The following is a 57,671-nucleotide window of genomic DNA, read 5'->3' as shown; positions in this document are numbered from 1 at the left end:
CCCCGCCCGGCCATAGCTGCGCCAGCACCCGTGCCAGGTGCACGCGCTGGCGCTCGCCACCGGACAGGGCCAAGTAGCTGCGCCCACGCAGGTGCTCGGCATCCGCCGCGCGCAACGCCGCGTCGACAATCTCGGCGTCGCGCACGCGACCGGTATCGTGCGGCAGACGCCCCATGGCAACCACCTCGGCCACCGGGAAGGCGAAGCTCAGGGTCGAGCTCTGCGGCAGCACCGCCAGACGCCGCGCCCGTTCCTGGCCGGACCACTGGCCGAGCGCCCGCTCATCCAGCGTCACACTGCCGGCATCAGTTTCCAGCTCGCCGCACAGGGCGCCGAGCAGTGTGCTCTTGCCGGCGCCGTTGGGGCCGAGCACGCCGAGTACCTCGCCGGGTTGCAGGGCCAGGTCGACGCCTTCCAGCACGGTGGCGCCACCCCGGCGCACACTCAAGTCTTGCGCGCGCAACATCAGGCCCGCCCCCGCACCAGCAGATAAAGGAAGAACGGCGCGCCGATCAGCGCCGTGACGATGCCGATCGGCAACTCCGCCGGCGCCAGCACCAGGCGCGCGACCAGATCGGCCAGCAGCAGCAGGCTGGCACCGGCCAGCAGCGAGGCCGGCAGCAGCACGCGATGATCGGGGCCGACCAGCAGCCGCATCAGGTGCGGCACCACCAGGCCGATGAAGCCGATCAGGCCGGCAGCCGCCACGGCGGCGCCGACACCGAGGGCGGTGCACAGCACCAGCTCCAGCTTGATCCGCTCGACGTTGAAGCCCAAGTGGCGCGCCTCCGACTCGCCGAGCAGCAGCGCATTGAGCGCCGAGGCCCGGCGCGGCAGCCAGATGGCCACGCCGAGGGTCACCAGCAGCAGCGGCCACAGCCGCGGATAACTGGCGCCGTTGAGGCTGCCGAGGTTCCAGAAGGTCAGGCTGCGCAGAGTGGCGTCGTCGGCCAGGTAGGTGAACAGGCCGACGCCGGCACCGGACATGGCGGTCAGCGCCACACCGGCGAGCAGCATGGTAGCCACGTTGGTCTGCCCGTCACGGCGGCCGAAGCGATAGACCACGGCGGTCACGATCAGGCCACCGGAGAAGGCGCAGATCGATAGCAGGTAGGGCGCCAGTGCCGGCGGCAGGCCGCCGATCATGCTGCCGCCGACGATGGCGATGGCCGCGCCCAGCGCCGCGCCGCCGGCGACACCGACCAGGCCGGGGTCCGCCAGCGGGTTGCGGAACAGGCCCTGCATGGCCACGCCGGACAGCGCCAGCACGATGCCCACACACAGCCCCAGCAGGCTGCGCGGCAGGCGGATCTGGCCGAGGATCAGCTCGGCCTGCTGCAGTCCCTCACCATCGATGGGCAGGCCCATCAGGCGCAGGGCGGCCAGCAGGGTGTCGCCCAGCGGCAGGCTCACCGGGCCGAGGGCCAGCGACAGCCAGAATGCGAGCAGCAGCAGAACGCCCATTGCCAACAGCAATGGGCGGGGTCGAAAAACAGGATTCATCGGTCGAGTTTGGCCGTCAGTGCTTGCTCGGAAGGATAAAAGGCCGCCGACAGCTCGGCCAGTCCCTCGGGCAGACGCGGGCCGAGGCCGCCGACCAGCAGGGTCGGATCAAGAGTCAGCAGGCGGCCGTCACGCGCGGCGCTGGTCTGCTGCAGGACCGGGTTCTGCTGCAGCAGTGCCTTACGCGCCTCCTCGCCGTGCAGGCTGCGGTCGGCGAAGATCACCACCTGCGGGTCCATGGCCAGCAGCGCCTCGTTGGAGATCGGTTTGTAGCCGCTGTGCTCGGTGCGGCTCTCGCCACCGGCATGCTCGATCAGCCACACCGCCAGGCTGTCCTTGCCCGCCGCCATGACGTTGCTGCCGGCGTGACCGAGCAGCATCAGCACGCGCGGCGCCTGCTGCTTCTCGCGCACCCGGGCGACCCAGTCGGCCTGACGCTGCAGGCGCTGGCGATAGGCGGCCATCTCCTCGCGAGCCCGCTCGGGCGCGCCGAGCAGCTCGCCCAGGCGCAGCACGTTGCGCTCCAGGGTTTCCAGGTCGGGCTTGGCCGACAGGGTCTCGATGCGGATGCCGGCGGCCTTGATCTGCGCGATCACCGGCGGCGGGCCCATTTCCTCGCTGCCGATCAGGATGTCCGGGCGCAGCGACAGCACACCTTCGGCGGACAAAGCGCGCTGGTAACCGATGCTCGGCAGCTGGCGCAGGGTCTGCGGGTGCAGGCTGGTGGTGTCGACGCCGACCAGCTTGCCTTCACCACCCAGACGCACCACCCACTCGCTCAGGGAGCCGCCGGAGCTGACCCAGCGTTGCGGCAGATCGGCGGCCGCGGCGGCATGGCTGAACAGCAGGCTGCCACATAGCAACAGATACTTGGACAGGCGCATCTCAAGCCTCCAGGGCGGCGATGGATTCGGCCAGCTCGCGCCACTCGACCAGCTCCGGCACGCCCGGCTTGCGCGCACCGAACAACTGCACGACCAGCTCGCCATCGGCGTCGAAGGCCTCGTAGCTGGTGATGATGCCGTCGCTGCTCGGCTTGCGCACACGCCACAGTTCGACCACGCCCGGGGTCTTCAGGTGCAGGTTGAACTCGGGGTCGAGCACGTTGAACCAGTCGCCCATCCAGCGCAGGTTGCTCACGGTGCCGGAGTGGATCTGGATGCAGTGCTGGTTGCCGACGAAGACCATGATCGGCACCTGACGGCTACCGGCTTCTTCCAGCAGTTTCGGCAGCTCCGCGGTGGCCAGCGGCTCGGCCCACTCGCGACCGGCCAGGCGCAGGGCCTGGGTACGGGCTACGTCGTGGCGCTTGAGCATAGCGAAGAAGTGGTGGGTGTCCTTCAGCTCGGCCCAGTCGGCGCGCAGGGCGGCGGCGTCCACCTCGGCATTGGCGCGCGGAGCCTTGCGTTCGGCCAGCGGCTGCAGGTCCAGCTCGGCGCTCTGCTCTGCGGCGCGGAAGCGCTCGACCAGCGGCAACCAGGCCGCTTCCTCGCTCTTGGCAGTCAGGTAGACCTTGTGCACGGCAGTGCCCTGGCGATCGAAGATCTGGATGCTGCGCTGCACGCCACGATCGATGCTCTCGGCGACGGCGAACACGCTGGCCCACTGGGTCATGAACAGGCGCAGGTCGATATCCGGAGAGACCACCAGGCCCATGGCGCCGTTGGCGCTGACCGAGACCTCGCGGTAGTAGCCCTTGCGCTCGTGCACGCAATGCTCGTTGCGGGTGAGCGCCATGATATAGCCCAGCTCGCCTAGCGCCGGCAGCAGCTCGCTCCAGTCGGTGCGCAGGCGCACGGCGTCCACGCCCAGGCGGCTGGCGGTCAGCTCGGCCTCGCTGACGCCAAGTCTGGCGGCGGCATCGCGGGCGCGCAGGCCGGTCTGTTCGGCGCGCAGGCGCTGCCAGTCCTGATAGAGCGCGGAGGCGTTGGGGGCGGTGGTTGGCATGGTCATGGGCTACCTCATTTCGTTGTTTGGCGAGCGAGCCTCCCCTACCCCGTTTAACGGGGAGGAGAGACAGCGGCTCGTTCGAGTCGGCGCAGGCTACTCCATCAAGAATTAAATTCCAATGCTTGTGATAACGATTTGCATTTGAGAAGAAATATCCATTACCGTGCTGCCCGCCAAATTCACTGGCCATCAAGAGCCACTAGCGGGAGTAAAGCCATGTCCACCCCACCCTTCGCCTTGCGCCCATGGATGGCGCTGTTGCTGCTCAGCCCCTCGCTGGCGCTGGCACAGACCACGGACAGCTCCACCGAACTCGCCCCCACCCAGGTCACCGGCACCGCCGCCAGCGAGGCGCTGCCGACGACAACACGGACCAATGCCGAGACGATCGAAAAGCGCTTCATCCGCAGCTTCGACGACCTCGGTCAGCGCTCCGAGCCCGGTGTCAACTACAGCCGCACCAGCGAGAGCATCAACATCCGCGGCCTGGATCGCGACCGGGTGCTGACCACCATCGACGGCATCCGCGTGCCGTGGCTGACCGATGGCGCGCGTAGCCAGGGCCCGACCGGCGGCGCCCAGGGCGGCCTCGACGCCATCGACTTCGACGGCCTGTCCTCGGTGGACATCGTGCGCGGCGCCAACTCCAGCCTGGCCGGCTCCGGCGCCCTCGGCGGCGCGGTGCAGCTGTTCACCCTCAACCCGGACGACCTGCTGGGCGAAGGCAAGGACTTCGGCAGCCTGATCAAGACCGACTACGACAGCGCCGACAACAGCTGGGGCCTGAACGGCGCCCTCGCCGGCCGCTATCAGGACACGTCCTGGCTGCTGCAGGGCGGCCAGCGCCAGGGTCCTGAGCTGGAAAGCGGTGGCAACGACGACGGCTATGGCACCCGTCGCACCGAGGCCAACCCGGCCGACACCGACCAGCAGAGTCTGCTGGTCAAGCTGCAGCAGCGCTTCGACGGCGGCCACAAGGTCGGCTTCACCGGCGAGCTGTTCGAGCGCGAGAACGACATCGACAGCCGCACCAACCAGGGCAGCACCTACTTGATCGGCGAGAACGGCACCGAAGAACACAGCAAGCGCCAGCGCCTGTCCGTCGACTACGCGTTCCGGGCCGAAGACGGCAACAGCCCGATCGACAGCGCCAACGCCATCGCCTACTGGCAGAAGCTGCGCCGCCACGACGACCAGAACGGCATCCGCTCGGTCGACAGCCGTGCCGCCATTCCCGACTTCCTGTTCTTCGGCCTGCCGGGCAACCCCTACCGCTATCCGAGTGGTCCGTTCGGCCGCGACAACCAGATCGAGAAGGAGCTGTTCGGCGTCTCCGGCGATATCGGCAAGCAGTTCGAGATCGCCGGCCTGCCGAACAAGCTGACCCTCGGCGGCGAGCTGTACCGGATCGACACCGAGCAGGTCTCCGAGGGCTACGACAACTGCCCCGGCTTCAGCATCTCGCCGAGCCACCCGATGTACATGGGCCCGGCGTCCTGCGACTTCCTGCACACCAACCAGGCCGACATGCCGAAGGCCGAGGCGACCCAGTGGGCCGTGTTCGCCGCCAACGAGATCAGCTTCGCCGACGGTCGCGTCAAGCTGACCCCCGGGCTGCGCTACGACCATTACAAGCAGGAGCCGAAGGCCACCGGCGACTTCGACAACAACACCAACCCGACCAACAACGAAACCCTGAAGTCGAGCAAGGACCACAAGCTGTCCGGCAGCCTGCTCGCCACCTGGCAGGTGGCCGAGGCAGCGCTGCTCTATGCCCAGTGGGCCCAGGGCTTCAAGGCGCCGGACGCCACCCAGCTGTACATGAACTACGGTTCCGAGGGTAACTACCTGCGCCTCGGCAACGCCGGCCTCAAACCCGAGGAAAGCAACGGCTACGAGATCGGCGCACAGCTCGGCAACGAGAAACTCGGCGGCTCGATCAGCCTGTTCGACAACCACTACAAGAACTTCATCGACGAAGACGTGGCGCTGTCGTCCGCGCAGGTCGCCGAACTCGGCCTCGACCCCAGCGCCTACCCGTTCGGCGTGACCCGCACCGAGAACCGCGCCAAGGTGCAGATCTACGGCGCCGAAGTGGCCGCCCACTGGGAGTTCGTGCCGCACTGGAAGCTGTGGGGCTCGGTGGCCTGGGCCAACGGCGAGGACCGCGAAACCAATCAGCGCCTGAGCTCCGTGGCGCCGATCACCAGCCTGCTCGGCCTGAACTACGAGCACGACCAATACGGCGCCGACCTGATGCTGCGCGCCGCAGCACGCCGCGACAAGGTGGAGAACGAGGGCGACTTCGAAGCCCCGGGCTACGGCGTGGTCGATCTCACCGGCTGGTGGCAACCCGCCGAGCTCGACGGCGTGAAACTCCAGGCCGGCCTGTTCAACGCCTTCGACAAGAAGTACTGGAATGCGCTGAACGTGCCCACCGGCACTCTGGTGCAGCCGGACGACTACTACAGCGAGGTCGGCCGCAACTTCCGCGTCTCCGCGTCCTGGCAATACTGAGTTCCACTTCGCGCAGGGAAGCGCGCCCTACCCCATCGCCACGCCCGTGCGGGATAATCCCCGCCCCGGCGTGGAGATGCTCATGATTCATCTGTGCGCCCCGGGTGAGCTGGTCGAAGGCCAGAGCCGGGGCTTTGTCGTTGCGGGGCGCAAGTTGCTGGCGGTGCGCCGCGACGGCCGCGCCCATGTCTACCTGAACAGCTGCCCGCATCGCGGGCTGACGCTGGAATGGCGTGCGGACGACTTCCTCGACGCCAGCGGCAGCCTGATCCAGTGCGCCCACCACGGCGCGTTGTTCCTCATCGAGAACGGCGAATGCGTGACCGGCCCCTGCGCCGGGCAGTCGCTGCAGGCCATCGCCTGTCACGAGAACGCCGAAGGTATCTGGATCGAATAGCTGCGCCTGCGCGCCGCGAGATGAAGATGCGCGGCGCGCCTACGACAGCACTTCGAGCCGCCGCAGCAGGCGCACCTCGGCCGGATCGACCGAGGCGCCGTAGGCCAGCACCTCGACGCCCGCCGCCCGCGCCTCGCGCAGGCCCGCCGCGTAGACCGGGTCGATCTCCTCGGCGGCGCGCACCGCCTCGATGCCGGACAGGTTCACGCAGTACAGCAGCACCGCGCGCCCGCCCTGCCGCGCCAATGCGGCCAGCTCGCGCAGGTGCTTGGCGCCGCGCTCGGTCACCGCGTCGGGGAAGGCAGCCACGGTGGAACCGGCGAAGCCCAGGGTGACGCTCTTCACCTCGAGAAACAGCGAGCCGCTCAGATAATCCAGACGAAAGTCCGCGCGACTGCCCTCGCTGCCGTAGGCCACCTCGCGCCTGAAGCCGGTGAAGCCGGCCAGCTCGGTGATGATGCCGGCGCGCAGCGCCTCCTCGACCAGCGCGTTGGCGCGCCCGGTGTTTAGGCAGGCCAGACGGCCGTGCGGCGTCTCGCCCAGCTCCCAGGTGCCCGGCAGCTTGCGCTTGGGGTCGTTGGAACGGCTGAACCAGACCCGCGCGCCTTCGCTCAGGCAGTTGAGCATCGAGCCGGTATTGGGACAGTGGATGGTCAGCGCCTCGCCGCTGCTCGTCTCGATATCGGCGAGGAAGCGCTTGTAGCGGCGCAGCAGACGCCCCTCCTCCAGCGGCGGATCAAAGCGCATCGGGGCTCCAGCTCTTCAGGCCGCGGGCGATGCGCTCGACTGCCTGTTCCAGGCGCTCGACGCTCTGCGTGTAGGCGAAGCGCACGTGGTGGCCGGCCAGGTGGCGACCGAAGTCCAGGCCCGGGGTGAAGGCCACGTGCTCGGTCTCGATGAAGTGCCGGCAGAAGGCGAAGGCATCGCCACCGAAGGCGGAAATATCCGCATATAAATAGAAGGCTCCCTCCGGCTCCACGGCGATGCGAAAGCCCAGTTCGCGCAGGGCCGGCAGCAGGTAGTCGCGGCGGATCTGGAATTCGTGGCGACGCGCCTCGAAGATCGCCAGGCTCTCCGGCTCGAAGCAGGCCAGCGCGGCGTGCTGGGCCATGCTCGGCGCGCTGATGTAGAGGTTCTGCGCCAGCTTTTCCAGCTCGGGCACGGCAGCCTCGGGCGCCACCAGCCAGCCCAGGCGCCAGCCGGTCATACCGAAGTACTTGGAGAAGCTGTTGAGCACGAATGCCTCGTCGTCCACCTCCAGCACGCTGGCCGCCTCGCAGCCGTAGGTCAGGCCGTGGTAGATCTCGTCGACCACCAAATGGCCGCCGCGCCGTTTCAGCGTGGTCGACAGCGCCGCCAGTTCATCCTTGTGCAGCAGGGTGCCGGTGGGGTTGGCCGGCGAGGCGACCAGGGCGCCGACGCTGTCGCCATCCCAGTGCCGCTCGATCAGCTGCGGCGTGAGCTGGTAGCGGCTCTCCGGGCCGACCGGCACCAGCTGCGCGGCGCCTTCGACCAGGCGCAGGAAGTGGCGGTTGCAGGGGTAGCCGGGGTCGGCCAGCAGCCAGTGCCTGCCCGGATCGACCAGCAGACTGGACGCCAGCAACAGGGCACCGGAACCACCGGGAGTAATCAGCACGCGTTCGGGGTCGATATCCACACCATAGCGATCGGCATAGAAACCGGCGATGGCCTGGCGCAGCTGCGGAATGCCGCGCGCCGCCGTATAGCGGGTGTGGCCGGCGGCCAGCGCGGCCTGCCCTGCACGCACGATGGGCGCGGCGGTGATGAAGTCCGGCTCGCCGATTTCCAGGTGGATCACGTCATGGCCGGCGGCCTGCAACTCGTTGGCCCGGGCCAACAGGGCCATGACGTGAAAGGGTTCGATGGCGCGGCTGCGCGCACTGAAGGACTGGGCCATTGGCCTTCCTTTATTGAGGAAAAGGGGAGATTCTAACCAACTGACCTGTAACCCCATAACACGTGAGACAACCGGGAGTAGCATCGCCGGAATCGATCTGGTAAGTTCGCCGGCTTGCAGCCGCAGGCCCCGGTGCACTTGCCGGCAAAGGAACAGATCCTGCGCAATGGATCAGAGAGAGTGAGAGGCGGTCATCCATGCCCACCAAAGCAAAACAGAACGGCAACCAGCTGATTCGTGGCTTCGAACCCTATAAAGAGAAGAAGGGCGAGGAGTACATGAGCGATCCGATGCGTGCTCACTTCACCAGCATCCTCAACAAGTGGAAGCTCGAGCTGATGCAGGAAGTGGATCGCACCGTGCACCACATGCAGGACGAAGCCGCCAACTTCCCCGACCCGGCCGACCGCGCCAGCCAGGAAGAAGAGTTCAGCCTGGAACTGCGTGCCCGCGACCGCGAGCGCAAGCTGATCAAGAAGATCGACGAGACCCTGCAGTTGATTGAGGACAATGAGTACGGCTGGTGCGACTCATGCGGCGTGGAAATCGGCATTCGCCGCCTGGAAGCCCGCCCCACCGCGACCCTGTGCATCGACTGCAAGACCCTCGCGGAAATCAAGGAAAAGCAGCTCGGTTCCTGAGTTGCATGACGGGGCGCCAAGGCGCCCCGTTTCATTTATGGCCGCTGATCAGCGGGCTGGCATCCAGCCGCCCCAGTCGATAGCCTCGCTGCAATGAACGACTCCCCCTACGTCGGGCGCTTCGCCCCCACCCCCAGTGGCTATCTGCACTTCGGCTCGCTGGTGGCCTGCCTCGCCTCCTACCTAGACGCCCGCAATGCCGGCGGCCGCTGGCTGCTGCGCATGGAAGACCTCGACCCGCCCCGCGAGATGCCCGGCGCCCAGGACGCCATCCTGCGCAGCCTGGAGACCTACGGCTTCGAATGGGACGGCGAGCTGGTGCGACAGAGTGAGCGGCATGCGGAATACGCGGCGCTGATCGAGCGGCTGCTGAACCAGGGCCTGGCCTATGCCTGCACCTGCTCGCGCAAACAGCTGGAAGGCAGCGGCGGCATCTACCCGGGCAACTGCCGCAACGCCGGCCACGCCGACACCGACGCGGCCATACGCCTGCGCGTTCCGGCGCTGGAATACCGCTTCGTCGACCGGGTGCAGGGCGAATTCCGCCAGCACCTGGGCCACGAGGTCGGCGACTTCGTCATCCGCCGCCGCGACGGGCTGTTCGCCTATCAACTGGCCGTGGTGCTGGACGACGCCTGGCAGGGGGTGACCGATGTGGTGCGTGGCGCCGACCTGCTCGACTCCACCCCTCGCCAGCTCTATCTGCAGGAACTGCTCGGCCTGCCGCAGCCGCGCTATCTGCACGTGCCGCTGATCATCCAGCCGGACGGCCACAAGCTTGGCAAGAGCTACCGCTCGCCACCGCTGCCGGCCGATCAGGCACCGCCTCTGCTGACCCGCGCCCTGCGCGCCCTCGGCCAGCAGCCGCCCGCCGAACTGGCCGAGACCACGGCGCGCCAGGTGCTCGACTGGGGCATCGCCCACTGGGACGCCACGCGCATCCCGCGCAGCCGCACCCTGGCCGAAGCCCAGCTGCGCTAACGCCACCGCGCCAGTCGCGCCCTACGCGGCTTCCGCAGGGTGGACTCAGGAGCGCAGCGAACAGTCCACCATTCACCCGCAGCCGAAGCCCCGCCATCCCGGTGGCGTACAGTTGTGCGAGGACGCCCTGCGCCGCCCCTTATTCGCGATCGACATGGAGCTTGGTCGTCGCGACTTTCCGTAGCTGGACTCAGAAACACAGCGAACAGGCCGCCGTCCCGCCCGCATATCCATCGCCTCCCTGCCGCCCACCGCGCCGCGGGTACGCCCACCTGATCGGGCCAGCGGCGCATCGCTGTGGCCGGAGCCTGGCGGCTTCCTTTACCATCGCCGCATTCCTCGACGAGAAACCCCATGTACATCTACCGACTGGTACTGATCCTGGTGGTGGGCATCTACCTGTTCTCCCCCGCCATCATGGACTGGTGGATCGACCCCGACGGCGCCTGGTACAGGCCCTACCTGCTGTGGCTGATCCTCATCGTCGTCACCTTGATCCTGCAGAGCCAGCGCGATGCCGACGAGCTTTGAACTCAGCCAGCTGATCCTGATCAGCGCCGCCTATCTGCTGTTACTGTTCGGCGTCGCCTGGATCAGCGAAAAGGGCCTGATCCCGCGCTGGCTGATACGCCACCCGCTGGTCTACACCCTGTCGCTCGGCGTATACGCCAGCGCCTGGGCCTTCTACGGCACGGTCGGCCTGGCCTATCAGTACGGCTTCGGCTTCCTCGCCAGCTACCTGGGTGTGACCGGCGCCTTCCTGCTGGCGCCGGTGCTGCTCTATCCGATCCTGCGCATCACCCGCACCTACCAGCTGTCGTCTCTGGCCGACCTGTTCGCCTTCCGCTTCCGCAGCACCTGGGCCGGCGTGCTCACGACGCTGTTCATGCTGGTCGGCCTGCTACCGCTGCTGGCCCTGCAGATCCAGGCCGTGGCGGATTCCATCGGCATCCTCACCCGCGAGCCGCTGCAGGACCGCTTCGCCTTGGGCTTCTGCGCGCTGATCACCCTGTTCACCATCCTCTTCGGCGCGCGCCATATCGCCACCCGCGAGAAGCACGAGGGCCTGGTGTTCGCCATCGCCTTCGAGTCGATCGTCAAGCTGCTGGCCCTCGGCGGCATCGGCCTGTACGCGCTGTACCAGGTGTTCGGCGGCCCCAAGGAGCTGGAGCTGTGGCTGCTGCAGAACCAGCACGCGCTGGCCGCGCTGCACACTCCGCTGCAGGAAGGCCCGTGGCGCACCCTGCTGCTGGTGTTCTTCGCCTCGGCCATCGTCATGCCGCACATGTACCACATGACCTTCACCGAGAACCTCAACCCGCGCGCCATCGTCACCGCCAGCTGGGGCCTGCCGCTGCTCCTGCTGCTGATGAGCCTGTCGGTGCCGCTGATCCTCTGGGCCAGCCTGAAGATCGGCACCACCACCAACCCGGAATACTTCACCTTGGGCCTCGGCTTGGCCCTGGGTGATCGCACGCTGGCGCTGCTGGCCTATGTCGGCGGCCTGTCCGCCTCCAGCGGACTGATCATCGTCAGCACCCTGGCGCTGTCGGGCATGGCGCTGAACCACCTGGTGCTGCCGCTCTACCAGCCGCCGGCAGAGGGCAACATCTACCGCTGGCTGAAGTGGACCCGCCGCGGCCTGATCCTGGCCATCATCGCCGCCGCCTACGGCTTCTATCTGCTGCTCGGCGCCGAGCAGGACCTGGCCAACCTCGGCATCGTCGCGTTCGTCGCCACCCTGCAGTTCCTGCCCGGCGCGCTGTCGGTGCTGTACTGGCCCACGGCCAACCATCGCGGCTTCATCGCCGGCCTGCTCGCCGGCATCCTGGTCTGGGCGCTGAGCATGCTGGTGCCGCTGGTGACCAACCTGCAGGGCATCTACCTGCCGATGCTGGACATCCTCTACGTGCTGGACGAAAACAGCTGGCACTTCGCCGCGGTCGGCTCGCTGGCCGCCAACGTACTGGTGTTCACCCTGGTTTCGCTGTTCACCGAGGCCAGCGACGAGGAAAAGAGCGCCGCCGAGGCCTGCACCGTGGACAACGTGCGTCGCCCGCAGCGCCGCGAGCTGGTCGCCGGCTCGCCGCAGGAATTCGCCGCCGAGCTGGCCAAGCCGCTCGGCGCCGTCACCGCGCAGAAGGAAGTGGAGCGCGCCCTGCGCGACCTGCACCTGCCCTTCGACGAACGCCGGCCTTATGCCCTGCGCCGCCTGCGCGACCGTATCGAGGCCAACCTGTCCGGACTCATGGGCCCCAGTGTGGCCCAGGACATGGTGGAGACCTTCCTGCCCTACAAGTCCGGCAGCGAGGCCTATGTCAGCGAAGACATCCACTTCATCGAGAGCCGCCTGGAGGATTATCAGTCGCGCCTCACCGGCCTGGCCGCCGAGCTGGACGCCCTGCGCCGCTTCCATCGCCAGACCCTGCAGGAACTGCCGATGGGCGTGTGCTCCCTGGCCAAGGACCAGGAAGTGCTGATGTGGAACCGGGCCATGGAGGAGCTCACCGGCATCAGCGCGCAGCAGGTGGTCGGCTCGCGTCTGCTGAGCCTGGTGGAACCCTGGCACGATCTGCTGCGGGACTTCATCGAGCAGGACGAGGAGCATCTGCACAAACAGCACCTGGCGCTGGACGGCGAGGTGCGCTGGCTCAACCTGCACAAGGCGGCGATCGACGAGCCGCTGGCCCCCGGCAACAGCGGCCTGGTGCTGCTGGTCGAGGACGTCACCGAGACCCGCGTGCTGGAGGACCAGCTGGTGCACTCCGAGCGCCTGGCCTCGATCGGCCGGCTGGCCGCCGGCGTGGCCCACGAGATCGGCAATCCGGTCACCGGCATCGCCTGCCTGGCGCAGAACCTGCGCGAGGAGCGCGAGGACGACGAGGAGCTGGGCGAGCTGAGCACCCAGATCCTCGATCAGACCAAGCGCATCTCGCGCATCGTCCAGTCGCTGATGAACTTCGCCCATGCCGGCCAGCAGGAGCGCGCCGAGTACCCGGTGAGCCTGGCCGAGGTGGCGCAGGATGCCATCGGCCTGCTGTCGCTCAACCGCAACAGCACCGAGGTGCAGTTCTTCAACCTGTGCGACCCGGAACACCTGGCCAAGGGCGACCCGCAGCGCCTGGCCCAGGTGCTGATCAACCTGCTGTCCAATGCTCGCGACGCCTCGCCGGCCGGCGGCGCCATCCGCGTGCGCAGCGAAACCGCGGAGCACAGCGTCGAGCTGATCGTCGAAGACGAGGGCACGGGCATCCCGCAGGCGATCATGGACCGCCTGTTCGAGCCCTTCTTCACCACCAAGGACCCGGGCAAGGGCACCGGTTTGGGCCTCGCGCTGGTCTATTCCATCGTGGAAGAGCATTATGGACAGATCATCATCGACAGCCCGGCCGATCCGGAACGCCAGCGCGGAACCCGATTCCGCGTTACCCTGCCGCGTTATGTCGAAGCGACGTCCGTAGCGACCTGAGTAGTGACCTGGAATCCGTCCGCGCGAGCGCCCAGCCCCGGACGGCATTCGGAGACCGTCGAGAGAGAATCAATGCCGCATATCCTCATCGTCGAAGACGAAACCATCATCCGCTCCGCCCTGCGCCGCCTGCTGGAACGCAACCAGTACCAGGTCAGCGAGGCCGGCTCGGTGCAGGAGGCCCAGGAGCGCTACAGCATCTCCTCCTTCGATCTTGTCGTCAGCGACCTGCGCCTGCCCGGCGCGCCCGGCACCGAGCTGATCAAACTGGCCGAAGGCAGCCCAGTGCTGATCATGACCAGCTACGCCAGCCTGCGCTCGGCGGTGGATTCGATGAAGATGGGCGCGGTGGACTACATCGCCAAGCCCTTTGACCACGACGAAATGCTCCAGGCCGTGGCGCGCATCCTGCGCGATCATCAAGAGGCCCGCCGCAACCCACCGAGCGAGGCGCCGAGCAAGGCCGCCGGCAAAGCGGGCGCCCCGGCCGAGGGCGAGATCGGCATCATTGGCTCCTGCGCTCCCATGCAGGACCTCTACAGCAAGATCCGCAAGGTCGCCCCCACCGACTCCAACGTGCTGATCCAGGGCGAGTCCGGTACCGGCAAGGAACTGGTGGCCCGCGCCCTGCACAACCTTTCCAAGCGCGCCAAGGCGCCATTGATCTCGGTGAACTGCGCGGCGATTCCCGAGACCCTGATCGAATCCGAGCTGTTCGGCCACGAGAAAGGCGCCTTCACTGGCGCCAGCGCCGGCCGCGCCGGCCTGGTGGAAGCGGCCGACGGCGGCACCCTTTTCCTCGACGAGATCGGCGAACTGCCCCTGGAGGCACAGGCCCGTCTGCTGCGCGTGCTGCAGGAAGGCGAGATCCGCCGGGTTGGCTCGGTGCAGTCGCAGAAGGTCGATGTGCGCCTGATCGCCGCGACCCATCGCGACCTCAAGACGCTGGCCAAGACCGGCCAGTTCCGCGAAGACCTCTACTATCGCCTGCACGTCATCGCGCTCAAGCTGCCGCCGCTGCGCGAACGCGGCGCCGACGTGGTGGAGATCGCCCAGGCCTTCCTCGCCCGCCAGTGCCAACGCATGGGCCGCGACCATCTGCGCTTCGCCCACGATGCCGAACAGGCCATCCGCCACTACCCCTGGCCGGGTAACGTGCGCGAACTGGAGAACGCCATCGAGCGCGCGGTGATTCTGTGCGAGGGCAACGAGATTTCCGCCGAGCTGCTGGGCATCGACATCGAGCTGGACGACCTGAGCGACGACGAATTCGCCGAGCAGCCCGCCCAGGGCGCCGTCAACAATCACGAGCCGACCGAGGACCTGTCGCTGGAGGATTATTTCCAGCATTTCGTGCTCGAGCATCAGGACCACATGACCGAGACCGAGCTGGCGCGCAAGCTCGGCATCAGCCGCAAGTGCCTGTGGGAACGTCGTCAGCGTCTGGGCATTCCTCGGCGCAAGGGCGCGGCCGCGGGTTCCTGAGGCGAAGCGCGGTGACAAGTCGGCGCCCCCCTGGTTCCAGGCTGTTACCCCAATCAAACATCGCGTAACAAAAGCCGGGTTCATCGGTAACGAGAACCCGGCTTTTTTCTGCCCGCGATTCCGGCGCGTAAATGCTAAGTCATTGAAAAATAAGGGATCACAAAAACTGGCACGGCATCTGCTTTATGTCTGGCACAACAACAATAACAACGCTTGAAAAACTCATAACAAAAACAATACGAATCGGCTCCAGCACAACAAAAACAACAACGCGGAGGCGCAGCTAACTGATTCTTTTGGAGAGGATTTGCCTTTGGGGTTCGCCCCACGACCAGGCCGAGAACAACAAAAACTGCACTAAAGCAGCGCCTGCACTGGTTGGATCAAGGAAGGATCACGGCAGCATCAGCATCCAAAGCAATCCGTTTGCTCCTGGTACCCGAATTGGGATACCTAAAACGGGCCTACAACAAAAACAACAGGCCCGACATAACAATAAAAACAAAGCACGCACCATTTTGGGGGGGAGCTTCGGCTCCCCCAGTAGCTTCAGTCCCCTCGCCATCCCCAGCCTGCCTTTACCCTCATTCCTCTTCCCGATGCTAGAATCCGCGCCAGTCGTGCGGTTACCGGCATTTCCGGCCGCTTATTCCTGCAAACAGTGCCTCCCATGCTGAAAAAGCTGTTCAAGTCCCTTCGTTCGCCGCTCTCGCTCAAGCGCCAGCCCCGCCCTCGCAGCACGCCGGAAATTCTCGGCCCTCGCCAGCACTCACTGCAGCGCGGCCAGTTCAGCCGTAACGCGGTCAATGTGGTCGAGCGTCTGCAGAATGCCGGCTATCAGGCCTATCTGGTGGGCGGCTGTGTACGCGACCTGCTGATCGGCATGCAGCCCAAGGACTTCGACGTGGCCACCAGCGCCACGCCCGAGCAGGTCCGCGCCGAGTTCCGCAATGCCCGCGTGATCGGCCGTCGCTTCAAGCTGGCCCACGTGCATTTCGGTCGCGAGATCATCGAGGTCGCCACCTTCCGCAGCAATCACCCGCAGGGCGACGACGAGGAAGACAGCCACCTGGCCGCCCGCCACGAGAGCGGGCGCATCCTGCGCGACAACGTCTACGGCGACCAGGAAAGCGACGCCCAGCGCCGCGACTTCACCATCAATGCCCTGTACTTCGACGTCACCGGCGAGCGGGTGCTGGACTACGCCCATGGCGTCCACGACATCCGCAATCGCCTGATCCGCTTGATCGGCGACCCCGAGCAGCGCTACCTGGAAGACCCGGTGCGCATGCTGCGCGCCGTGCGCTTCGCCGCCAAGCTCGGCTTCGAGATCGAGAAACACAGCGCCGCACCGATCCGCCGTCTCGCGCCGATGCTGCGCGACATCCCGGCCGCGCGCCTGTTCGACGAGGTGCTCAAGCTGTTCCTCGCAGGCCGCGCCGAACGCACCTTCGAGCTGCTGGTCGAGTACGACCTGTTCGCCCCGCTGTTCCCCGCCAGCGCCAAGGCGCTGGAGCGCAACCCCGAATATGCCGGCGACCTGATCCGCCAGGCCCTGGCCAATACCGACGAGCGCATCGCCCTGGGCAAGCCGGTCACGCCCGCCTTCCTCTTCGCCGCCCTGCTCTGGCCTGCATTGCCGGCGCGCGCGCTGCAGCTGCAGGACCGCGGCATGCCGCCGATCCCGGCCATGCAGGAAGCCGCCCACGAGCTGATCCTCGAGCAGTGCCGCCGCATCGCCGTGCCCAAGCGATTCACCATTCCGATCCGCGAGATCTGGGACATGCAGGAACGCCTGCCGCGCCGCCACGGCAAGCGCGCCGACCTGCTGCTGGAGAACCCGCGCTTCCGCGCCGGCTACGACTTCCTCCTGCTGCGTGAAGAGGCCGGCGAGCAGACCGACGGCCTCGGCGACTGGTGGACCGACTACCAGGACGCCAGCGACAGCGAGCGCCGCGCCATGATCCGCGACCTCAGCAGCCGCCCGGACGACGGCGGTGGCGAAGGCGCACCGGTAGCACGCAAGCGCCGCCGCGGTGGGCGTAATCGCCGTCGCGGTCCGCGCAGCGACGCACCGGCCGGCGAATAAGTGGAGCGGGTCTACATCGGCCTCGGCAGCAACCTGGCCGAGCCGCGCCAGCAGCTCGAGGCCGCCCTCGCCGCCCTCGCCGAGCTGCCCGACAGCCGCCTGGCCGCCACCTCCTCTTTCTATGCCAGCGACCCGCTCGGCCCGCCGGACCAGCCGCGCTACGTCAACGCCGTGGCGGCATTGGACACGGGGCTGGAGCCGCTGCAACTGCTCGATGCCCTGCAGCGCATCGAGCAGGAACAGGGCCGCGTACGCAAGGCCGAGCGCTGGGGCCCACGCACATTGGATCTGGACATCCTGCTGTTCGGCGAACGCCTGCTCGCCGAGGAACGTCTGAGCGTGCCGCACTATCACCTGCACGCCCGCGCATTCGTGCTCTACCCGCTGGCCGAAATCGCCCCTGCCGACCTGGAACTGCCCGATGGCCGGAGTCTGCAAACCCTGCTCGCCGCCTGCCCCTTTGAGGGCCTGGAACGCCTCTAGCCAGGCGCAACGGGTAACGTCGTAACAGAGCGGTAACACCCGTGATTGACTTCACGCCCCCCCATCGGGACTATAGGCGTCCCGTTGCCCCGAGGCGGTGCAGACAGCCCCGCCCAAGAGGCCGAGAGCAGGCGCCACAAGCGCCGCCATCCGGCCCGCTGATGAGGACTCTCCCATGCCTGATGTAACCGTAAGCACCCTGCTGGGCCTGAAGCAGAAGGGCGAGAAGATCGCCATGCTGACCGCCTACGACGCCACCTTCGCCCAGGCAGCCTGCCAGGCCGGTGTGGAAGTGCTGCTGGTGGGAGACTCCCTGGGCATGGTCCTGCAGGGCCACGACAGCACCCTGCCGGTGTCGCTGGCCGACATGGCCTATCACACCGCCGCCGTGAAGCGCGGCAACCAGGGCGCGCTGATCCTCGCCGACCTGCCGTTCATGGCTTACCCCACCCTCGAACAGACCTTCGCCAGCAGCGCCGCGCTGATGCGGGCCGGCGCCCACATGATCAAGCTGGAGGGCGCGACCTGGCTGGCCGAGCCGATCCGCCAACTGGCCGAGCGCGGCGTGCCGGTCTGCGCCCACCTGGGCCTGACGCCGCAGGCGGTCAACGTGTTCGGCGGTTACAAGGTGCAGGGCCGCGGCGACGCCGCCGCGCGCCAGCTGCGCGCCGACGCCATGGCCCTGGAGCAGGCCGGCGCCGCCATGCTGTTGCTCGAATGCGTCCCCAGCGAGCTGGCCGCCGAGATCACCCAGTCGGTGAAGATTCCGGTGATCGGTATCGGCGCAGGCTCGGCCACCGACGGCCAGGTACTGGTGATGCACGACATGCTCGGCCTGTCGCTGACTGGCCGAGCACCGAAGTTCGTGAAGAACTTCATGGAAGGCCAGCCGAGCGTCCAGGCCGCCTTCGCCGCTTATGTACGCGCGGTGAAGGACGTCAGCTTCCCCGCCGAGGAACACGGATTCTCCGCATGAACAGCGTCAAGACCGTCCGGGAACTGCGCGCCGCCGTGGCGCGCGCGCGTGGCGAGGGCAAGCGTATCGCCTTCGTGCCGACCATGGGCAACCTGCACGAGGGCCACGTCGCCCTGGTGGAGAAGGCCGGTCAGCGCGCCGACTTCGTGGTCGCCAGCATCTTCGTCAATCCGCTGCAGTTCGGCCCCAACGAAGACCTGGCCAAGTACCCGCGTACCCTGGCCGCGGACCAGGACAAGCTGGTCGCCGCCGGTTGCCACCTGCTGTTCCACCCGGATGTCGATGAGATGTACCCCCACGGCCAGGCCGGCCAGACCCGCGTCGGCGTGCCCGGCGTCTCCGAGGGCCTGTGCGGCGCCAGCCGTCCCGGCCACTTCGAGGGCGTCGCCACCGTGGTGACCAAGCTGTTCAACATGGTCCAGCCGGATCTCGCCGTGTTCGGCGAGAAGGACTTCCAGCAGCTGGCGGTGATCCGCACCCTGGTGCGCGACCTGAACATGCCGATCCAGATCGTCGGCGAGCCGACCGTGCGCGCCGAGGACGGCCTGGCCCTGTCCTCGCGCAACGGCTACCTCAGCACCGAGCAGCGCGCCCAGGCGCCGGCCCTGTACCGCACCCTGAACGAGCTGGCCGAGGCGATCCGTGGCGGCAACCGCGATTTCGCCGCGCTGATGGCAAACGGCACGGCCAGCCTCGCGGCGGCCGGCTTCCGCCCCGACTACCTGGAGATCCGCGAGGCGAGCAGCCTGCGTCTCGCCCAGGCCGACGACCGTCAACTGGTGATCCTGGGCGCCGCCTTCATGGGCAACACGCGCCTGATCGACAACCTCGCTTTCGAGCTGTAACCCACGCGACAACTGGCCTTGATGCCCTCCGGGGCTTCGGGCACACTCTGCCGCCGCCGTATTCCGAGAGGGAAATAGTCATGCACGCCATCATGCTCAAGGCCAAGCTGCACCGCGCCATCGTCACCCATGCGGTGCTCGACTACGAGGGCTCCTGTGCCATCGACGGCGAATGGCTGGACCTGTCCGGCATCCGCGAATACGAGCAGATCCAGATCTACAACGTGGACAACGGCGAGCGCTTCACCACCTACGCCATCCGCGGCGAGGAAGGCTCGAAGATCATCTCGGTCAACGGCGCCGCCGCGCACAAGGCCGGCGTTGGCCATCGCGTGATCATCTGCGCCTATGCCCATTACAGCGAGGCCGAGCTGGCCAACTTCCAGCCGCGCGTTCTCTATATGGGCGCCGACGGTGAGCTGAGCCACACCAGCAACGCGATCCCGGTACAAGTCGCCTGAACGAGTCGGCTGCCGCTACACTCCAAGCCCGGAAGCTTTCCGGGCTTTTCATTGGTGCGCCATCCGCGATCCGGCATCTGCCGTAGCGTGCCGAGACGGGAACAGCCGCGCACCCGACCCGCTCCCGGTCAGCCGAAACGCCTACAAGCCGTATAAAAGGAAATTGCCGCCCATGGCGTATTACCAGCACCCACACGACGTCACCACCCTGCCCACCTGGCAGGCCCTGCTCCAGCACCGCCAGAACATGCAGGGCTTCAGCATGCGTGAAGCCTTCTGCGCCGACGCCCAGCGCTTCGAGCGCTTCTCCATGAGCACCAGCGGGATATTCCTCGACTATTCGAAGAACCTCATCAGCGACGAGACCCGCGATCTGCTGGTCGACCTGGCCAAGGAAGCCGGCCTGCAGGAGGCGATCGAGGCGCTGTTTGATGGCGAACAGGTCAACGCCTCCGAGGGCCGCCCCGCCCTGCACACCGCCCTGCGCCGGCCGATCGGCGACTGCGTGATGGTCGACGGCGCCAACGTGATGCCGGAAGTCCACCGAGTGCTCAACCAGATGACCGATCTGGTGGGCCGCATCCACAGCAACCTGTGGCGCGGCTACAGCGAGAAGACCATCACCGACGTGGTCAACATCGGCATCGGCGGCTCCTTCCTCGGCCCGCAGCTGGTCTCCGAGGCCCTGCTGCCGTTCACCCAGAACGGCGTGCGCTGCCACTACCTGGCGAATATCGACGGCAGCGAGTTCCACGAGCTGTCGGCCAAGCTGAATGCCGAGACCACCCTGTTCATCGTCTCTTCCAAGTCCTTCGGCACCCTCGAGACCCTGAAGAACGCCCAGGCCGCGCGCTCCTGGTACCTGGCCCGCGGCGGCACCGAGGAAAAGCTGTACCGCCACTTCATCGCGGTGACCAGCAACAAGGAAGCCGCCATCGCCTTCGGCATCCGCGAGAAGAACATCTTCCCGATGTGGGACTGGGTCGGTGGCCGCTACTCGCTGTGGTCGGCCATCGGCCTGCCCATCGCCCTGGCCGTGGGCATGTCGAATTTCAAGGAGCTGCTGTCCGGCGCCTACAGCATGGACACGCACTTCCGCACCGCGCCGTTCGAGCGGAACATGCCGGTGCTGCTGGCCCTGCTCGGCGTCTGGTACGGCAACTTCTGGGATGCACAGAGCCACGCCATCCTGCCGTACGATCACTACCTGCGGAACATTACCAAGCACCTGCAGCAACTGGACATGGAATCCAACGGCAAGAGCGTGCGCCAGGACGGCACCGCGGCCAGCACCGAGACCGGCCCGGTGATCTGGGGCGGCGTCGGCTGCAATGGCCAGCACGCCTACCACCAGTTGCTGCACCAGGGCACCCCGCTGATTCCGGCGGACTTCATCGTGCCGGTGGTCAGCTACAACCCGGTGGCCGACCACCACCAGTGGCTGTACGCCAACTGCCTGTCGCAGAGCCAGGCGCTGATGCTCGGCAAGTGCCGCAGCGAGGCCGAGGCCGAGCTGCGCGCCAAGGGCCTAGCCGAGGACGAGGTGCAGCGCCTGGCGCCGCACAAGGTGATCCCGGGCAACCGCCCGAGCAACACCCTGGTGCTCGAGCGCATCAGCCCGCGCCGCCTCGGCGCGCTGGTGGCGATGTACGAGCACAAGGTGTTCGTGCAGAGCGTGATCTGGGGCATCAACGCCTTCGACCAATGGGGCGTGGAGCTGGGCAAGGAACTCGGCAAGGGCGTCTACCAACGCCTCACCGGCTGGGACCAGCCGCCGGCCGAGGACGCCTCGACCCAGGGCCTGATCGACTTCTTCCGCGGTCGCCACCGCGGCTGAGCCATCGGCGTCAACACGAACCCGGCCGCGCGCCGGGTTCGTGCATTCTGGGCCTGGCGAAGGTCGGATTCGAAAAAGCGGGCTTGAACCGGCTACGGGCCTGGTCCAACCTGACTGCACTTCGGACCCACAATAACAAAGGCCCCGCCATGTTCGAGATCAACCGCCACCCCGTGCCCGACAGCGTGCGCCAGCGCGCCCTCATCGACGATGAGGCCTACCAGCGCCTCTACCGCCAGTCCATCGAGCAGCCGGAAGAGTTCTGGAGCGAGCAGGCCAAGCAGTTCCTACACTGGTTCAAGCCCTGGGAACAGCTGCACCACAGCGACCTGGCCAAGGGCGAGGCGCAGTGGTTCAAGGGCGGTCAGCTCAACGTTGCCTACAACTGCATCGATCGCCACCTGGAAAAGCGCGGCGAACAGATCGCCATCATCTGGGAAGGCGACAACCCGGCCGAATCCGCCCACATCACCTACAACAAGCTGCACCACAACGTCAGCCGCCTGGCCAACGTGCTGAAGAGCCGCGGCGTGAAGAAGGGCGACCGGGTGTGCATCTACATGCCCATGGTGCCGGAGGCGGCCTACGCCATGCTGGCCTGCACGCGCATCGGCGCCATCCACTCGGTGGTGTTCGGCGGCTTCTCCCCGGACGCCCTGCGCGACCGTATCCTCGATGCCGACTGCCGCACCGTGATCACCGCCGACGAGGGCGTGCGCGGCGGCAAGTACATCGCGCTGAAGAACAACGTCGACAAGGCCCTGCAGAGCTGCCCCAACGTCAGCACCGTGCTGGTGGTCGAGCGCACCCAGGGCGAGATCGCCTGGGTCGAAGGTCGTGACCTCTGGTACCACCAGGCTCTCAAGGAAGCCAGCGCCGACTGCCCGGCCGAGCCGATGGACGCCGAGGACCCGCTGTTCATCCTCTACACATCCGGCAGCACCGGTAAACCCAAAGGCGTGCTGCACACCACCGGCGGCTACCTGCTGGGCGCGGCCATGAGCCACAAGTACGTGTTCGACTACCACGAGGGCGACATCTACTGGTGCACCGCCGACGTTGGCTGGGTCACCGGGCACAGCTACATCGTCTACGGCCCGCTGGCCAACGGCGCGGTCACCCTGATGTTCGAGGGCGTGCCCAACTACCCGGACGCCTCGCGCTTCTGGCAGGTGATCGACAAGCACCAGGTCAATATCTTCTACACCGCACCCACGGCATTGCGCGCGCTGATGCGCGAAGGCGAGGCGCCGGTGAAGGCGACCTACCGCTCCAGCCTGCGCCTGCTCGGCACAGTGGGTGAACCGATCAACCCGGAGGCCTGGGAGTGGTACTACCACGTGGTCGGCGAGCAGCGCTGCCCCATCGTCGACACCTGGTGGCAGACCGAGACCGGCGCCATCATGATCACCCCGCTGCCCGGCGCCACCGAGCTCAAGCCCGGCTCGGCGACCCGTCCGTTCTTCGGTGTGCAACCGGTGCTCCTCGACGAGCAGGGCAAGGAAATCGAGGGCCCCGGCGCCGGCGTGATGGCCATCAAGGCCAGTTGGCCGAGCCAGATCCGCAGCGTCTACGGCGACCACCAGCGGATGATCGACACCTACTTCAAGCCCTACCCCGGCTACTACTTCACCGGCGACGGCGCGCGCCGCGACGAGGACGGCTACTGGTGGATCACCGGCCGTGTCGACGACGTGATCAACGTCTCCGGCCACCGCATCGGCACCGCCGAGGTGGAGAGCGCCCTGGTGCTGCACGACGCCGTGGCCGAGGCCGCCGTGGTCGGCTATCCGCATGACCTCAAGGGTCAGGGCATCTACGCCTTTGTCACCACCATGAAGGGCCTGGAGCCCTCCGACGAGCTGAAGCAGGAGCTGCTGGCCCTGGTCGGCAAGGAGATCGGCAGCTTCGCCAAGCCGGAGATGATCCAGTGGGCGCCGGGCCTGCCCAAGACCCGCTCGGGCAAGATCATGCGCCGCATCCTGCGCAAGATCGCCTGCAACGAGCTGGACAACATGGGCGACACCTCGACCCTGGCCGACCCCTCGGTGGTGGACAGCCTGATCGAGCAGCGCCTGAACCAGTAGCCGCAGGGCGGGGCGACCCGCGAAGATGTAGGTGGATGACGCTCTGCTCATCCACCATCGGCTTCGCCCGGTGGGCCGCCACCCGGTGGATCGGTGAAGCGTGATCCACCCTACATTGCAATCCGCGCCTGACCCGGCGCGGGTCCTATCTGAGCAAGCGAACAACCTGTCCCATGGAATTCCTCCGCCGTCGCATCGAAGCCCAGGTCCTCAGCCTCAGCGGCATCGCCCTCGGCCAGATCGACTTCAGCCAGCCCCCGGGCGACCCCGGCCTGTTCGGCTCCGACGCGGTGTGCTGGCGCGTGCACGGCGACTTCACCAGCATGATGGTCGGCGGCATCAGCGCCCTGCTGCTGCAGGCCCTGCATCCGCTGGCGCTATCCGGCGTGTGGGATCACTCGAATTTCCGCGAGGACCTGATCGGCCGCCTTCGCCGCACCGGCCAGTTCATCTCCGGCACCACCTTCGGCTCACGCCGCGATGCCGAATGGCTGATCGACAAGGTGCGCACTATTCACCTGCAGGTAGTCGGCACCGCGCCGGACGGCCGGCCTTACGCCGCCAGCGACTCGGAACTGCTGACCTGGGTGCACGTGGCCGAGGTCTCCAGCTTCCTCGCAGCCCACCTGCGCTACCTCAACCCGCAGCTCAGCGAGGCCGATCAGGATCGCTACTACGCCGAGGTGGCACTGATCGCCGAACGCCTCGGTGCCGAGAACGTGCCGCGCTCGCGCGCCGAAGTCGCCGCCTATCTCGAGGCCGTGCGCCCACAGCTGCTGTGTGACGAACGCTCGCGAGAGATTCTGCGCATTCTGCAGGGCGCACCGGCGCCCAGCGCCCTGGCCGTGCCGGTGGGCAAGCTGATTATGCAGGCCGGCTTCGACCTGCTGCCGGACTGGGCCCAGGCCATGCTCGGCACGCCAATCGGCCCGGCCCGCAGCCAAGCCATCCGCGCCGGCGTCAACGGCATCGCGCCGACCCTGCGCTGGGCCATGCGCAGCGGCGCCTTGCACCGAGCGCGCCAGCGCATGGGCCTGCCGCCGCGCGACTGAGCGGTCGGTCCGCGCACTGGCCGGGTCTCGAACGGCTATGCCACCATAACGCCCCCGCCGCGCCCTACCGCGCGCCCGAGTTCGAGGACACCGTCATGCAAGAAGTCGTCATCGTCGCCGCCACCCGCACCGCCATCGGCAGCTTCCAGGGCGCCCTGGCCGGCGTGCCCGCCGTCGAGCTAGGCGCCGCCGTGATCAAGCGCCTGCTGGAACAGACCGGCGTCGCCGGCAGCGAAGTGGACGAGGTGATCCTCGGCCACGTGCTGACCGCCGGCGCCGGGCAGAACACCGCCCGCCAGGCCTCGATCAAGGCCGGCCTGCCCAATGCCGTGCCGGCGCTGACCCTGAACAAGGTCTGCGGCTCCGGCCTCAAGGCCCTGCACCTGGGCGCACAGGCGATTCGCTGCGGCGACGCCGAGGTGATCATCGCCGGCGGCATGGAAAACATGAGCCTGGCGCCCTACGTCATGCCCGCCGCCCGCACCGGCCAGCGCATGGGCCACGGCAAGCTGATCGACACCATGATCCAGGACGGTCTGTGGGACGCCTTCAACGACTACCACATGGGCATTACCGCCGAGAACCTGGTGGACAAGTACGGCATCAGCCGCGAACAGCAGGACGCCTTCGCCGCCGCCTCGCAGCAGAAGGCCGTGGCCGCCATTGAGGCCGGCCGCTTCGATGACGAGATCACTCCGATCCTGATCCCCTCGCGCAAGGGCGACCCGGTCAGCTTCGCCAAGGACGAACAGCCGCGCGCCGGCACCACCGCAGAATCCCTGGCCGGCCTCAAGCCGGCTTTCAAGAAGGACGGCAGCGTCACCGCCGGCAACGCTTCCAGCCTCAACGATGGCGCCGCCGCCGTACTGCTGATGAGCGCAGACAAGGCCAAGGCCCTGGGCCTGCCGGTGCTGGCCAAGATCGCCGCCTACGCCAACGCCGGCGTCGACCCGGCGATCATGGGCATCGGCCCGGTCTCGGCGACCAAGCGCTGCCTGGAAAAGGCCGGCTGGCAGCTGAGCGAGCTGGACCTGATCGAGGCCAACGAGGCCTTCGCCGCCCAGGCCCTGTCGGTGGGCAAGGAGCTGGGCTGGAATGCGGCCAGGGTCAACGTCAACGGCGGTGCCATCGCCCTCGGCCACCCCATCGGCGCCTCCGGCTGCCGCGTGCTGGTGACCCTGCTGCACGAGATGATCAAGCGCGATGCCAAGAAGGGCCTGGCCACCCTGTGCATCGGTGGTGGTCAGGGCGTAGCGCTGGCCATCGAACGCTAAACGTCGCGCCCATCGCCCGCATTCGCGGCGTCGGCGGCGCTTGCCGTAGGTGGTCTACTGTCTGCGCACCGCCTCCTCGCGACTACGAGCGCTGTACACGACTGACAGCGAAGTAACGCCGGCCTGGAGCCGGCGTTTTTCTTGGTAAACTGCGCGCCCTCCCGTTCCGAGACGCCGCCATGTCCTCTCTCGACCAGGCGCTCTCCGCCGCCCTCGACGCCCGTCAGCCACTGCTGACCGAACTGCACCAGCGGCAGACCGACTGCTACCGGCTGTTCCATGGCAGCCAGGAAGGCGCACCCGGCCTCACGCTCGACCGCTACGGTCCGCAACTGATGGTGCAGAGCTTCCATCAGCCACTGCAGCTCGATGCCCTGCTCGACCTGCACACCGCCATCAACGAGCGCCTCGGCCTCGACCTGCAGCTGGTCTACAACGACCGCTCCGGCGGCAACTCGCGTGTCGATCGCCGCGACCCGGTGTACCAGGCCACCCCCGAGGCGCTGGAAGACCAAGTCGGCCAGGAATGGGGGCTCAACTACCGGGTACGCGGGCGCCATCCGGGCCAGGACCCGCTGCTGTTCCTCGACCTGCGCAACGCCCGCGGCTGGATCAAGGCCAACAGCGCCGGCAAGCGCGTGCTCAACCTGTTCGCCTATACCTGCGGCGTCGGCCTGTGCGCTGCGGCCGGTGGCGCGCGCGAGGTGCTCAACCTGGACTTTGCCGAGGGCAACCTGGCGGTGGGCCGCGAGAATCTGGCGCTCAATCCGGGGTTGGCGATGGACTTCGTGCAGTCCGACTACTTTCCTGCCATCCGCCAACTGGCCGGCCTGCCCATCGCCGCGCGCCGCGGGCAGAAGTTGCCCAGCTATCCGCGCCTGGAACAGCGCCAGTTCGACCTGGTATTGCTCGACCCGCCGGCCTGGGCCAAGAGCGCCTTCGGCACCGTCGACCTGCTGCGCGACTACCAGAGCCTGCTCAAGCCGGCGATCCTCGCCACCGCCGAGGATGGCGTGCTGATCTGCTGCAACAACCTGGCGAAGGTCGAACTGGAGAAATGGCGCGGCCAAGTACTGCGCTGCGCCGAGAAGCTGGGCCGCCCGGTGCGCCAGTGCGAGCAGATCCTGCCGGCCGCCGACTTCCCCTCGCGCGACGGCAGGCCGCCGCTGAAGACCCTGGCCCTGCATTTCTGACCCGTCGCAAACCCGACGACTCATCCGGTCGCGGCCCGCGGACGACGGGCCCGGCAGCCGCAAAGTGGCGCCCGAGACGGGCCGCCAGGTGAGACCGATGGCCCACAAAGCCACAATGCCCATGCCATACTCCAGGCTCCTCAGCCTGGAAAGATGACGCCGTACCCATGCCCAAAGGACTGAAACGCACCCTCTACGCGCTCACCCTCGCCCTCGGCTTCTACAGCCTCCTCGGCTTCCTGATCCTGCCCGGCGTGGTACAGCGCGTGGCCAACCAGCAGCTGGCGCACTGGGCCACGGTGCCGGGGCACCTGGAACGGGTGGAATTCAATCCCTTCAGCCTGGAGCTGCGCCTGTGGGGCCTGCGCCTCGGCGAGGCCGACCAGCAACAGGTCGCCTTCCAGCGGCTGTACGCCAACCTGCAGGCGGACAGCCTGTGGAGCGGCTCCCTGCATCTGGTCGAGGTACAGCTGGAGAAGGCACATACCGAGGTGCTGTTCGCCCAGGATGGCGCCCTCAACCTCGCCAGCCTGTTCCGCCTGCCGCCGAGCGAGGAAGCGCCGGCCGACGAGGCGCCGAGCGAGCCCTTCCCGCTGCGCATCGACAGCATTCGCCTGATCGAGAACAGCCTGCACTTCCAGGATCTGCGCCCGAGCGAGCCGGTGGAGTTCGTCTACGACTCGCTGAACCTCGAGCTGAACCACCTCAGCACCCTGCCGGACAACGATGCCGAGATGCAGCTGGTGGCCACCGGCCCCCAGGGCGGACGTATCGACTGGGAGGGCCAGCTCAGCCTTAGCCCGATCGTCTCGCAGGGCCAACTCAAGCTCACCGACGGCAACATGAAGGGCTTCTGGCCCTACGTGCGCGACGCCGTGCCGCTGGATCTGGAGCGCGGCACCCTCAGCCTCAGCGGCGAGTACGTGTTGAACCTGGCCGAGGGCACCGAACTGCTGCTGAATGGCGTCGCCATCGGCCTGTCGAACGTCGCCATCGATGCCCCGGATGACCGGCCGCTGGCCCGCCTGGGACGCCTCGACGTCAGCGAGGCCAGCCTGAACCTGGCGAAGCAGCAGGTGCTGATCGGCAAGATCCGCAGCCATAAGCTGGAAACCTGGGCCGCCCGCGAGGCCGATGGCCAGCTCGACTGGCAGAAGCTGTTCGCCAGCCATGGCAAGCCGGCCTCGACGAGCGCGCCGCAGACACCGACCCCGAGCGAAGCCTTGGCCGCCGAACCGGAAACGCCACCACCGCCGGCAGGCGAACAGCAGAGCGCCGCCACGGCCCAGCCACCACAGCAGGCCAAGCCCTGGCAGGTGCTGCTGCGCGACGTGCAGCTGCGCGACTATCAGATCCACCTGGCCGACCGCGCCACCGGCAGCGGCGAGGTCAGGCTCGACCTGACGCCGCTGAGCCTCGACCTGCGCGATTTCGACAGCCTCGGCACCGCGCCCTTCCAGCTGAACCTCGATACCGGCGTGAACAAGCGCGGCCAGCTCAAGGCCGAAGGCCAGGTACAGCTGCAACCGGCCACTGCCCAGCTCAAGGTGGCCACGCGTGACATCGACCTGCGCCTGGCCCAGGCCTATATCAGCCCGTTCGTTCGCCTGGAGCTGCGCAGCGGCCAGCTCAGCAGCGACCTGACGGTAGACCTCAAAGGCGTCGAGCCGCTGGACTTCAGCGTCGGCGGACGCGCCGAGGTCAACCAGCTGCATACCGTGGACCAGTTGAAAGACCGCGACTTCCTCAAGTGGCAGCAGCTGCTGGCGGAGGATCTGGACTACCGCCACGACCAGGGCCTGGCCATCGGCCGGGTGCAGATGCTGCGACCCTACGCGCGCTTCATCATCAACGAGAACCTGACCACCAACATCAACGACCTGATGATCCCGCAGCCGGCCGATACCTCGCCGCAGGCCAGGGCGAAGGCGCAAGCGCCGGGCGAGCCGCTGCCGATCCGCATCGGCGGCATCGACATCCAGGAGGGCTCGGCCAACTTCGCCGACTTCAGCCTGACACCCAACTTCGCCACGGCCATTCAGCAGCTCAACGGCCACATCGGCACCCTGGACAACAGCAGCCCGAAGACCGCCAGCGTCGACGTCGAGGGCAAGGTCGACAAATACGCGCCGGTCAGCATCAAGGGCGAGCTGACGCCGTTCGACCCGATGAACAGCCTGGACATCGCCACTCGCTTCCGCAACGTCGAGCTGACCACCCTCACCCCCTACTCCGGCAAGTTCGCCGGCTACCGTATCCGCAAGGGTCGCCTCAATCTCGACCTGCATTACCGCATCGAGAAGGGCCAGCTGAACGCCGACAACAAGGTGCTGCTGGAAGACCTGCAGCTGGGCGAGAAGGTGGACAGCAAGGACGCCGTCGACCTGCCGGTACGCCTGGCCGTGGCCCTGCTCAAGGACACCCAGGGCAACATCGACATCCAGCTGCCGGTGCAGGGCAACCTCAACGATCCGCAATTCAGCCTCATGCCCATCGTCTGGCAGACCCTGCGCAACCTGGTGCTGCGGGCCGCCCAGGCGCCCTTCAAGTTCATCGCCGGCCTGGTCGGCGGCAGCGACACCGACCTCAGCCAGGTGCACTTCGCCGCCGGCAGCAGCGAGCTGGATGGCGCGGCGCAGCAGGCGCTGGACACCCTGGCCGCGGCCCTGAAGGAGCGCCCCGTGCTGCGCCTCGAGGTAGAAGGCACCAGCGCCGCGGCCAGCGACGGGCCCTTGCTGGCGATGCAGCGCCTGGAGCGCGAATACCAGAGCACCCAGTACAAGATGCTGCAGCGCAGCGGCGAGCCGGTGCCCGCCGAGCCCGCGCAACTGGTGGTGGACGAGGATGACAAGGCGACGCTGCTCGAGGGCATCTACCGCGCGCGCCTGAAGCAGCAGCCGCCGGCCGAATGGCAGGAGCTGCCGGAAGAGGAGCGCACGGCCCGGATGCGCGAGGCGGTGCTGCAGTCCTGGGCGACGAGTGCGGCGCTACAACGTAACCTTGGCCAGGCGCGTGCGGCCAGCATCAAGGATTATCTGGTCGAGCGCGGCGGCCTGGCACCCGAGCGCATCTACCTGCTCGACGCCAACCTGCGCGGCCAGGACCAGGCCGGCGGCCGGGTCGCCACGTCGCTGCATCTGGGGAGCCTGTAATGAATCGATATGCATGGGGCATCACCCTGACACTGGCCTGCGGTCTGGCCGAAGCCGGCACACTGCGCTGCGGCAGCAAGCTGATCAACGAGGGCGACCGCGCCTTCGAGGTCGAGCGCAAATGCGGCGCGCCCGATCACCGCGATCTGGTGGGCTACACCGGTGGCTACCACGGCGGTCGTGAGCTGGTCATCGAGGAATGGGTGTACGGGCCCGACAACGGCATGCTCAGCATCCTCACGTTCCAGGGCAACCGCCTGGTGCGCATAGAGACCAAACGTGCCGACTGACTGACAACCCATCCTGCCCGGTGTAGGCTGCCAGGAACGCCCGCGCAGCCGAACCCGCCCGATGTACAAGACCACCCTCCTCGCTCTCTGCCTGCTCATGGCCGGCACCGCTCATGCCAGCTCCACCCTGCGCTGCGGCAGCCAGTTGGTCAGCACCCAGGACCTGGCCAGCGAGATCGAGGCCAAGTGCGGCACGCCGGTCGCCCGGGACTTCCTGGGCTATCGCGAGGTAGTGGATTACTACGGGTTCGTCAGCGAAGTGGCGATCGAGGAATGGACCTACGGGCCGAGAAACGGCATGTATTACTTCCTGCGCCTGGAGGGCAACCGCCTGGTCAGGATCGAAAGCAAACGTGGCAAATGACTGCCTCTCAGAACAAGGACGCTCGATATGAACAAACTACTTCTCGCTTCACTGCTCGTTGTCGTCGCCAGCAACGCCCAGGCCGCCACCCTGCGCTGCGAGAACGGCATCGCCGACCGGGGCGATCGCACCTCCGAAGTGCTGCGCAAATGTGGCACCCCGGTCAGCCAGTCGGTCACCGGCTACGTACTCGACAATAACGGCAACCACAAATTCGTGAAGGAAGAGTGGGTGTATGGCCCACGCAGCGGGATGATCTATTTCCTGCAGTTCGAGGGCGAGCGCCTGGTCCGGGTCAACAGCAAGCGCAGCGACTGACGCATGCTGATCATCCCCGCCGAACACCCGCTGGACTGGAAGCGCCCGCCGGTCGTCACCCTGTTGCTGATCCTGCTCAACGTGCTGATCTACTTCGGCTACCAGGGCGGCGACACGGCGCGCCGCGAGGCCGCGGTGCAGGCTTACCTGGACGGCGGGTTGCTCGGCCGCGAACGGGCCCTGTTCCTCGACAGCCTCTCAAGCCGTGAAGGGCTGGAGCGCGACGAGCGCGAATACGTCGACGGCCTGCGCCGCCAGGAGCTGGCGACCTGGGTACTGCATGATCTGCAGTTCGAACAGGCCGTGCATCAGCGCGCCGACTACCGTGCCGACCCGGACTGGCAGACGGCTCGCGCCAGGGCGGAAGCGGCGCGTGACCGCATCAGCCTGTTCCGCTTCGGCTTCATTCCGGCGAAATTCAGCCTCGAGGGGCTGGTCGGCGCGATGTTCCTGCACGGCAGCTTCGAGCACCTGCTGGGCAACATGCTGTTCCTGTTCATCTTCGGCTTCGCCCTGGAGATCGCCCTGGGGCGCACTGTCTATCTCGGGCTCTACCTGCTCAGCGGCCTGGCCTCGCACCTGCTGTGGTGGGCGCTGGACCCGGCCTGGGTGACCGGCGTCGGCGCCTCCGGGGCGATCTCGGGGTTGATGGGCATGTACATCGGCGTCTACGGCCTGCGGCGCATCAACTTCTTCTACTGGCTGGGCCCGCTGATCGGCTACTTCAAGGCGCCGGCGCTGTGGATCCTGCCGGTATGGATCGGCAAGGAACTTTACGGCCTGCTGGCGGCGGACGACCACACCAACTACTACGCCCACCTGGGCGGCCTCCTCGCCGGGTTCCTGGCCGTGTGGCTGGCGCGCCTGTCGGGGCGCCTGCACATGGATGAGGCCTATCTGCACAAGGAGGACCCGGACGCGCCGTTCAAGCGCGAACTGGCTTCTCTGGATCAACTGATCGGCCGCTTCGCCCTGCCCCAGGCCGCCGAGCGCGGCCCTGACCTGCTGGCCCGCTATCCGGGCCGACCGGCGCTGCTGGAGCGTCTGTACGCCGTCGCCTGTGGACGCCAGGACAAACCGCTGCTGACGCTGGTACTCAAGCAGCTGTTCGCCCTGCCGGAAGGCGCGGAGCTTCGTCCCCTGCTGTTGCGCCTGGCCACGGACAGCCGGGAGCAGCCGATGCTGGCGCACCCCGCCGTGCAACTGCACCTGCTGCAGAAATTGCTCAGATGCGGTGAGGGCGCCCAGGGAATGACGGCCTGGCGCCGCCTCAGCCGGATGCCGCAACCGCCGCAACAGTTACCGTCGCTGACGCTGCAGCTGGCCAAGCAGCAGGGGCAGCGCCAGGATCTGCAGGCCGTGAGCGAATTGGCGCGCTACCTGAGCACGGCCTTTCCCGAGGCGGAACAGACCCGCCAGCTCGCCCTGTACCGGCAGCATCTGGCGCGCTGAAAATGAAAAAGCCCCGCAAGCGGGGCTTTCTCATATCAGCGGCCAGCGTTACAGCTTGCTGCTGAAGTCGCGCACTTCCTCTTGCGCCCGTTCCTTGGTCCAGCCGTAACGCTCCTGCAGCTTGCCTTCCAGGTATTCGCTGTGGCCCTCGACGATATCCAGATCGTCGTTGGTCAAATTGCCCCAACGCTCCTGCATGCGGCCGGAGAGTTGCTTCCACTTGCCTTTGATGACGTCGGAATTCATGGCGGTATCTCCCGATTGAGGAAGTGCCGGCTCAAGGCCGGCACTCCGGTGGGTTTTACTCGGTGGACTTCAGGCCGTCGGCGGAAACGGAGGTCACGCCCTTGATGGCCTTGGCCTTCTCGACGGCCAGGTCACGCTCGGCGTCGCTCGGCACTACGCCGGACAGCGAGACCACGCCCTCGTTGGTTTCCACTTTGATGTCCAGACCACTGATGCTGTCGTCAGCCAGGAAGCTGGCCTTGACCTTGCTGGTGATCCAGGTGTCGGAGACCGCCTCTTCAGCGTTTTCGACGGTCTCGTTGGCGGCCAGCTGCATCGGCTGCAGGGAGGCCGGCGAAGTCACTTCGTCAGCGAAGGCCGCGTTGCTCAGCGGCAGGCCCAGGACGGCGGCAGTAAGGGCGGCGAGGGTCCACTTGTTGAACTGCTGTTTCATGGCGATCTACTCCTGATTGCTTCGGAATATTCGCAGCCAACTCCTGGCTGCGCTTGCAAGGGAGATATCGCAAGCGCTGTGCCAACCCGAACGGCATAAAATATCGTTTATTTTCAATAGCTTATAAAACGCCCATCTTTCGGCGAGTATGCAAAATGCCGATCTGCGCGGTTTGGGCCGTGCAGAATGCAATACCCTCAGGCCAGTTTTGCCAGCGTCGCCTCAAGGCGAGCGACCTCATCCAAGAGCGGCGATTGCGGATAGCGAATGCGGATGAACGTCAGCAGTTTCTGCGCCGGCTCCACCTGCCCCAGTCCTTCGGCGAAGCCGTGGGCGGCCAGCAGATAGGCCCTGGGAATATGCGGATAGTCCGGGAAGCGCTGGTGCAGGTTGCGCAGCATGCTCAGGCCCTCGCGGGTCTTGTGACGCTCCAGTAACGCCTCCGCCACCCGCTCGCAGACCTGCGCATCCTCGGGCAGGTAATTGGCCTGGAGCTGGCGCGCGTTGAGCAGGGCGAAAACCGCCTGAGCCGGATTGAGCCGGGCGGCCAGCGGCAAATAATGGGCAAGGTGACGCAGGCAGCGCTCGCGGGCATTGAGGCCGAAGAGCAACTGGTGGAAGCGCTCATTGAGCTTCAGATCGTTGGGCGCGACGTCCAGGGCCTTGGCCAGGACTTCCAGCGCCTGCGCGCTCTGCCCCTCCTTCAGTCGCACCTCGGCATCGGCCAGCGCACGACGGCGCCGGTACTCTTCGCCCGGATAGCCACGCGGCTCCTCATCATCCACCGCCACATAGCCCAGCGCGCCCTGATACTGGAATACCGCATAGCCCATCATGGCGCACATCACCACGCTGAAATACCCGAACAGCAGCGCCGCGATGGGCATCAGCACCACCTTGGGCAGGCCGCTGGCGAGCATGTAGACCACCACTCCCGGCGACTGCCAGAGGATGAAAAGAAACGCCCAGAGAATCAGATAGCGCCAGCCCATGGCCTTGATCACCGCACCCACCTCGTCCGGGCTGAGCGCGGCGCCCAGGGTCTTGTCCAGGGCGAGACGGATGATGCTGGCGGGAATCAGCAGCTGTACGCCCAGGGTCGCCGCCCAGAACAGCGCCTCGCTGTCGAAGTCCGCCGCCAGCCAGACCACGGCGAAACTGACGAAAAAGATCACCAGCAGACGCCAGAACAGGCTGAAGCCCTCGCCGTCGAAGGCTTCCGTCAGCCGGGGAGCTTCGCGCACGCCCTGGCTGGAGTTCTCGATCACGCTCTGCAGGTACTTGGTGGCGACGCAGAACAGCGCCAGCCACAGCAGCTTCCAGGCCGGCATGAACAGGCTCGCCAGGCACAGCGCCGCGGCGAAGGCCAGCGGTCCCGCCTGCAGGCCGTAGCGAAAGAAGGTGGGGATGCGCTGCCAGAACGGCTGCGCAGTATTGGCCGCACCGAGAAAGCGCAGCTTGCCGGCGCACAGTGGGCAGGTCGGTTCCAGCTCCGGCGCGTCGGCGTTGAGCGGGACGCAGCAGTCGCCGTAGTCGCGCTGGCAGGGCGAGCAGTGCCAGGTGGCGGGTTGCGCGGGGTGGTAACGACAGTGGGTGATTTCCATCGCCAGACGTCCTTGTTTGGGCACTGCGGAAAGGCGCCATTGTCGGGGCAAAACGCGGGCAAAAAAAAGAGGGCCCCGTGGGGCCCTCCTCTCGTGCTGCGTGGCTAGGACTCAGACGCCCGAAGCCTTGGCAGCGGCGACGTCCTTGATCGACAGCTTGATGCGGCCGCGGTTGTCCACGTCCAGCACCAGTACTTCGACTTCCTGGCCTTCCTTCAGTACGTCGGTGACCTTCTCGACGCGCTGATCGCTCAGCATCGAGATGTGCACCAGACCGTCCTTGCCCGGCAGGATGTTGACGAAGGCGCCGAAGTCGACGATGCGCTCGACCTTGCCGACGTAGATCTTGCCGATCTCGGCCTCGGCGGTGATCGCCAGCACGCGCTGCTTGGCAGCCTCGGCGGCTTCCTTGGTCTCGCCGAAGATCTTGATCGAGCCGTCGTCCTCGATGTCGATCGAGGCCTTGGTCTCTTCGCAGATGCCGCGGATGGTGGCGCCACCCTTGCCGATGACGTCGCGAATCTTGTCCTGGTCGATCTTCATCGCCAGCATGGTCGGAGCGTTGGCCGACAGCTCGCTGCGCGATTGGGAGATGACCTGATTCATCTGGCCAAGGATGTTCAGACGGGCTTCCAGAGCCTGACCCAGGGCGATCTCCATGATCTCCTCGGTGATGCCCTGGATCTTGATGTCCATCTGCAGGGCGGTGACGCCCTTGGAGGTACCGGCGACCTTAAAGTCCATGTCGCCCAGGTGGTCTTCGTCACCCAGGATGTCGGTCAGTACGGCGAACTTGTCACCTTCCTTGACCAGACCCATGGCGATACCGGCCACCGGCGCCTTCATGGGCACACCCGCGTCCATCAGGGCCAGGGAAGCGCCGCACACGGAAGCCATGGAGGACGAACCGTTGGACTCGGTGATCTCCGAGACGATACGGATGGTGTACGGGAACTCGTCATTGCTCGGCAGCATGGCGGCGACGCCACGACGGGCCAGGCGACCGTGGCCGATTTCGCGGCGGCCGGTGGCACCCATGCGGCCACATTCGCCGACCGAGTACGGCGGGAAGTTGTAGTGCAGCATGAACGGATCGCGCTTCTCGCCTTCCAGGGTATCCAGCAGCTGGGCATCGCGAGCGGTACCGAGGGTGGCAACGACCAGGGCCTGGGTCTCGCCACGGGTGAACAGGGCCGAACCGTGGGTCTTGTCGAGGACGCCGACTTCGATGTTCAGACCACGCACGGTGCGGGTATCACGACCGTCGATACGCGGCTTGCCATCAACGATGTTCTGACGAACGGTGCGGTATTCGATCAGACCGAAAGCGTCTTTGACTTCACCGGAGGACGGCTGGCCTTCTTCGCCGGAGAACTTGGCGACGACCTGATCGCGCAGCTCGTCCAGACGGTTGTAGCGGTCCTGCTTGATGGTGATGGTGTAGGCCTGGGAGATGGCTTCGCCGAACTCGGCCTTGATGGCGCTGAGCAGGGCGGTGTTCTCGGCCGGGGCGGTCCAGTTCCAGCGCGGCTTGCCGGTTTCGGCAGCCAGCTCGCCAACGGCCTTGATCACGGCCTGGAACTCTTCATGGGCGAACAGTACGGCGCCCAGCATCTGGTCTTCGGTCAGCTCTTTGGCTTCGGATTCGACCATCAGTACGGCGTCTTGGGTACCGGCTACGACCATGTCCAGGCTGGACGCCTTGAGCTGCTCGTAGTTCGGGTTCAGCAGATAGCCGGTTTCCGGGTGGAAGGCCACGCGAGCGGCGCCGATCGGGCCGTCGAACGGGATACCGGAGATGGCCAGGGCGGCCGAGGTGCCGATCATGGCGGCGATGTCCGGGTCGGTCTTCTTGCTGGTCGAAACCACGGTGCAGATGACCTGCACTTCGTTGAGGAAGCCTTCCGGGAACAGCGGACGGATCGGACGGTCGATCAGGCGCGAGGTCAGGGTCTCTTTCTCGGAAGGACGCGCTTCACGCTTGAAGTAGCCACCCGGAATCTTGCCGGCGGCGTAGGTTTTTTCCTGGTAGTGCACGGACAGCGGGAAGAAGCCCTTGCCCGGGTCGGCTTGCTTGGCGCCAACCACGGTGCACAGCACGCTGACGTCGTTGTCAACGGTGACCAGCACGGCGCCGGAGGCCTGGCGGGCGATGCGCCCGGTTTCCAGGGTGACGGTCGACTGACCGAACTTGAATTGCTTGATTACCGGATTCACGGAGTTTTCCTTCTCTATGTTGCCTTGGGGAAATCGGTGGAAGGTACGGGAGTCGGCCCGTGACATTCCTGCAGATAGCTAAAAGCTGAAAGCCCGAAGCCGAAAGCGAGAGGGTATCCCGACTTTCGGCTCCGAGCTTCCAGCTTCAAGCGTGCGGCTCGCGCGCTATTAGCGACGCAGACCCAGGCGACCGATGAGGGCGCTGTAACGACTGGTGTCCTTACCCTTCAGGTAGTCCAGCAGCTTGCGGCGCTGGTTAACCATGCGGATCAGACCACGACGGGAGTGGTGGTCTTTGCCGTTGGCCTTGAAGTGGTCCTGCAGCTTGTTGATGTTGGCGGTCAGCAGGGCAACCTGCACTTCCGGAGAACCGGTATCGCCTTCAGCTTGCTTATAGTCGTTAACGATCTGGGCTTTCTCTTCAACGCTCAGTGCCATGATGGGCTCCTTGAGTGAACAGGCCGGGAACCAGTCCCGTGTTTTAAAAAGAGGAATGACCGTGCCTGCTGACAGCCACCCTCGTTTCGGTCCTGCGACCGAATTCTGGTCCCGGAGTCCGGCTCCGGGTCCTACCCGCGTCAGGCGCCGGTAGAAATCAATCGTTTCGGGGCGATACGCCCGTCGTCGCTCATTTCGCCGATCCCGATGAAGCGGCCGGTATGGTCGGTCACCCGCACCATGCCGAACTTCGGCGCCTCCGGCGCGCGCACCGGCTGGCCATGCAGCCAGTAGTAGGCGCTGTGCTCGGACAACTGCAGCAGCGGCCAGTGTTCCAGGCCGCTGTCGACCGGCAGGAGGAACTGATCCAGCGCCTCGTTACCGCCTTCGGCATGGGCCTTTTCCAGCGCCTCCAGGCTCACCGCCTGGGCCAGTACGAACGGACCGGCCTGGGTCCGGCGCAGTTCGGCGACGTGGCCACCACAACCCAGCTCGCGGCCGAGATCCTCGACCAGGGTGCGGATGTAGGTGCCCTTGCTGCAGGCCACGGACAGGCGCAGTTGCGCGTTATCCAAGGCCAGTAATTCCAGGCGCGCGATAGTAACAGATCGCGCCTCGCGCTCCACTACTTCGCCGGCACGGGCCAGCTTGTACAACGGCTGGCCGTCCTTCTTCAGGGCGGAGTACATCGGCGGTATCTGTTTGATTTCACCCCGAAAACGCGGCAGCAGGGCCTCGACGGCGTCCCGACCGGCGGTCACCTCGCGGCGCTCGACGATTTCGCCCTCGGCATCGCCCGTGGTGGTGGTCACGCCCAGCTGGGCGACCGTCTCGTAACCCTTGTCGGCGTCCAGCAGGTACTGGGAGAACTTGGTTGCCTCGCCGAAGCACAGCGGCAAAACGCCGGTGGCCAGCGGATCGAGGCTGCCGGTGTGCCCGGCCTTCTCGGCGTTGAGCAGCCAGCGGACCTTCTGCAGGGCCTGGTTGGAACTCATGCCGCGCGGCTTGTCGAGGATCAGGATGCCGCTGACATTGCGACGAATACGTTTAACCTGCGCCACTGTCAGTCGTCCCGATGCTTGCTGTCTTCGGCCACGGCGCGCTCGATCAGCGCCGAGAGATGCGCGCCACGAGAGATGCTTTCGTCATAGTGGAAATGCAGCTGCGGCAAGCTGCGCAGCTTCATCGACTTGCCCAGTAGCATGCGCAGATAGCCGGCGGCCTCGTTGAGAATCTCCAGATTCAGCTTGACCTTCTCGACGTCGTTTTCGCCCATCACGGTGATGAAGACCTTGGCGTGGCCCAGATCGCGACTGACGTCCACGGCGGTGATGGTAACGAAGCCCAGGCGCGGGTCGCGGACCTCACGCGGAATCATCTGCGCCAGTTCGCGCTGCATCTGGTCACCGATGCGCTGGGTACGGCTATATTCTTTGGCCATTTTTCCTACCTCTCCCGCCGCGCTTGCGTACGGGTTCAAAAGCGGCAAACGCCCGGCCGCGCTGATGCGGGGCCGGGCGTCGCGTGTTGCAACTCGCGCTTAGAGCGTACGAGCCACCTGGACCTTCTCGAACACCTCGATCTTGTCCCCGACCTTGACGTCGTTGTAGCTCTTCACGGCGATACCGCACTCCATGCCGTTACGCACTTCGCCGACGTCGTCCTTGAAGCGACGCAGGGATTCCAGCTCGCCCTCGAAGATCACCACGTCGTCGCGCAGTACGCGGATCGGACGGTTACGGTGGACGGTACCCTCGATGACCATACAGCCAGCGACGGCGCCGAACTTCGGCGAACGGAACACGTCACGCACTTCGGCGGTGCCGAGGATGTTCTCGCGAACATCGCTGCCGAGCATACCGGTGAGCGCCTTCTTGACGTCTTCGATGATGTCGTAGATGACGTTGTAGTAACGCATGTCGATGCCTTCGGCCTCGACGATCTTGCGCGCACCGGCGTCGGCACGCACGTTGAAGCCGAACAGCACGGCGTTGGAGGCCAGCGCCAGGTTGGCATCGGACTCGGTGATACCACCGACGCCGCCGCCGACCACGCGTACCTGCACTTCGTCGTTGCCCAGGCCGCTGAGCGAGCCTTGCAGAGCTTCCAGAGAACCACGAACGTCGGACTTGAGGACGATGTTGAGCGTCTTCTTCTCCTCCTGGCCCATGTTCTCGAAGATGTTTTCCAGCTTACCGGCGTGAGCCCGGGCCAGCTTGACCTCGCGGAACTTGCCCTGACGGAACAGGGCCACTTCGCGGGCCTTCTTCTCGTCGGCGACCACGGTCATGTCGTCACCGGCATCCGGGGTGCCGTCCAGGCCGAGAATCTCGACCGGAATCGACGGACCGGCTTCCTTGATCGGCTTGCCGTTCTCGTCGAGCATGGCGCGCACGCGGCCATAGTTGACACCGACCAGAACCATGTCGCCCTGACGCAGGGTACCGTCCTGAACCAGCACGGTGGCCACCGGGCCACGGCCCTTGTCCAGACGGGACTCGACCACGACACCGCGGCCAGGAGCCGACGGGGTGGCTTTTAGCTCGAGAACTTCGGCCTGCAACAGCACGGCTTCCAGCAGTTCGTCGACGCCGGTACCGGCCTTGGCCGAAACGCCTACGAACGGAGCATCGCCGCCCCACTCTTCCGGGATCACATCCAGCGCGGCCAGGCCGTTCTTGATGTTGTCCGGGTTGGCGTCCGGCTTGTCCATCTTGTTGATCGCGACCACGATCGGCACGCCAGCCGCTTTCGCGTGCTGCACGGCTTCCTGGGTCTGCGGCATCACACCGTCGTCGGCCGCCACCACCAGGATGACGATGTCGGTGGCCTTGGCACCACGAGCACGCATCTGGGTGAATGCGGCGTGGCCGGGGGTATCGAGGAAGGTGACCATGCCGCGGTCGGTTTCCACGTGGTAGGCACCGATGTGCTGGGTGATGCCACCGGCTTCGCCAGCGGCTACCTTGGCACGACGGATGTAGTCGAGCAGCGAGGTCTTACCGTGGTCGACGTGACCCATCACGGTCACTACCGGCGCGCGATGGAAGGCTTCACCTTCGAACTTCAGCGATTCGGCCAGTTGCTCTTCCAGGGCGTTGTCGCTGACCAACTTGACCTTGTGGCCAAACTCTTCGGCGATCAGCTGAGCAGTTTCCTGGTCCAGCACCTGGTTGATGGTCACCGGAGTGCCCATCTTGAACATGAACTTGACCACTTCGGCGCCCTTGACCGCCATCTGGGCAGCCAGGTCACCAACGGTAATGGTCTCGCCGATTGCTACATCGCGCACAATAGGTCCTGTCGGGCTCTGGAACCCGTGCTGGTTACGCTTCTTCGGCTTCATCCGGCCGCCGCGACCGCGGTAACCATCGACTTCTTCGTCGGTGCTGCGCGGAGCGACGCGCGGAGTCGGCGCCTTGTCCTTGGGAGCAGGACGATGCTGCGCGTGCTTGCGATCGCGACGGTCGTCGTCATCGCTGCGAGCCGGCTTCTCTTTTTCCTTCTCGAGGCGACGCGGCTCTTCCTTCTTGCGCTCGACGACGGCCGGAGCGACTTCGGCAGCCGCGGCAGCTGGAGTCTCGTCGGCGGCCGGAGCCACAACCGCCAGAACGGCGGCGTCCTGTTGCTTGCGAGCCTCGACCTCGGCCTGCTTGCGCGCCTCTTCCTCGGCCTTCAGGCGTGCAGCCTCTTCGACGGCACGTTGCTCTTCCAGCTCGCGTTGCTTCTCGGCTTCGATCTCGTCCGGGCTACGCTTAACGTAGGTTTTCTTCTTGCGCACTTCCACGCTGATGGTCTTGCTACCGGCAACCTTCAGGGTGGTGGTGGTCTTGCGCTGCAGGGTGATCTTGCGCGGCTCTTCCAGCTTTTCGCCGTGGCTGCCTTTCAGGTGCGCGAGCAGGGCCTGCTTTTCGTTATCAGTTACCACTTGCTCGGCACTGGTGTGCGGCAAACCCGCCTCACGCATCTGCTGCAGCAGGCGCTCCACTGGTGTATCGACCACTTGGGCCAGTTCTTTCACCGTGACTTGCGTCATGCATCTCTCTCCTCGGGCCGCAACCGCTTACTCGAACCAGTGGGCTCGGGCGGCCATGATCAGCTTGCCGGCACGCTCTTCGTCGATGCCGTCGATGTCGAGCAGGTCGTCGATCGACTGCTCGGCCAGATCTTCGCGGGTAATTACGCCACGCACTGCCAGCTCCTGAGCCAGGCCCTTGTCCATACCGTCCAGCGACAGCAGGTCTTCGGCAGGCTGGGCGTCGGCCAGCTTTTCTTCAGTGGCGATGGCCTTGGTCAGCAAACGGTCCTTGGCACGGGCGCGCAGCTCGTTGACGATGTCCTCGTCGAAACCGTCGATGCTGAGCATCTCTTCCATCGGTACGTAGGCGATCTCTTCCAGGCTGGTAAAGCCTTCCTCGACCAGCACCTGGGCCAGCTCTTCGTCCACATCCAGTTCGTCGACGAAGTTCTGCAGGATGTCGCCGGTCTCGGCTTGCTGCTTGGCCTGAATGTCGGCCTCGGTCATCACGTTCAGGGTCCAGCCGGTCAGCTGGCTGGCCAGACGCACGTTTTGGCCGCCCCGACCGATGGCCTGGGCCAGGTTGTCCTCGGCCACGGCGATGTCCATGGCATGGGCATCTTCGTCGACGATGATCGCCGCCACTTCGGCCGGGGCCATGGCGTTGATCACGAACTGGGCGACGTTCTCGTCCCACAGCACGATGTCCACGCGCTCGCCGCCGATCTCGCCGGAGACGGCCTGCACGCGCGAACCGCGCATGCCGATGCAGGCGCCCTGCGGATCGATACGCTTGTCTTTGGAACGCACGGCGATCTTGGCGCGCGAACCCGGATCACGGGAGGCGGCCATCACTTCGATCAGGCCCTCGGCAATTTCCGGCACTTCGATGGTGAACAGCTCGATCAGCATCTGCGGCGCGGTGCGCGACAGGATCAGCTGCGGGCCGCGGTTCTCGGTGCGGATTTCCTTGAGCAGGGCACGCATACGCGCGCCGACGCGGAAGGTCTCGCGCGGGATGATGTCTTCGCGGGCCAGCAGGGCCTCGGCATTGTTGCCGAGATCGACGATCACGCTGTCGCGGGTGACCTTCTTCACGGTGCCGGAGATGATCTCACCGACACGCTCGCGATAGGCGTCGACCACCTGGGCACGCTCGGCCTCGCGCACTTTCTGCACGATCACCTGCTTGGCGGTCTGCGCGGCGATGCGGCCGAACTCGATGGAATCGACCGGCTCTTCGACGAAGTCGCCGAGTTTGGCACCGGCTTCGCGCTCCTGAGCCTCTTCCACGGTCAGCTGGGCGGCCGGGTTTTCCAGGTCTTCCTCGGCAACCACTTCCCAGCGGCGGAAGGTTTCATAGCTGCCGGTATGGCGATTGATCGCCACGCGCAGCTCGACTTCGTCGTCGAAACGTTTCTTGGTCGCCGTCGCAAGAGCCAGCTCCAGCGCTTCGAAAATTACACCGGCCGGTACGCCCTTCTCGTTGGATACCGACTCTACAACCAGCAGTACTTCTTTACTCATCGTACGCCTCGCCTTTCGCAATCCATTGGATCCGCGGGATCCGCGTCTCAGTCAAAACGGGGAATTATGTTGGCCTTGTCGATCAGATCGATCGGCAACAGGAATTCGTGGTCATCCACCAGTACCACCACGTCCTGCTCCTCCACACCACGGAGGAGGCCCTGGAAATTGCGCCGTCCGTCGAAGGGCGAACGCAGTTTGATCTTCACCTGCTCGCCGGAATGAGCCGCGAACTGTTCGAGGGTGAACAATGGCCGATCCATGCCAGGCGAAGACACTTCCAGGGTGTATTCGCTGCTGATCGGGTCCTCGACATCCAGCACAGCGCTGACCTGCCGACTCACCGTCTCGCAATCTTCGATCAGGATGCCGTTGGCATGATCGATGTACACGCGCAGCAGGGAATGCCGCCCCTGGGAAATGAACTCGATCCCCCAGCATTGGTAGCCGAGCGACTCGACCACCGGGGCCAACATGGCCTGCAACTGTTCCAGCTTGCTCGACACCCGAAGCCCTCCGCGCATGTCGTAGAAATAAAAAATGGGCGAAACGCCCATCCATCTTGCCGCCCGACTGAAGATGCCGGCGGCGGACTGTCCAGCTAGCAAAAAGCCCCTGAATAAGGGGCTTCTTTACGACTGGTTGCGGGGGCTGGATTTGAACCAACGACCTTCGGGTTATGAGCCCGACGAGCTACCAGACTGCTCCACCCCGCGCCAAAGCTGGGCCAGAAGTATACGGATCTAACCCCCGAGGGTCAACCGAGCTCCTGAAAACGACAAGGCCCGCGATCTGCGGGCCTTGCCTTCATATGGTACCGAGGAGGGGACTCGAACCCCTACAGCCTATGGCCACTACCACCTCAAGGTAGCGTGTCTACCAATTCCACCACCTCGGCAAAGAGGGTATTACTTTTGCTCCGGAGCCGCCGGCACGTCGGATTTCTCCACCGCAGGCTTCTGCTCTTCGAGCACCGGGACGTCTTCGACGGCCGGCTTCTGCTGCACTTCCAGTACCGCTGGATCCGGCAGACCAGCTTGCGTCAGATTATCAGCTTTTTCTTTAGCAAAGAAGGCTAAACCCAAGCTGGTAATGAAAAAAACCGCGGCGAGTATAGCAGTAAAGCGACTCAGAAAAGTAGCAGAACCTTGGCTACCGAATACGGTTGCGGATGCACCGGCACCGAACGAGGCCCCCGCGTCGGCACCCTTGCCCTGCTGCAGCAGAACCAGACCAACGACACCGATGGCGCCCAGCAGATGTACGACGATTACGACTGTTTCCAGCATTTATCAGTTTCCTGCAGCGCGACAGATCGCACCAAACTCATCTGCATTCAAGGAGGCACCACCAATGAGCCCCCCGTCGATATCCTGCATGCCGAATAACTCGACAGCGTTGGCGGCCTTGACACTACCGCCGTACAGAATTCTTACACCGCGCGCCACCTCGGCATTCTCCGCACTCAACTGAGCGCGAATGGCTGCATGAACTTCCTGAGCCTGTTGCGGGGTCGCCGTCAGCCCGGTACCGATGGCCCAAACCGGCTCGTAGGCCACTACCGCTTTCGCGAAAGCCCCCACGCCCAATTCCTCAATCACGCTACCCAGCTGCTCGCCCACCACCGACAGAGTCTTGCCAGCCTGACGCTGCTCCAGGGTCTCGCCGATACAGAGCACCGGAACCAAACCACAGGACTGAGCGGCAGCAAACTTCCTACTGACCTGCTCGTCGCGCTCACCGAGAATCAAACGACGCTCGGAGTGCCCGACCAGAACCATGCTGCAACCGGCATCGGCCAATTGACTCGGCGCAATCTCGCCGGTCAACGCGCCCTGCATGGGCTCGACCGCACAGTTCTGCGCACCGACGGCAATGGACTTACCTTCCAGCCCCACCATGACCTGATTGAGATACAAGCAGGGCGGCATAACCGCAACTTCGACGCCGGTGGGTAGCGCTAGTTGGCGCAAGCCCTTGATCAGCTCTGCGACGCTGGCGCGGGTACCGTGCATTTTCCAGTTACCAGCTACCAGGGGGCGACGCATGCCAGACCTCGTCGTTCAAAGTGGGCGCAGATGTTACCCAAGAGCCTCTCCCCTCGCAAGCCGATTCAGGCGCAAACCTCGGCAACCACGTTTGCCAGCTCCTCGGCATAACCGCGCACCTGCACCTCGTCGTCGCCTTCGACCATTACCCGCACCAGCGGCTCGGTACCGGACTTGCGCAGCAGCACCCGGCCGCGCCCGGCCATAAGGTCGGTGACCCGGGCACAGGCATCCTTGACCGCTACATGCTCGACCGGATCGACATCGCCAGAGAACCGTACATTGATCAGCACCTGCGGGCACTTGCGCACCGCCTGCCGCGCCTCGGCCAGAGTTCGCCCAGCGCGCTTGAGCGCCAGCAGCACCTGCAGCGCGGCGATGATCGCATCGCCGGTGGTGGTGTGCTGACAGCACACCAGGTGACCGGAGTTCTCCCCCCCCAGCTGCCAGTCCCTCTGCAGCAGCTCGGCCATCACGTAGCGGTCGCCGACCTTGGCGCGAGCGAAGGGAACGCCCAGCTCACCAAGCGCGAGCTCGAGCCCCAGATTGCTCATCAGCGTACCCACGACGCCGCCCTGCAACTTGCCGCGTTCCTTCAGGTCGCGCGCAATGATGTACAGCAGCTCGTCGCCATCGACTATCGCACCAGTGTGGTCGACCATCAGCACGCGATCACCATCGCCGTCGAAGGCGATGCCGATATCCGCCTGCTGCGCCAGCACCTCGGCTTGCAGCGCGTCGACATGGGTAGAACCGCAATCGTCGTTGATGTTCAGGCCGTTCGGCTGCGCCGAGAGCACCGAGACCTGGGCACCCAGCTCACGAAAAACGCTGGGCGCCACCTTGTAAGTAGCGCCATGGGCGCAGTCAATGACCAACTTGAGTCCGGCGAAAGTCGTGCTAGTCGGCACGCTACTCTTACAGAATTCGATATAGCGTCCGGCCGCATCATTGATGCGCGAGACCTTGCCCAACTGTTCGGACTCCACCACGGTCATCGGCTGATCGAGAAGCTCCTCGATCATCAGCTCGATCTCGTCCGGCAGCTTGGTGCCCTTGCCCGAGAAGAACTTGAAGCCATTGTCATGGTGCGGATTATGCGAGGCACTGATGACGATGCCAGCCTCGGCCTGAAAGGTGCGCGTCAGATAAGCGATGGCCGGCGTGGGCATCGGCCCCAACAGCATCACGTCGGCACCTGCGGCAACCAATCCGGCCTCGAGCGCCGACTCGAACATGTAGCCGGAAATGCGCGTGTCCTTGCCGATCAGGATGCGGCACTTGCCCTGCTTGCGGAATGCCATGCCAGCGGCCCAGCCAAGCTTGAGGATAAACTCGGGAGTGATCGGAAATTGACCTACGCGACCGCGAATTCCGTCGGTACCAAAATACTTCCTGCTCATAGCCACTCCGATTCTTATTCTGCCGCCTGCACGGCAGCGATCATTCGCACGGCATCGACCGTCTCGGCAACGTCGTGGACCCGCAAAATGCAGGCCCCCTTGGCCACGGCCAGCGCCGCCAGAGCCAAGCTTCCCGGCAGGCGCTCGTCGACTTCACGCCCCAGCGCCTGACCAATCATACTCTTGCGCGATACGCCGACCAGCAATGGTCGCCCGAACTCGTGCAGCGCCTCCAGGCGCCTGAATAAACTCAGGTTGTGCGCGAGGGTCTTGGCGAAGCCGAAACCAGGATCGAGCACCACACGCTCTGGCGGGATTCCAGCCACGGTGCAGACTGACAGGCGCTGAGCTAGGAAATTCCCCACCTCCGCCACCACATCCTCATATCGAGGGCTCTGCTGCATGGTGCCCGGCTCCCCGAGCATATGCATCAGGCATACCGCCAGCCCGGTCTCGGCCGCAGCCTCAAGCGCACCCTCACGCCGCAGCGCACGCACGTCATTGATCATGCCGGCCCCGAGCCGCGCCCCTTCGCGCATCACGGCGGGAGTGGACGTATCCAGGGAGATGATGACATCCAGCTCGGCAGCGATGGTCTCGACCACCGGCGCCACACGCTCCAGCTCCTCGGTGGGCGAGACCGGGCGCGCACCGGGACGGGTGGACTCGCCACCGACATCGATCAGCGTCGCGCCGACTGCAACCATCTCGGCAGCATGGCGCAGCGCAGCGTCGCGCGCAGCAAAGCGGCCGCCATCGGAAAATGAGTCTGGAGTGACGTTGAGAATGCCCATCACGTGCGGATGAGCCAGATCGAGCGTCCGGCTGCCACAGGGCAGCCGGATCGGGTGTTGCGGAACGATCATTCGATGGCCTTAGTGCTCGCCGGCAGGACCACCGATGGGCGTTTCAGGACGCTCGGCCTGCTCCTTGGGCGCGGGAGTGCCCGAGCCGCCCTGCCAGTCACGCGGCTCCCGCGGAGTGCGACCAGCCATGATGTCGTCGATCTGATCGGAGTCGATGGTTTCGTACTTCATCAACGCGTCGGCCATCATGTCGAGCTTGTCGCGATTCTCTTCCAGCAGGCGCTTGGCGGTGGCGTAGCAGCCGTCGATGATGCTGCGCACTTCCTCGTCGATGGCCTTGGCGGTTTCACCCGACACATTGGCATGCTGACTACCGGCGCTACGACCGAGGAACACCTCGCCCTCCTCTTCCGCATACATCAGCGGACCGAGCTTCTCGGACAGGCCCCACTTGGTAACCATGTTCCGCGCCAGGCGGGTGGCACGCATGATGTCGTTGGAGGCGCCAGTGGTGACACCGTCGAACCCCAGCGTCATTTCCTCGGCGATACGACCGCCGAACAGCGAGCAGATCTGACTGGTCAGTGCGCGCTTGGACAGGCTGTAACGGTCCTCTTCCGGCAGGAACATGGTCACGCCGAGCGCACGACCACGCGGAATGATCGACACTTTATAGACCGGGTCATGCTCGGGCACCAAGCGCCCGACGATAGCGTGCCCAGCCTCGTGGTACGCGGTATTGAGCTTCTCCTTCTCAGACATGACCATGGACTTGCGCTCGGCGCCCATCATGATCTTGTCCTTGGCCAGTTCGAATTCCTTCATCTCGACCAGGCGCTTGCTGGCGCGAGCGGCGAACAGCGAAGCCTCGTTGACCAGGTTGGCCAGGTCGGCGCCGGAGAAGCCCGGGGTACCGCGCGCAATGACCGCGGCATCGACGTTGTCACCCACCGGCACCTTGCGCATGTGCACTTTCAGAATCTGCTCGCGACCACGGATGTCGGGCAGACCGACCACCACCTGGCGATCGAAACGCCCCGGACGCAGCAGCGCCGGATCGAGCACGTCGGGACGGTTGGTGGCCGCGATGACGATGATCCCATCATTCATCTCGAAGCCGTCCATCTCCACCAGCAACTGGTTGAGGGTCTGCTCGCGCTCGTCATGACCACCACCCAGGCCGGCGCCACGATGGCGACCGACGGCGTCGATCTCGTCGATGAAGATAATGCACGGGGCGTGCTTTTTAGCCTGCTCGAACATGTCGCGGACACGACTGGCGCCCACACCGACGAACATTTCGACGAAGTCGGAGCCGGAAATGGTGAAGAACGGCACCTTGGCCTCACCCGCGATGGCCTTGGCCAGCAGTGTCTTACCGGTGCCGGGCGGACCTACCATCAGCACGCCACGCGGAATACGGCCACCCAGACGCTGGAATTTGCCCGGGTCACGGAGGAACTCGACCAGTTCGCCGACTTCTTCCTTGGCTTCGTCACAACCGGCGACATCGGCCAGCGTGGTCTTGACCTGATCTTCGGAGAGCAGACGCGCCTTGGATTTGCCGAAGCTCATCGGGCCGCCGCGACCACCACCCCCGCCCTGCATCTGGCGCATGAAGAACATGAACACGGCAATGATCACCAGGATCGGGAAGCTGGCGACCAGCAACTGGGTCCAGATGCTCTGGCGCTCGGGCTGCTTGCCGACGATCTCGACGTTGTTGTCGATCAGATCCTTGATCAGACCGCGGTCTTCGATCGCCGGACGAACGGTCTCGAACACGGTGCCATCGAGGTTCTTGCCGCTGATGATGTAGCCATCGACGGTGACCTGCTTGACCTTACCTTCCTGGACCTGCTGGATGAACTCGGAATAGTTCAGCTTGCCGGTGTCGCTCGGGCTGGAGAAGTTGTTCATCACCGTGACCAAGACGGCTGCAATGATCAGCCACAGGATCAGGTTCTTTGCCATGTCGTTCAATTCGCTACCCTCTGAAGCGAGCCTCGTCCTGAAAACGCGCTTCGCATGACGGCTGGTGGATTACCAACCTAACTTACTACACAACCCCCGCCCCAGGCAGAAGCCGTCTGTAACCCTTTATGAGACCTTTGGCCAATCGACCCCGGTCCTGAGCACCGGTTCAGTCTAGGCACGGAGCCATTTACGGGCCAGTGCCAACGAGCCGGCCTTCCGCTGTCATATGGGGGCCATATCGGGAAACACAAGGCCTGACCGAACAGCTTCGCCGACGCAAGACCATTGCCGAGACCAGTCTTGGGCCTTGCTCGAATAGAAATGGGCGCGCCCGGCCGGCTCGGGTACACTACGCGGTTTTTGCGGCCGGCATGCGGCAGAAGGAGCAACGGCTACGGCCGCCTTCCGAACGGGCCGACCACCACAGCAGCAGGGTCAGATCATGGCGCTTACCAACGAACAGAAGAAACACTTCAAATCCATCGGCCACCACCTCAAGCCGGTGTTGATCGTGGCCGAGAACGGCCTGACCGAAGGCGTGCTGGCCGAGCTGGAGCGCGCCCTCAACGATCACGAGCTGATCAAGGTGCAGTTCCGCCTGACCGAGCGCGAGGATCGCCGCGCCCTGATCGACGAGTTGGTGAGCGCCGCGCGCTGCGAACTGGTCCAGGTGATCGGCAAGATGGCCCTGATCTATCGCAAGAATCCCAAGCCGAACAAGAACCTGTCCAACATCCATCGCTACCAGGCCTGACGCCAGCCTGCGGGCCACTGCGAGCCGTCAACTGCGGCTCGCTACCAGCGAAAACAGAGCTGCCGAAGCGGGTCTGCGAATCGGCAGCTGAGAACGCCAAGCTCCCGCCCCCGCCCTGCGATTGCGCTTATTCGCTGCGCTGCTCCGGCAGCGGCTGCAGGATCAGCACCAGCCCGCACAGGGCGACCACCAGATAATTGAACAGCAGCCAGCGAGCGGCGTCTGGCTGGTATTGGCGCACAACGAAGAACACCACCACCATCCCCACCACCAACAGCAGCAATTGCCCGCGCAGGTCACGCCACAGGCTGCGCAGGCCTTCCGCCTGCACCAGCACCATGCCTTGCACCAGCGCGCAGAAGGCGGCGAAACCGATCAGCAATGGACTGAGGGTGTTCTTGACCTCCTCGACGAGCAGCGGCGCCAGTCCCATCCTCTCCAGTCCCGGCAGCATGACGAAGTGCAGCAGCCACAGGCCGCCAACCCAGAAGGTCTGGGCCAGCTGCCAGCTGATGACTCCGGCTCGCAGCGGGCCGCGCTTAAAGATGGCGGACCTCGACGATCTCGTACTCGACCAGGCCACTGGGTGTCTTCACCGCCACGACATCGCCCTCTTCCTTGCCCACCAGAGCGCGGGCGATAGGCGAGCTGACCGAGAGCTTGCCGACTTTGATATCGGCCTCGTCCTCGCCCACGATCTGATAGGTCACGCTCTCGTCGGTCTCGACATTGGCGATATCCACGGTGGTACCGAAGATCACCTTGCCGGTGTGAGCGATGGCGGTGACGTCGATCACCACCGCGTGCTGCAGGCGGCCCTCGATGTCACGGATACGCGCCTCGACCATGCCCTGCTGTTCGCGGGCGGCGTGGTACTCGGCGTTTTCCTTGAGGTCGCCCAGCTCGCGCGCCTCGCCGATGTCCTGGCTGAGCTTGGGACGCACCACCTTGGTCAGATGGGCCAGCTCTTCCTCCAGGGCGCGAGCGCCCTGAACGGTCATGGGGTACTTGTTCATGCCTTGATTCCTGCATGCAGATCCTGCAGCCGGCGCACGGTCTTCTCGGGACCGAACTTGAGCGCCTCACAGATCGCCTGACCGGCCGCGATGGTGGTGGTGCAGTAGATCTTGTGCTGCAGAGCGTTACGACGGATGGAGTAGGAGTCAGCGATGGACTGACGGCCTTCGGTTGTGTTGATGATCAGGGTGACTTCGTCATTCTTGATCATGTCGACGACGTGCGGACGGCCCTCGGTCACCTTGTTCACGCGACGCACCGGCAGGCCCGCCGCCTCGATCACCTTGGCGGTGCCCGCGGTGGCGACGACCTCGAAGCCCAGCTCGACCAAATCGCGCGCGACCTGAACCGCCTGCTCCTTGTCGTCCTCGCGCACGCTGATGAACGCGCAGCCGGTGTTCGGCAGGATCTCGCTGGCGCCCAACTGCGCCTTGGAGAAGGCCTCGCCGAAGGTATCGCCCACACCCATGACTTCACCGGTGGACTTCATCTCCGGGCCGAGGATGGGGTCGACGCCGGGGAACTTGGCAAACGGGAACACCGCTTCCTTGACGCTGAAGTACGGCGGAATCACTTCCTCGGCGTAACCGGCCTCGGCCAGCGACTTACCGGCCATGACGCGGGCCGCCACCTTGGCCAGCGACTCGCCGACGCACTTGGAGACGAACGGCACGGTACGCGAGGCGCGCGGGTTGACCTCGATGACGTAGATGTCTTCGCCCTGCACGGCCATCTGCACGTTCATCAGGCCGACCACGCCGAGCTCCAGGGCCATTTTCTTGACCTGCTCGCGGATCTCGTCCTGGATGTGCTTGGGCAGCGAGTACGGCGGCAGCGAGCAGGCCGAGTCACCGGAGTGCACGCCGGCTTGTTCGATGTGCTGCATGATCGCGCCGATCACCACGGTCTCGCCGTCGCACACCGCATCCACGTCCACTTCGATGGCGCAGTTGAGGAAGCGATCCAGCAGCACCGGGCTGTCGTTGGACACTTTCACCGCTTCGCGCATGTAGCGCTTGAGCTCTTCTTCCTGGTAGACGATTTCCATCGCCCGACCGCCCAGCACGTAGGACGGACGCACGACCATCGGGTAACCGATGTTCTTCGACAGAGCCAGGGCCTCGTCTTCGCTGCGCGCGGTGGCGTTGGCCGGCTGGCGCAGGCCGAGGCGCTGCACCATCTGCTGGAAGCGCTCGCGGTCTTCGGCACGGTCGATGGCCTCGGGGCTGGTACCGATGATCGGCACACCCGCCTCTTCCAGGGCGCGACAGATCTTCAGTGGCGTCTGGCCGCCGTACTGGACGATGACGCCCTTCGGCTGTTCGACGCGGACGATTTCCAGCACGTCTTCCAGGGTCACCGGCTCGAAGTACAAACGGTCGGAGGTGTCGTAGTCGGTGGAAACGGTTTCCGGGTTGCAGTTGACCATGATGGTCTCGTACCCGTCTTCACGCATGGCCAGCGCCGCATGCACGCAGCAGTAGTCGAACTCGATGCCCTGGCCGATGCGGTTGGGGCCGCCGCCGAGGATCATGATCTTCTCGCGGCTCGACGGATTGGCCTCGCACTCCTCCTCGTAGGTCGAGTACATATAGGCGGTGTCGGTGGCAAATTCCGCGGCACAGGTGTCCACGCGCTTGTACACCGGCAGCACCTTGAGCTTGTGGCGATGGGCGCGCAGGCTCTTCTCGGAAACGCCGAGCAGCTTGGCCAGGCGCGCATCGGAGAAGCCCTTGCGCTTGAGCTTGAACATCAGGTCGTAGTCGATGGCGGACAGGCCGAGGGTCTTGACCCTCTCCTCGTCCTTGATCAGGTCTTCGATCTGTACCAGGAACCACTCGTCGATGCGGGTCAGCTCGAACACATCGGCGACGCTCTTGCCGGCGCGGAAGGCGTCGGCCACGTACCAGATGCGATCGGCGCTCGGCACGGTCAGCTCGCGACGCAGGGTGCTCTCGGCTTCCGGGTCGTTCAGGTCGAGCTTCTCGTCGAAACCGGCGACGCCGACTTCCAGGCCGCGCAGGGCTTTCTGCATGGACTCCTGGAAGGTCCGGCCGATGGCCATGACTTCACCGACAGACTTCATCTGGGTGGTCAGGCGGGCGTCGGCCTTGGGGAATTTCTCGAAGGCGAAACGCGGCACCTTGGTCACCACATAGTCGATGGCCGGCTCGAACGACGCCGGGGTGCGACCGCCGGTGATGTCGTTGGACAGCTCGTCCAGGGTATAGCCGACGGCCAGCTTGGCGGCGATCTTGGCGATCGGGAAGCCGGTGGCCTTGGAGGCCAGCGCCGAGGAACGCGACACGCGCGGGTTCATCTCGATCACCACCATGCGCCCGGTGTTCGGGCAGATGCCGAACTGCACGTTGGAGCCGCCGGTTTCCACGCCGATCTCGCGCAGCACCGCCAGGGAGGCGTTACGCAGGATCTGGTATTCCTTGTCGGTCAGGGTCTGGGCCGGGGCCACGGTGATCGAGTCACCAGTGTGCACGCCCATCGGGTCGAAGTTCTCGATGGAGCAGACGATGATGCAGTTGTCCTTCTTGTCGCGGACCACCTCCATTTCGTATTCCTTCCAGCCGATCAGCGATTCGTCGATCAGCAGCTCGCTGGTCGGCGACAGGTCCAGGCCGCGGGCGCAGATCTCTTCGAACTCTTCACGGTTGTAGGCGATGCCGCCACCGGTGCCGCCCATGGTGAAGGACGGACGGATGATGCAGGGGAAGCCGACCTTCTCCAGCACGCCGTAGGCTTCTTCCATGTTGTGGGCGATGCCGGAAACCGGGCAGGCCAGGCCGATGTCTTTCATCGCCTTGTCGAAGCGCGAGCGGTCTTCGGCCTTGTCGATGGTATCGGCGTTGGCACCGATCATCTCGACGCCGAACTTTTCCAGGATGCCGTGCTTTTCCAGGTCCAGGGCGCAGTTCAGCGCGGTCTGGCCGCCCATGGTCGGCAGCAGCGCGTCCGGACGCTCCTTCTCGATGATCTTGGCCACGGTGGCCCACTTGATCGGCTCGATGTAGGTGGCGTCGGCCATGGCCGGGTCGGTCATGATGGTGGCCGGGTTGGAGTTCACCAGGATGACGCGGAAGCCTTCTTCCTTCAGGGCCTTGCAGGCCTGGGCGCCGGAGTAGTCGAACTCGCAGGCCTGGCCGATGACGATGGGGCCGGCGCCGAGGATCAGGATGCTTTTGATGTCTGTACGTTTTGGCATAGCGGTTACTCGAATCCTTGGGTCAGTCGGCGGGGCTTAACGGCGCTTGGCCATGGCTTCGATGAAGCGGTCGAACAGCGGGGCGACGTCGTGCGGGCCCGGGCTGGCTTCCGGGTGGCCCTGGAAGCTGAAGGCGTCCTTGTCGGTACGCTCGATGCCCTGCAGGGTGCCGTCGAACAGCGACTTGTGGATCGCCCGCAGGTTGGCCGGCAGGCTGGCCTCGTCCACGGCGAAGCCGTGGTTCTGGCTGGTGATCATCACCACACCCGTGTCGAGGTCCTGTACCGGGTGGTTGGCGCCGTGGTGGCCGGTGCCCATCTTCACGGTCTTCGCGCCCGAGGCCAGGGCCAGCAGCTGGTGGCCAAGGCAGATGCCGAACAGCGGAATCTCGGTATTGAGAATTTCCTTGATCGCCTGGATCGCGTAGTCGCACGGCTCGGGGTCACCGGGGCCGTTGGAGAGGAAAACGCCGTCCGGGTTCAGGGCCAGCACTTCGCTGGCCGGGGTCTGCGCCGGCACCACGGTGATGCGGCAGCCGCGCGCGACCAGCATACGCAGGATGTTGACCTTGACGCCGTAGTCATAGGCCACCACGCGGTACGGCAACTCACTGGCATCGATTTCCGGGTGGCTGTCGCTCTTCAGGTTCCACACGCTGGAGCGCCACTCGTAGCGCTCGGTGCAGCTGACCACCTTGGCCAGGTCCATGCCCTTGAGGCCGGGGAAGCTGCGCGCCAGCTCCAGGGCCTTTTCCTCGGTGGCATCTTCGCCAGCCAGGATGCAGCCGTTCTGCGAACCTTTTTCGCGCAGGATGCGGGTCAGACGACGGGTGTCAATGCCGGCGATGGCGACGGTGCCGTTTTCCTTCAGGTACTCATCCAGCGGCTGCTTGTTGCGCCAGTTGCTGGAAAGCAGCGGCAGGTCGCGGATGATCAGGCCGGCGGCCCAGACCCGGTTGGATTCGGAATCTTCCGGGGTGGTGCCGGTATTGCCGATGTGCGGGTAGGTCAGGGTGACGATCTGTTGGGCATAGGAGGGATCGGTGAGGATTTCCTGATAGCCGGTCATGGCGGTGTTGAACACCACCTCACCGATGGTATGCCCGTCGGCCCCGATGGCTTCGCCACGGAAGATGCTGCCGTCAGCGAGGGCGAGTATGGCTGGCTTAGTCAAGAAGACCTCCCTTAGATCTGCTGCTTGCTCAAACGCAGGTTGTAAAAAAGCGGGATGACGTATTGACCGTCACCCCGCTTCTTTATCTGATTCATTCTGCGTAACTTTTAGTGGACACACTAAAGCGGGCAGCTTACAGGAAAGGCCCTTTTCGGTCCAGCAATTGCATGGACCAAAAAGGCATTTCAGTTCAGCCCCAGCACGTCCTGCATGTCATAAAGCCCGGCCGGTTGCGCCTGCAGCCAAAGCGCGGCGCGCACCGCGCCCTTGGCGAAGGTCATGCGACTGGAGGCCTTGTGAGTGATCTCCACGCGCTCGCCCTCGGCCGCGAACAGCACGGTGTGATCGCCGACCACATCGCCGGCGCGCACGGTGGCGAAGCCGATGGTCTCGCGCTCGCGGGCGCCGGTCTGGCCCTCGCGCCCGTAGACCGCCACCTTCTGCAGGTCGCGCCCCAGGGCATTGGCCACCACCTCGCCCATGCGCAGCGCGGTACCGGATGGCGCGTCGACCTTGTGCCGGTGATGCGCCTCGATGATCTCGATGTCCACGTCATCGCCCAGCACGCGGGCGGCGGTGTCCAGCAGCTTGAGGCAGAGATTCACGCCGACGCTGTAGTTGGCGGCGAAGACGATCGGAATTTCTTTGGCCGCCTCGCTCAGCAACTGCTTCTCCTCCGGCGAGAAGCCGGTGGTGCCGATGACCATGGCCTTGCCCGCCTGGCGGCAGACTTCCAGGTTTTTCAGGGTCACCGACGGATGGGTGAAGTCGATCAGCACGTCGAACCGATCAAGTACCGCACCCAGATCACCCGCGAGCGTCACGCCCAGCTTGCCCTGCGCCACCAGCTCGCCGGCATCGGCGCCGATCAGACTGCTGTCGGGGCGGTCGACGGCCGCAGTCAGCTGCGCGCCTTCCGCCTGGCCGATCGCCTCGATCAGAATCTTGCCCATGCGCCCGGCGGCGCCCATCACTGCAATACGTCGCATAACCTCAGCTCCACGCTGCAAGCCTCGAACGGCGGGCCCGACGCACGATTACCCGCGCCCCGGCCCGCCGCCCGCGGCATTCACTCAAATATCACCGAAGAAACGCTTCATGCCGTCAAACCAGCCGCTGGCCTTGGGCGAATGGGAGCTGTCGCCTTCCAGCGACTTGCGGAATTCCTCCAGCAGCTCGCGCTGACGCTTGTCCAGGTTGACCGGCGTCTCCACCGCCACCCGGCACATCAGGTCGCCCGCGCCACCGCCGCGCACCGGCGCCACGCCCTTGCCGCGCAGGCGGAACAGCTTGCCGGTCTGGGTGCCCTCCGGGATCTTCAGCTTGACGCGGCCGTCCAGGGTCGGCACTTCCAGTTCGCCGCCCAGTGCCGCATCGGCGAAGCTGATCGGCACCTCGCAGTACAGGTGCTTGCCGTCGCGCTGGAAGATCGGATGCTCGCGCACGTTGACCACTACATAGAGGTCGCCGGCCGGCCCGCCCTGGGAACCCGCCTCACCCTCGCCGGACAGACGGATGCGGTCGCCGGTGTCGACGCCCGCCGGTACCTTGACCGACAAGGTCTTGCTCTCTTCCACACGGCCCTGACCGTGGCAGCTGCCACAGGGGTCGGTGATCATCTTGCCGCTGCCGTGGCAGCGCGGGCACGTCTGCTGGACCGAGAAGAAGCCCTGTTGCATGCGCACCTGGCCAATGCCACCGCAGGTGGTACAGGTCACCGGGCTGGTGCCCTTCTTGGCGCCGGTACCGTCGCAGGTCTTGCAGCCGACCAGGGTCGGCACGCGGATGGTCACGGTGGTGCCGCGCACCGCCTCTTCCAGGTCCAGCTCGAGGGTATAACGCAGGTCGCTGCCGCGCTGGGCACCGCCACGCTGACCGCCGCGACCGCCGCCACCGAAGAAGTCACTGAACACATCGCCGAAGATGTCGGAGAAGTTCGCGCCGCCCGCACCGAAACCACCGCCGCCACCCATCTGCGGGTCGACGCCGGCATGGCCGTACTGGTCGTAGGCCGAGCGCTTGGCGGCATCGGAAAGCACTTCGTAGGCCTCGTTGGCCT

50 protein-coding genes and 2 tRNA genes (2 of these 52 cut by a window edge) are annotated in these 57,671 nt (G+C 65.5%); 23 read left to right on the top strand and 29 right to left on the bottom strand.

Features of this window, described 5'->3' with window-relative positions; translation table 11 throughout:
* The 4 genes in view from NF616_RS08780 to NF616_RS08765 are tightly spaced (at most 50 nt apart) and all read right to left on the bottom strand, a layout consistent with a single transcriptional unit that may run on beyond the window.
* Nucleotides 1–466 carry the 5' portion of a heme ABC transporter ATP-binding protein gene (locus tag NF616_RS08780; protein WP_252272844.1) on the bottom strand. Its footprint begins 302 nt before the window's first position, so only the first 466 of its 768 coding nucleotides appear in the window; it begins with the start codon at nucleotides 464–466; its stop codon lies beyond the left edge, outside the window.
* Nucleotides 466–1,449 (bottom strand): FecCD family ABC transporter permease, encoded by a 984-nt coding sequence (locus NF616_RS08775; protein ID WP_177326855.1) that lies wholly within the window; start codon nucleotides 1,447–1,449, stop codon nucleotides 466–468. Before NF616_RS08775 ends, NF616_RS08780 begins: the two co-directional genes overlap by 1 nt.
* A gap of 50 nt (nucleotides 1,450–1,499) precedes the next feature.
* On the bottom strand, nucleotides 1,500–2,387 hold the full coding sequence (locus NF616_RS08770; protein ID WP_252272843.1) for a heme/hemin ABC transporter substrate-binding protein: 888 nt from the start codon (nucleotides 2,385–2,387) through the stop codon (nucleotides 1,500–1,502).
* Nucleotide 2,388: 1 nt separating this feature from the next.
* Nucleotides 2,389–3,456 (bottom strand): hemin-degrading factor, encoded by a 1,068-nt coding sequence (locus NF616_RS08765; protein ID WP_252272842.1) that lies wholly within the window; start codon nucleotides 3,454–3,456, stop codon nucleotides 2,389–2,391.
* Between the two features lie 213 nt (nucleotides 3,457–3,669).
* Between NF616_RS08765 and NF616_RS08760 the strand changes: the two genes are divergently transcribed.
* Both NF616_RS08760 and NF616_RS08755 read left to right on the top strand, forming a co-directional pair.
* The gene (locus tag NF616_RS08760) at nucleotides 3,670–5,970 is read left to right on the top strand and encodes a TonB-dependent hemoglobin/transferrin/lactoferrin family receptor (protein ID WP_252272841.1); all 2,301 of its coding nucleotides are present in this window, start codon (nucleotides 3,670–3,672) and stop codon (nucleotides 5,968–5,970) included.
* Between the two features lie 82 nt (nucleotides 5,971–6,052).
* Nucleotides 6,053–6,367: a Rieske (2Fe-2S) protein gene (locus NF616_RS08755; RefSeq protein WP_252272840.1), complete on the top strand. Its 315-nt coding sequence runs from the start codon at nucleotides 6,053–6,055 to the stop codon at nucleotides 6,365–6,367.
* A gap of 39 nt (nucleotides 6,368–6,406) precedes the next feature.
* On the opposite strand, the gene sfsA is transcribed toward NF616_RS08755, so the two are convergent.
* Nucleotides 6,407–7,114, bottom strand: coding sequence for a DNA/RNA nuclease SfsA (gene sfsA, locus NF616_RS08750; protein WP_252272839.1), 708 nt, complete (start codon nucleotides 7,112–7,114; stop codon nucleotides 6,407–6,409).
* Nucleotides 7,104–8,285 carry a pyridoxal phosphate-dependent aminotransferase gene (locus tag NF616_RS08745; RefSeq protein ID WP_252272838.1) on the bottom strand — a complete coding sequence of 394 codons (1,182 nt, stop codon included), beginning with the start codon at nucleotides 8,283–8,285 and terminating at the stop codon, nucleotides 7,104–7,106. Before NF616_RS08745 ends, sfsA begins: the two co-directional genes overlap by 11 nt.
* Before the next feature lie 197 nt (nucleotides 8,286–8,482).
* Between NF616_RS08745 and dksA the strand changes: the two genes are divergently transcribed.
* The 20 genes from dksA (at nucleotide 8,483) to NF616_RS08645 (ending at nucleotide 32,734) form a co-directional block, all read left to right on the top strand.
* Nucleotides 8,483–8,926 carry an RNA polymerase-binding protein DksA gene (dksA, locus tag NF616_RS08740; RefSeq protein ID WP_043308772.1) on the top strand — a complete coding sequence of 148 codons (444 nt, stop codon included), beginning with the start codon at nucleotides 8,483–8,485 and terminating at the stop codon, nucleotides 8,924–8,926.
* A gap of 93 nt (nucleotides 8,927–9,019) precedes the next feature.
* Nucleotides 9,020–9,907 carry a tRNA glutamyl-Q(34) synthetase GluQRS gene (gluQRS, locus tag NF616_RS08735; RefSeq protein WP_252272837.1) on the top strand — a complete coding sequence of 296 codons (888 nt, stop codon included), beginning with the start codon at nucleotides 9,020–9,022 and terminating at the stop codon, nucleotides 9,905–9,907.
* Nucleotides 9,908–10,261: 354 nt separating this feature from the next.
* Nucleotides 10,262–10,438, top strand: coding sequence for a hypothetical protein (locus NF616_RS08730; protein WP_043308774.1), 177 nt, complete (start codon nucleotides 10,262–10,264; stop codon nucleotides 10,436–10,438).
* Entirely contained in the window at nucleotides 10,422–13,376 is a 2,955-nt protein-coding gene (locus NF616_RS08725) for a sensor histidine kinase (RefSeq protein WP_252272836.1), read from the top strand. Before NF616_RS08730 ends, NF616_RS08725 begins: the two co-directional genes overlap by 17 nt.
* Before the next feature lie 72 nt (nucleotides 13,377–13,448).
* Complete coding sequence (locus tag NF616_RS08720; protein ID WP_252272835.1) at nucleotides 13,449–14,861, top strand: sigma-54-dependent transcriptional regulator; 1,413 nt, start codon at nucleotides 13,449–13,451, stop codon at nucleotides 14,859–14,861.
* 670 nt (nucleotides 14,862–15,531) lie between these two features.
* Nucleotides 15,532–16,950 (top strand): polynucleotide adenylyltransferase PcnB, encoded by a 1,419-nt coding sequence (locus tag NF616_RS08715; RefSeq protein ID WP_252272834.1) that lies wholly within the window; start codon nucleotides 15,532–15,534, stop codon nucleotides 16,948–16,950.
* Nucleotides 16,951–17,433 (top strand): 2-amino-4-hydroxy-6-hydroxymethyldihydropteridine diphosphokinase, encoded by a 483-nt coding sequence (gene folK / locus NF616_RS08710; RefSeq protein ID WP_252272833.1) that lies wholly within the window; start codon nucleotides 16,951–16,953, stop codon nucleotides 17,431–17,433.
* 175 nt (nucleotides 17,434–17,608) lie between these two features.
* Nucleotides 17,609–18,409, top strand: coding sequence for a 3-methyl-2-oxobutanoate hydroxymethyltransferase (panB, locus tag NF616_RS08705; RefSeq protein WP_252272832.1), 801 nt, complete (start codon nucleotides 17,609–17,611; stop codon nucleotides 18,407–18,409).
* Entirely contained in the window at nucleotides 18,406–19,254 is an 849-nt protein-coding gene (panC, locus tag NF616_RS08700; RefSeq protein WP_252272831.1) for a pantoate--beta-alanine ligase, read from the top strand. Before panB ends, panC begins: the two co-directional genes overlap by 4 nt.
* An 80-nt stretch (nucleotides 19,255–19,334) precedes the next feature.
* Complete coding sequence (panD, locus tag NF616_RS08695; protein ID WP_021700408.1) at nucleotides 19,335–19,715, top strand: aspartate 1-decarboxylase; 381 nt, start codon at nucleotides 19,335–19,337, stop codon at nucleotides 19,713–19,715.
* Nucleotides 19,716–19,887: 172 nt separating this feature from the next.
* Nucleotides 19,888–21,552, top strand: coding sequence for a glucose-6-phosphate isomerase (gene pgi / locus NF616_RS08690; protein WP_252272830.1), 1,665 nt, complete (start codon nucleotides 19,888–19,890; stop codon nucleotides 21,550–21,552).
* Between the two features lie 149 nt (nucleotides 21,553–21,701).
* Nucleotides 21,702–23,639: an acetate--CoA ligase gene (gene acs, locus NF616_RS08685; RefSeq protein WP_252272829.1), complete on the top strand. Its 1,938-nt coding sequence runs from the start codon at nucleotides 21,702–21,704 to the stop codon at nucleotides 23,637–23,639.
* Between the two features lie 173 nt (nucleotides 23,640–23,812).
* Nucleotides 23,813–24,691 (top strand): oxygenase MpaB family protein, encoded by an 879-nt coding sequence (locus NF616_RS08680; RefSeq protein ID WP_252272828.1) that lies wholly within the window; start codon nucleotides 23,813–23,815, stop codon nucleotides 24,689–24,691.
* A gap of 95 nt (nucleotides 24,692–24,786) precedes the next feature.
* Complete coding sequence (locus NF616_RS08675) at nucleotides 24,787–25,965, top strand: acetyl-CoA C-acetyltransferase (protein ID WP_252272827.1); 1,179 nt, start codon at nucleotides 24,787–24,789, stop codon at nucleotides 25,963–25,965.
* Nucleotides 25,966–26,144: 179 nt separating this feature from the next.
* Nucleotides 26,145–27,158 (top strand): class I SAM-dependent rRNA methyltransferase, encoded by a 1,014-nt coding sequence (locus NF616_RS08670; protein WP_252272826.1) that lies wholly within the window; start codon nucleotides 26,145–26,147, stop codon nucleotides 27,156–27,158.
* 167 nt (nucleotides 27,159–27,325) lie between these two features.
* The gene (locus tag NF616_RS08665; RefSeq protein ID WP_252272825.1) at nucleotides 27,326–30,310 is read left to right on the top strand and encodes a DUF748 domain-containing protein; all 2,985 of its coding nucleotides are present in this window, start codon (nucleotides 27,326–27,328) and stop codon (nucleotides 30,308–30,310) included.
* Nucleotides 30,310–30,600, top strand: coding sequence for a DUF2845 domain-containing protein (locus NF616_RS08660; protein WP_252272824.1), 291 nt, complete (start codon nucleotides 30,310–30,312; stop codon nucleotides 30,598–30,600). Before NF616_RS08665 ends, NF616_RS08660 begins: the two co-directional genes overlap by 1 nt.
* Nucleotides 30,601–30,661: 61 nt before the next feature.
* Entirely contained in the window at nucleotides 30,662–30,964 is a 303-nt protein-coding gene (locus NF616_RS08655) for a DUF2845 domain-containing protein (RefSeq protein ID WP_252272823.1), read from the top strand.
* A gap of 27 nt (nucleotides 30,965–30,991) precedes the next feature.
* On the top strand, nucleotides 30,992–31,282 hold the full coding sequence (locus NF616_RS08650) for a DUF2845 domain-containing protein (RefSeq protein WP_252272822.1): 291 nt from the start codon (nucleotides 30,992–30,994) through the stop codon (nucleotides 31,280–31,282).
* 3 nt (nucleotides 31,283–31,285) lie between these two features.
* Nucleotides 31,286–32,734 (top strand): rhomboid family intramembrane serine protease, encoded by a 1,449-nt coding sequence (locus tag NF616_RS08645; protein ID WP_252272821.1) that lies wholly within the window; start codon nucleotides 31,286–31,288, stop codon nucleotides 32,732–32,734.
* 48 nt (nucleotides 32,735–32,782) lie between these two features.
* On the opposite strand, the gene NF616_RS08640 is transcribed toward NF616_RS08645, so the two are convergent.
* The 17 genes from NF616_RS08640 to ftsH all read right to left on the bottom strand — a co-directional run bounded on the left by NF616_RS08640 (nucleotide 32,783) and on the right by ftsH (nucleotide 49,448).
* Complete coding sequence (locus NF616_RS08640; protein WP_252272820.1) at nucleotides 32,783–32,980, bottom strand: CsbD family protein; 198 nt, start codon at nucleotides 32,978–32,980, stop codon at nucleotides 32,783–32,785.
* A gap of 55 nt (nucleotides 32,981–33,035) precedes the next feature.
* Complete coding sequence (locus tag NF616_RS08635) at nucleotides 33,036–33,413, bottom strand: BON domain-containing protein (protein ID WP_252272819.1); 378 nt, start codon at nucleotides 33,411–33,413, stop codon at nucleotides 33,036–33,038.
* Between the two features lie 197 nt (nucleotides 33,414–33,610).
* Nucleotides 33,611–35,017 carry a hypothetical protein gene (locus tag NF616_RS08630; protein WP_252272818.1) on the bottom strand — a complete coding sequence of 469 codons (1,407 nt, stop codon included), beginning with the start codon at nucleotides 35,015–35,017 and terminating at the stop codon, nucleotides 33,611–33,613.
* Between the two features lie 111 nt (nucleotides 35,018–35,128).
* Nucleotides 35,129–37,234 (bottom strand): polyribonucleotide nucleotidyltransferase, encoded by a 2,106-nt coding sequence (pnp, locus tag NF616_RS08625; protein ID WP_252272817.1) that lies wholly within the window; start codon nucleotides 37,232–37,234, stop codon nucleotides 35,129–35,131.
* A gap of 168 nt (nucleotides 37,235–37,402) precedes the next feature.
* Nucleotides 37,403–37,672, bottom strand: a complete 270-nt coding sequence (gene rpsO, locus NF616_RS08620; protein ID WP_021700421.1) for a 30S ribosomal protein S15 — start codon at nucleotides 37,670–37,672, stop codon at nucleotides 37,403–37,405.
* A gap of 140 nt (nucleotides 37,673–37,812) precedes the next feature.
* Nucleotides 37,813–38,733 carry a tRNA pseudouridine(55) synthase TruB gene (gene truB / locus NF616_RS08615; RefSeq protein ID WP_252272816.1) on the bottom strand — a complete coding sequence of 307 codons (921 nt, stop codon included), beginning with the start codon at nucleotides 38,731–38,733 and terminating at the stop codon, nucleotides 37,813–37,815.
* Nucleotides 38,734–38,735: 2 nt separating this feature from the next.
* Nucleotides 38,736–39,113, bottom strand: a complete 378-nt coding sequence (rbfA, locus tag NF616_RS08610) for a 30S ribosome-binding factor RbfA (protein ID WP_252272815.1) — start codon at nucleotides 39,111–39,113, stop codon at nucleotides 38,736–38,738.
* Nucleotides 39,114–39,212: 99 nt separating this feature from the next.
* Nucleotides 39,213–41,708, bottom strand: coding sequence for a translation initiation factor IF-2 (gene infB, locus NF616_RS08605; protein WP_252272814.1), 2,496 nt, complete (start codon nucleotides 41,706–41,708; stop codon nucleotides 39,213–39,215).
* A 27-nt stretch (nucleotides 41,709–41,735) separates the two neighbouring features.
* Entirely contained in the window at nucleotides 41,736–43,217 is a 1,482-nt protein-coding gene (nusA, locus tag NF616_RS08600; protein ID WP_252272813.1) for a transcription termination factor NusA, read from the bottom strand.
* Between the two features lie 47 nt (nucleotides 43,218–43,264).
* Nucleotides 43,265–43,723 carry a ribosome maturation factor RimP gene (gene rimP / locus NF616_RS08595; protein WP_252272812.1) on the bottom strand — a complete coding sequence of 153 codons (459 nt, stop codon included), beginning with the start codon at nucleotides 43,721–43,723 and terminating at the stop codon, nucleotides 43,265–43,267.
* A 133-nt stretch (nucleotides 43,724–43,856) separates the two neighbouring features.
* Nucleotides 43,857–43,933: transfer RNA gene (locus tag NF616_RS08590), tRNA-Met, on the bottom strand.
* Nucleotides 43,934–44,029: 96 nt separating this feature from the next.
* Nucleotides 44,030–44,115: transfer RNA gene (locus tag NF616_RS08585), tRNA-Leu, on the bottom strand.
* 10 nt (nucleotides 44,116–44,125) lie between these two features.
* Nucleotides 44,126–44,506, bottom strand: a complete 381-nt coding sequence (gene secG / locus NF616_RS08580; RefSeq protein ID WP_252272811.1) for a preprotein translocase subunit SecG — start codon at nucleotides 44,504–44,506, stop codon at nucleotides 44,126–44,128.
* Between the two features lie 3 nt (nucleotides 44,507–44,509).
* A complete protein-coding gene (gene tpiA, locus NF616_RS08575; protein WP_252272810.1) occupies nucleotides 44,510–45,265 on the bottom strand; it encodes a triose-phosphate isomerase in 756 nt (251 codons plus the stop codon).
* 65 nt (nucleotides 45,266–45,330) lie between these two features.
* Nucleotides 45,331–46,668, bottom strand: coding sequence for a phosphoglucosamine mutase (gene glmM / locus NF616_RS08570; RefSeq protein ID WP_252272809.1), 1,338 nt, complete (start codon nucleotides 46,666–46,668; stop codon nucleotides 45,331–45,333).
* A 14-nt stretch (nucleotides 46,669–46,682) separates the two neighbouring features.
* Nucleotides 46,683–47,534 (bottom strand): dihydropteroate synthase, encoded by an 852-nt coding sequence (gene folP, locus NF616_RS08565; RefSeq protein WP_252272808.1) that lies wholly within the window; start codon nucleotides 47,532–47,534, stop codon nucleotides 46,683–46,685.
* Nucleotides 47,535–47,543: 9 nt separating this feature from the next.
* Entirely contained in the window at nucleotides 47,544–49,448 is a 1,905-nt protein-coding gene (gene ftsH, locus NF616_RS08560) for an ATP-dependent zinc metalloprotease FtsH (RefSeq protein ID WP_252272807.1), read from the bottom strand.
* Between the two features lie 445 nt (nucleotides 49,449–49,893).
* Here ftsH and yhbY point away from each other — a divergent pair, with 445 nt between their 5' ends.
* Nucleotides 49,894–50,205 carry a ribosome assembly RNA-binding protein YhbY gene (gene yhbY, locus NF616_RS08555; protein ID WP_252272806.1) on the top strand — a complete coding sequence of 104 codons (312 nt, stop codon included), beginning with the start codon at nucleotides 49,894–49,896 and terminating at the stop codon, nucleotides 50,203–50,205.
* 127 nt (nucleotides 50,206–50,332) lie between these two features.
* Here the strand turns inward: yhbY and NF616_RS08550 are convergent, their stop codons facing one another.
* The 6 genes from NF616_RS08550 to dnaJ all read right to left on the bottom strand — a co-directional run.
* Nucleotides 50,333–50,734 (bottom strand): DUF4149 domain-containing protein, encoded by a 402-nt coding sequence (locus NF616_RS08550; protein WP_252272926.1) that lies wholly within the window; start codon nucleotides 50,732–50,734, stop codon nucleotides 50,333–50,335.
* 10 nt (nucleotides 50,735–50,744) lie between these two features.
* Complete coding sequence (gene greA, locus NF616_RS08545) at nucleotides 50,745–51,221, bottom strand: transcription elongation factor GreA (protein WP_252272805.1); 477 nt, start codon at nucleotides 51,219–51,221, stop codon at nucleotides 50,745–50,747.
* Nucleotides 51,218–54,439 carry a carbamoyl-phosphate synthase large subunit gene (gene carB / locus NF616_RS08540; RefSeq protein WP_252272804.1) on the bottom strand — a complete coding sequence of 1,074 codons (3,222 nt, stop codon included), beginning with the start codon at nucleotides 54,437–54,439 and terminating at the stop codon, nucleotides 51,218–51,220. Before carB ends, greA begins: the two co-directional genes overlap by 4 nt.
* 36 nt (nucleotides 54,440–54,475) lie before the next feature.
* Nucleotides 54,476–55,612, bottom strand: coding sequence for a glutamine-hydrolyzing carbamoyl-phosphate synthase small subunit (gene carA, locus NF616_RS08535; protein WP_252272803.1), 1,137 nt, complete (start codon nucleotides 55,610–55,612; stop codon nucleotides 54,476–54,478).
* Between the two features lie 185 nt (nucleotides 55,613–55,797).
* Nucleotides 55,798–56,601, bottom strand: coding sequence for a 4-hydroxy-tetrahydrodipicolinate reductase (gene dapB / locus NF616_RS08530; protein ID WP_252272802.1), 804 nt, complete (start codon nucleotides 56,599–56,601; stop codon nucleotides 55,798–55,800).
* An 84-nt stretch (nucleotides 56,602–56,685) separates the two neighbouring features.
* Nucleotides 56,686–57,671 carry the 3' portion of a molecular chaperone DnaJ gene (gene dnaJ / locus NF616_RS08525; RefSeq protein ID WP_252272801.1) on the bottom strand. 145 nt of this gene lie beyond the right edge of the window, so the window shows 986 of its 1,131 coding nt (coding positions 146–1,131); its start codon lies beyond the right edge, outside the window; the stop codon is at nucleotides 56,686–56,688.

It is taken from the genome of Pseudomonas subflava, assembly GCF_023823685.1.
GTDB lineage: Bacteria > Pseudomonadota > Gammaproteobacteria > Pseudomonadales > Pseudomonadaceae > Aquipseudomonas > Aquipseudomonas subflava.
The sequence above is the reverse complement of the archived record's forward strand: the minus strand, read 5'-3'. Positions and strand labels throughout refer to the sequence as shown.

Bases quoted from the DNA above. Each gene is read 5' to 3' on its own strand.
- NF616_RS08770 (WP_252272843.1), bottom strand. From the start codon at position 2,387: ATGCGCCTGTCCAAGTATCTGTTGCTATGTGGCAGCCTGCTGTTCAGC.
- NF616_RS08765 (WP_252272842.1), bottom strand. From the start codon at position 3,456: ATGACCATGCCAACCACCGCCCCCAACGCCTCCGCGCTCTATCAGGAC.
- NF616_RS08760 (WP_252272841.1), top strand. From the start codon at position 3,670: ATGTCCACCCCACCCTTCGCCTTGCGCCCATGGATGGCGCTGTTGCTG.
- NF616_RS08755 (WP_252272840.1), top strand. From the start codon at position 6,053: ATGATTCATCTGTGCGCCCCGGGTGAGCTGGTCGAAGGCCAGAGCCGG.
- sfsA (WP_252272839.1), bottom strand. From the start codon at position 7,114: ATGCGCTTTGATCCGCCGCTGGAGGAGGGGCGTCTGCTGCGCCGCTAC.
- NF616_RS08745 (WP_252272838.1), bottom strand. From the start codon at position 8,285: ATGGCCCAGTCCTTCAGTGCGCGCAGCCGCGCCATCGAACCCTTTCAC.
- dksA (WP_043308772.1), top strand. From the start codon at position 8,483: ATGCCCACCAAAGCAAAACAGAACGGCAACCAGCTGATTCGTGGCTTC.
- gluQRS (WP_252272837.1), top strand. From the start codon at position 9,020: ATGAACGACTCCCCCTACGTCGGGCGCTTCGCCCCCACCCCCAGTGGC.
- NF616_RS08730 (WP_043308774.1), top strand. From the start codon at position 10,262: ATGTACATCTACCGACTGGTACTGATCCTGGTGGTGGGCATCTACCTG.
- NF616_RS08725 (WP_252272836.1), top strand. From the start codon at position 10,422: ATGCCGACGAGCTTTGAACTCAGCCAGCTGATCCTGATCAGCGCCGCC.
- NF616_RS08720 (WP_252272835.1), top strand. From the start codon at position 13,449: ATGCCGCATATCCTCATCGTCGAAGACGAAACCATCATCCGCTCCGCC.
- NF616_RS08715 (WP_252272834.1), top strand. From the start codon at position 15,532: ATGCTGAAAAAGCTGTTCAAGTCCCTTCGTTCGCCGCTCTCGCTCAAG.
- panB (WP_252272832.1), top strand. From the start codon at position 17,609: ATGCCTGATGTAACCGTAAGCACCCTGCTGGGCCTGAAGCAGAAGGGC.
- panC (WP_252272831.1), top strand. From the start codon at position 18,406: ATGAACAGCGTCAAGACCGTCCGGGAACTGCGCGCCGCCGTGGCGCGC.
- panD (WP_021700408.1), top strand. From the start codon at position 19,335: ATGCACGCCATCATGCTCAAGGCCAAGCTGCACCGCGCCATCGTCACC.
- pgi (WP_252272830.1), top strand. From the start codon at position 19,888: ATGGCGTATTACCAGCACCCACACGACGTCACCACCCTGCCCACCTGG.
- acs (WP_252272829.1), top strand. From the start codon at position 21,702: ATGTTCGAGATCAACCGCCACCCCGTGCCCGACAGCGTGCGCCAGCGC.
- NF616_RS08680 (WP_252272828.1), top strand. From the start codon at position 23,813: ATGGAATTCCTCCGCCGTCGCATCGAAGCCCAGGTCCTCAGCCTCAGC.
- NF616_RS08675 (WP_252272827.1), top strand. From the start codon at position 24,787: ATGCAAGAAGTCGTCATCGTCGCCGCCACCCGCACCGCCATCGGCAGC.
- NF616_RS08670 (WP_252272826.1), top strand. From the start codon at position 26,145: ATGTCCTCTCTCGACCAGGCGCTCTCCGCCGCCCTCGACGCCCGTCAG.
- NF616_RS08665 (WP_252272825.1), top strand. From the start codon at position 27,326: ATGCCCAAAGGACTGAAACGCACCCTCTACGCGCTCACCCTCGCCCTC.
- NF616_RS08660 (WP_252272824.1), top strand. From the start codon at position 30,310: ATGAATCGATATGCATGGGGCATCACCCTGACACTGGCCTGCGGTCTG.
- NF616_RS08655 (WP_252272823.1), top strand. From the start codon at position 30,662: ATGTACAAGACCACCCTCCTCGCTCTCTGCCTGCTCATGGCCGGCACC.
- NF616_RS08650 (WP_252272822.1), top strand. From the start codon at position 30,992: ATGAACAAACTACTTCTCGCTTCACTGCTCGTTGTCGTCGCCAGCAAC.
- NF616_RS08645 (WP_252272821.1), top strand. From the start codon at position 31,286: ATGCTGATCATCCCCGCCGAACACCCGCTGGACTGGAAGCGCCCGCCG.
- NF616_RS08640 (WP_252272820.1), bottom strand. From the start codon at position 32,980: ATGAATTCCGACGTCATCAAAGGCAAGTGGAAGCAACTCTCCGGCCGC.
- NF616_RS08635 (WP_252272819.1), bottom strand. From the start codon at position 33,413: ATGAAACAGCAGTTCAACAAGTGGACCCTCGCCGCCCTTACTGCCGCC.
- NF616_RS08630 (WP_252272818.1), bottom strand. From the start codon at position 35,017: ATGGAAATCACCCACTGTCGTTACCACCCCGCGCAACCCGCCACCTGG.
- rpsO (WP_021700421.1), bottom strand. From the start codon at position 37,672: ATGGCACTGAGCGTTGAAGAGAAAGCCCAGATCGTTAACGACTATAAG.
- rbfA (WP_252272815.1), bottom strand. From the start codon at position 39,113: ATGGCCAAAGAATATAGCCGTACCCAGCGCATCGGTGACCAGATGCAG.
- infB (WP_252272814.1), bottom strand. From the start codon at position 41,708: ATGACGCAAGTCACGGTGAAAGAACTGGCCCAAGTGGTCGATACACCA.
- nusA (WP_252272813.1), bottom strand. From the start codon at position 43,217: ATGAGTAAAGAAGTACTGCTGGTTGTAGAGTCGGTATCCAACGAGAAG.
- secG (WP_252272811.1), bottom strand. From the start codon at position 44,506: ATGCTGGAAACAGTCGTAATCGTCGTACATCTGCTGGGCGCCATCGGT.
- tpiA (WP_252272810.1), bottom strand. From the start codon at position 45,265: ATGCGTCGCCCCCTGGTAGCTGGTAACTGGAAAATGCACGGTACCCGC.
- glmM (WP_252272809.1), bottom strand. From the start codon at position 46,668: ATGAGCAGGAAGTATTTTGGTACCGACGGAATTCGCGGTCGCGTAGGT.
- folP (WP_252272808.1), bottom strand. From the start codon at position 47,534: ATGATCGTTCCGCAACACCCGATCCGGCTGCCCTGTGGCAGCCGGACG.
- ftsH (WP_252272807.1), bottom strand. From the start codon at position 49,448: ATGGCAAAGAACCTGATCCTGTGGCTGATCATTGCAGCCGTCTTGGTC.
- yhbY (WP_252272806.1), top strand. From the start codon at position 49,894: ATGGCGCTTACCAACGAACAGAAGAAACACTTCAAATCCATCGGCCAC.
- greA (WP_252272805.1), bottom strand. From the start codon at position 51,221: ATGAACAAGTACCCCATGACCGTTCAGGGCGCTCGCGCCCTGGAGGAA.
- carB (WP_252272804.1), bottom strand. From the start codon at position 54,439: ATGCCAAAACGTACAGACATCAAAAGCATCCTGATCCTCGGCGCCGGC.
- dapB (WP_252272802.1), bottom strand. From the start codon at position 56,601: ATGCGACGTATTGCAGTGATGGGCGCCGCCGGGCGCATGGGCAAGATT.